We start from the raw sequence: 57,671 nt of genomic DNA on the forward strand, positions 1-57,671 counted from the left end.
AGTTGCTGCAAGCGGTTCTGGCGAAGCAGGAAGCCTGGGAATGGGCAACCTTCGAAGACGAAGCTGAACTGCCACTGGCATTCAAAGCTCCAAATTTAGTTCTGGCGTAAGTCAGTCATAAAAACGGCAGTTTCCCTGACACCCTCTCCGGTCAGTGGAAGCTGCCGTTTTTTATTGCCTGTTTTTTATTCCTGCAAGACCGCTCTCAATTCTCTGCTATCACTGGCGAAAGCCTGTACAAATAAACGTGAAATCCCCCGTAAGCCCTTTAATCACTGGTGTCCTGGCCCCACATAAGTGCTATTATCTGGCGCTCATATGAGCAGGTTCGCGGATAACCGCAACGGCTTCATTACTTTATTTAACTGTGGACAGGTTGTGATCGGGATTTTCTCACGCTGGCGACAATTAGGCAGACGCTACTTCTGGCCTCATCTCTTGTTAGGGATGGTGGCGGCCAGTTTGGGCTTGCCTGCCTGTGCGCAAAGTGCGGAGTCCACGGCGACAGACTCGCCCATCAGCAGCCTGTTTGTCGGCAATGTTGTTCATTTCGATCATTTAATCCGTCTGCAGGAAAGTGCGCGTCGACCTAATTTCAATGTCGATTACTGGCATCAGCATGCCATTCGCACGGTCATTCGCCACCTCTCATTTAGCATGACGCCACCAGCAGAAGCGGAAGAGAGTCATACTGCCCCGCTGGCGGCACAAAAGCTGGCGTTAATCGATTCGCTGCAGGCGCTACTCACATCGCCAGCTCAACCCGCTATTGCATTAGAGCCGCAGGAAACGCTGCGTCATCGCGAACCTCAAATTCACACTTCTGCTGACTGGCAGGCTGCTATTCATGGCATCCGCGCCGGGCCTGCCATTGCTTAACAGCTAACGATTTTCCACATCCTGTTTTAGATTTTCCAGCCCGCATGAATGCGGCTGAATTGAGAAAAATTTACCATGTTAATCAAATTGTTAACCAAAGTATTCGGCAGCAGCAACGATCGTACTCTGCGCCGCATGCGCAAAATCGTCGATGTCATCAATAAGATGGAGCCGGATTTCGTCAAGCTCTCGGATGACGAACTGAAAGCCAAGACCGACCTGTTCCGTGAACGCCTGAAGAAAGGTGAAAGCCTTGAAAGCCTGATTCCTGAAGCCTTTGCCACGGTGCGTGAAGCCAGTAAACGTGTGTTTGGTATGCGCCACTTCGATGTACAGCTGATTGGCGGCATGGTGCTGAATGAGCGTTGCATCGCCGAGATGCGTACCGGTGAAGGTAAAACCCTGACGGCAACACTACCGGCTTACCTGAACGCATTGAGCGGTAAAGGCGTGCACGTGGTCACGGTGAACGATTACCTGGCTCAGCGTGATGCCGAAAACAACCGTGCACTGTTCGAGTTCCTGGGTCTGTCTATCGGTATCAACCTGCCAAACATGCCCGCGGTGGCGAAACGCGCTGCCTATGCTGCGGATATCACCTACGGTACTAACAACGAATACGGCTTCGACTACCTGCGCGACAACATGGCATTCAGCCCGGAAGAGCGTGTACAGCGTAAACTGCACTACGCGTTGGTGGATGAGGTGGATTCCATCCTGATCGATGAAGCGCGTACGCCGTTAATCATCTCCGGTCCTGCTGAAGACAGCTCCGAGCTGTACACCAAAGTGAATAAAATCATTCCTCACCTGGTACGCCAGGAGAAGGAAGACTCAGAAACCTTCCAGGGTGAAGGCGACTTCTGGGTCGATGAGAAAGCACGTCAGGCTCACATGAGCGAGCGTGGTCTGGTAAAAGTTGAAGAGCTGCTGGTGAGCCAGGGCATTATGGAAGAAGGTGAGTCACTTTACTCGCCAACCAACATCATGCTGATGCACCACGTGACGGCTGCACTGCGTGCGCATGCGCTGTTTACCCGCGATGTCGATTACATCGTAAAAGATGGCGAAGTGATCATCGTTGATGAGCACACTGGCCGTACCATGCAGGGACGTCGCTGGTCTGATGGTTTGCACCAGGCTGTTGAAGCCAAAGAAGGCGTGGAAATCCAGAACGAGAACCAAACGCTGGCTTCCATCACCTTCCAGAACTACTTCCGTATTTACGAAAAACTGGCCGGTATGACCGGTACTGCTGATACCGAAGCATTTGAATTCAGCTCGATCTATAAACTCGATACCATCGTGGTGCCAACTAACCGTCCGATGGTGCGTAAAGATATGGCTGACCTGGTCTATATGACCGAGAAAGAGAAGATCGACGCGATCATCGAAGACATTCGTACTTGCACTGCGAAAGGCCAGCCGGTGCTGGTCGGAACCATTTCGATTGAGAAATCAGAGGTGGTCTCTAACGAACTGACGCGCGCGGGTATCAAACACAGCGTACTGAACGCCAAATTCCACGCCAGCGAAGCGGATATCGTGGCACAGGCAGGTCAACCAGCTGCAGTCACCATCGCAACCAACATGGCAGGTCGTGGTACCGATATCGTGTTGGGCGGCAGCTGGCAGGCCGAAGTGGCAGCGCTGGATGAACCTTCAGAAGCGCAGATTCAGGCCATCAAAGAAGCCTGGAAACTGCGCCATGATGCAGTTCTGGCATCGGGCGGTCTGCACATTATCGGTACTGAGCGTCACGAATCACGTCGTATCGATAACCAGCTGCGCGGTCGTGCCGGTCGTCAGGGTGATGCGGGTTCATCACGCTTCTACCTGTCAATGGAAGATGCGTTGATGCGTATCTTTGCTTCGGATCGTGTGTCTAACATGATGCGTAAACTGGGCATGAAGCCAGGCGAAGCGATTGAGCATCCGTGGGTCACCAAAGCCATCGCCAATGCACAGCGTAAAGTGGAAAGCCGTAACTTCGACATCCGTAAGCAGCTGCTGGAATACGATGATGTGGCCAACGATCAGCGTCGCGCTATCTACAGTCAGCGTAATGAACTGCTGGACGTGTCTGATGTGTCTGAAACCATCAACAGCATCCGTGAAGATGTGTTCAAGGCCACTATCGACACCTACATTCCACCGCAGTCGCTGGAAGAAATGTGGGATATTCCGGGCCTTGAAGAGCGTCTGCGCAACGATTTCGATCTGGATCTGCCGATTGCAGAATGGCTGGATAAAGAGCCGGATCTGCATGAAGAAACGCTGCGTGAACGTATCATGAGCCGTGCGCATGAAAACTACGCGTCGAAAGAAGAAGTGGTTGGCGCTGAAATGATGCGTAACTTCGAAAAAGGCGTGATGCTGCAAACGCTGGATTCACTGTGGAAAGAGCATCTGGCGGCGATGGATTATCTGCGTCAGGGCATCCATCTGCGTGGCTATGCGCAGAAAGATCCGAAGCAGGAATACAAGCGCGAGTCCTTCTCGATGTTCGCCGCCATGCTGGAGTCACTGAAGTATGAAGTGATCAGCACCCTGAGCAAAGTGCAGGTGCGCATGCCGGAAGAAGTCGAGGCGATGGAACAGCAACGCCGTGAAGAGGCTGAGCGTCTGGCACAGCAACAACAGCTGAGCCATGTTGATGACGAAACCGCAGCAGCTGCGGCCCTGGCTGCACAGGGTGGGGAGCGCAAAGTAGGACGCAACGATTTGTGCCCATGCGGTTCCGGTAAGAAATACAAACAGTGTCATGGCCGCCTGGCCTGATAAACGAGGAGCCTTCGGGCTCCTTTTTCTTTTGGCCGTCGCCACAGAGTTAACATTGCCTGGCGACTGCATTACTATCAGCGCTCATTAATTAAAAGCGGAATTCAGCTTATGAAACACCTGCAAGTCGCAGTGGGCATCATTCGCAATGCCAGCCGTCAGATCTTCCTTGCCCAGCGTGCGGCGAGCTCCTACATGGCGAATAAATGGGAGTTTCCTGGCGGAAAAATTGAACAGGATGAAACCGCTGAACAAGCGTTAAAACGCGAATTGATGGAAGAGACCGGCATTGAGGTGACAGCCGCGAAGGCGATTGGTTTGGCCGATCATAGCTATGACGATCTGCGCGTCACATTGCACTTCTTCCTGGTGGAAAGTTGGAACGGTGAGCCGTACGGCCGTGAAGGGCAGCCACAGCGTTGGGTGGAACAGCGTGATTTAGTCGCGGAAGAGTTTCCTCCTGCCAACCACGAACTTATCGCTCGCCTGGTCGCTGACGAAATTTAAGCAAAGGGGCGTAAGCCCCTTATCTCTTATTAATGCTGTTCTTCGCTCCAGTCATCGCTGTCGGTCAGATCGCTATCGCTGGGAATGCGCTTCTCTTCGGCGGCCCATTCGCCCAAATCAATCAGCTGGCAGCGCTTGCTGCAAAACGGGCGCCAAGGACTCAGCTCATCCCACATCACATCTTTACCGCAGTTGGGACAAGGTACGGTAATCAACTCTTCCTGCATAACAACCTCAACAACACGCTAATTCAAAATTCAATCGGGCTGGCACTTCACCACGCTCGCTGTCCAGTGGCAGGAATCGAATGGCATAACGGCTTTTATGGCCTGAAACCTGCGGGTACAGCGCATCTTCGAGGGTTAGCTGGAGGCGCAACAAATCCGAACCTTCGGCATTATCCTGATAAAAACCGTTCAGGCTGGTTTGATGGCGAAATACGCCTGACTGACGCACCAGATCAAGGATCATGGTCAGACTATTGCGCAGAGGAACCAGTGACGCCAGCCAGCCGTTAACCTGCAAATCACGCTGTGACTGCTGCTGGTGCAGCCAGATATGCAGGCTCGGCAAATCAAAACTGCAGCAGCCACCAGGAATGCTCAATCGCTGGCGTACCAATCCAATCAACCGATCTTCGCGCAATTGCTGGCCCATACGCGGTGCCGCATTCAGCTCGCTGGATTGCTGTTTCAATCGGTCACGCAGGCTACTGACGGTGTGCTCGTCCACACCTGGCACATCAAGCCAGGCGCGAAGTTTCTGCTGCTGGCGCTCCAGCTCTTTCAATAACTCGGTACGCATATCACCGCGCTCAAAGATATCTAACAGATCACCAATGATGCGAAATACCCCTAATGCAGAGACGGAATTCACCACGGGCACCGTTTCATGCAGTTGGTTAAGTAATGACTCCACGCGCAGCCAGGTGCGCATCTTCTCATTCAGCGGGTGTTCAAACAGAACGACTGTACTCATGATGTTAATCCTGTCCGGTTGCTGCCAGGCGTAAATAACGCTGGTGAAGTTCAGCAACGCGCGGCAACGCCTGCTCGGGCGTACCACTGTTATCGATGATGTCATCCGCACAGGCCAGACGCTGCTCGCGGCTGGCCTGTGCGGCAAGAATATTTTTTGCCTGGCTAAGTGTGATGCCATCACGCTGCTGAGTGCGCCGCAACTGCGTAGCTTCATCCACATCAACCACCAGAACCCGGTCAGCCTGATGCTGTAACCCGTTTTCAACCAATAGCGGCACCACCCATAACACATAGGGTGACGTTGCCAATAATTTTAGCTGCTGTGTACGGGCATTAATAAGAGGATGAAGCAGCTGATTTAGCCAGTTTTTTTCTTTCGGCTGCTGAAAAATAATCTCGCGCAGCCGTGCCCGATACAACGCTCCTTCGGCGGTCAATATTGACTCACCATGGCGTTTAACGATCGCCTGCAGGGCGGGTGAACCAGGTTCAACCACTTCTCGCGCAATCACATCAGCATCAATAATATCAACGCCTAGCGCGGTGAAAGCGTTGGCAATGGTGCTTTTACCACTGCCAATTCCTCCGGTGAGCGCAACGGTAAAAGGCATAGCGTTCTCTCAAAATTGTCTTCATTGGGCGACCATCAGCCGCAATAAGATGAGAGCATGATCACAATCAATTTTCTCAGCTAAATTTAAGGGATTGTAGCTTAAATAAAGTGAAATTCGCAGTCTTGTCGCGGAACGAATGGCGCGTATGATAACGACACTGGAGCCGTGAGCGCTACCCGAACTGCGGTTCGTCGTCACTAACCAGGACACTCAGCTATGCGTATTGAAGAAGATTTAAAACTGGGCTTTAAAGATGTTTTGATCCGCCCCAAACGCTCCACCCTGAAAAGCCGTTCTGAGGTTGAACTCGAACGCACCTACACTTTCAAGCATTCAGGTCTGAACTGGACCGGCGTTCCGGTGATTGCCGCCAATATGGACACCGTGGGCACATTCACCATGGCCGAAGCACTGGCGGGCTTCAATGTCCTGACGGCAGTGCATAAACATTACAGCGTGGAAGCCTGGCAGGCATTTATCCAGCGCGTGCCGGCTGCAGTGCTTGGGCATGTGATGGTTTCATCCGGTACCTCCGAAGCCGATTTCGTTAAGCTCGCCGCTGTTCTCGCTTTATCGCCTCAGCTTAATTTCATCTGCATTGATGTTGCCAACGGTTACTCCGAGCACTTTGTTGAGTTCCTGCAGCGAGTGCGTGAAAGTTTCCCTGGCAAAACCATTTGCGCGGGAAATGTGGTCACCGGTGAAATGGTCGAGGAGTTGATCCTCTCTGGCGCGGATATCGTCAAAGTCGGCATTGGCCCCGGTTCGGTCTGCACCACGCGTGTAAAAACCGGCGTCGGTTACCCGCAACTGTCTGCGGTGATTGAGTGTGCCGATGCGGCGCACGGCCTTGGCGGCCAGATTGTCAGCGATGGCGGTTGTTCAGTGCCGGGGGATATCGCGAAAGCTTTCGGTGGTGGGGCAGATTTTGTCATGCTCGGCGGCATGCTGGCGGCGCACGATGAGTGCGAGGGGAACGTTGTCGAAGAGCAGGGCGAGCAGTTTATGTTGTTCTATGGTATGAGCTCAGAATCCGCGATGAAACGCCATGTCGGTGGGGTCGCCCAGTATCGTGCTGCGGAAGGGAAAACCGTTCGCCTGCCGCTGCGCGGCCCGGTGGAGGACACCGTGAAGGATATCCTCGGCGGCCTGCGTTCGGCCTGCACTTACGTGGGTGCAGCACGCCTTAAAGAACTGACAAAACGCACCACGTTTATTCGTGTGGCGGAACAGGAAAATCGGGTATTCACGCGCTGATGGCTGATGGCTGATGGCTGATGGCTGATGGCTGATGGCTGAAGGTCGATTATCGGTGGTTGAAGGTTGAAGGTTGAAGGTTGAAGGTTGAAGGTTGAAGGTTGAAGGTTGAAGACAGATGCGCACCGTGCGCATCTGTCAACGAATCGCATCCCCTAAGCCAAATACCGGCAGATACATGGCAATCACTAACGTGCCGACAATTCCACCGATCACGATCATCATCAAGGGTTCGAGCGAAGCCGCCAGTGCATCAGCCCGCATCAGCGTTTGTGCTTCATGCCACTCCGCTAATCGTGCCAGCATGACATCCAGCGCCCCCGCTTCCTCACCGACACGGATCAGTTGTGCACAGAGCGCGGTGAAAAGCAGATGATGCTGCATCGCCTGATGCAGTGGTAAGCCGCCAGCGATATGCCGCTGTAACGCGATAATCGCCTCACGCCACAGTGGCGATCCCAGCGTGACCTCAACGGCTTGCAGACTTTGTAATAACGTGAGTCCAGCCTGCTGCGTTAATTGCAGGATGGCGTAAATCTGGCTGAGCTGACCACCGCGCCAGAGTGTTGAAAGCAACGGCAGACGCAATAGCCAGCGATGAACACGAATTTGCCAGAGCACAGAACCACGGTAAACCCACCTTGCGCCGAACAATAAGCACATTATCGTTATCGCCAGGGGGAGCGCTGCCTGTTGTAAAAACGCTGACAGACTCATCACGGCGGCGGTGAAGGCGGGAAGGGGGGCATCAAAACTGGCATACACGGAGACAAATTCGGGCAGCACAAACAGCAACATGCCCGCACTCACCGCCAGCGCCACCAGCAAGATAAACAATGGATAGCGCAGAGCTTTAACCACTTTCTGTCTCAAGTGCTGTTGCTTGCTTTGCTGTAACGCCAGCTGGCGACAGCATTCATCAAGCTGACCGGTGAGTTCACCCACTTCCATTAATGCCGGAAACAGCGCGGGGAAGATCTGCGGCCAGGCGCGGAGTGCAGATGAAAATGCCTCTCCGGCCATTACCCGACGTTGCAATTCATTAAGCAGTTCGCGCCAGCCAGCATGCGGGTGCCCCTCAGCCAGCAACGTCAGACTCTCCGCCAGCGGCAATCCTGCCTTGAGCAAGGTCGCCAACTGGCGAAAAAGGTCAATTTTGTGCTGCCACTTCCAGTCACGCGTGCGCCAGCATTGCCCACGCTGCCAGCTAACCGGCAGCATACCGCGATCTGAGAGTTGCTGCAGGAGCTCTTCCTGACTGGCAACTAATGAGGTTCCTTGCCGTAACGCGCCCAGCGTGTCCAGCGCCTGCCAGCGATAATGGTAGAGATTAGCCATCCTCCAATCCCACAACCCGCTGAACTTCTTCAAAGGAGGTGTCACCGCGACTCACAGCCTCCAACCCTGCGGCGAGCAGGGTTTTCATCCCGCCTTCATTGGCCAGTGAGATGATGTGCTCCAGCGGCATATCGGCTGAAATCGCGTTCTGTAACTTGCTACTCATCGGCAGCACCTCAAATAACGCCAGGCGTCCGTAATAGCCCGAGAAGCAGTGGTCACAGCCTGGCGCGCGCCATGTTTGTAAGGTGCCAGGCCAAATGCTGTGTGGCAGATGTGCTAGGGCTTGTGCTGGCTGGCGGCAGTGCTCGCAGAGCCGTCGTACCAGACGCTGCGCGATGACTAGCTGTAATGCCGGGCCGAGCAGGTAACCGGGGATATCCATCTGTCGCAGACGCGTGAGCGTTTCCGCCGTCGAATTGGTGTGCAATGTTGATAGCACCAGATGTCCGGTCTGCGCCGCTTTAACGGCAATGCTGGCCGTTTCGGCATCGCGGATTTCGCCCACCATAATCACATCCGGATCCTGTCGCAGCAGAGCCCGCAGTACACGGTTAAAATCGAGCCCGCTCCGCGGTTGGATTTGCGTCTGGTTAATGCCCTCTAATGGAATTTCAACGGGATCCTCTACACTGCAGACATTTTTATCCGGCACATTCAGAGCGCTTAATCCGCTGTAGAGGGTAAAGGTTTTACCGCTGCCGGTAGGCCCGGTGACCAGTATCAGTCCCTGAGGTTTAGCCAGCGCGTGCTTCAGTAACCGGAGTTGGGTAACCGGCATGCCGAGTTTATCCAATGCGATCGCGCTGTTTTCACTTTGCAGCAGTCTCACCACGGCTTTCTCACCGTGACTAATGGGTAAAGTAGAAAGGCGAAATGCGGCCTGTTGATCGTCAAGGTTCAGTGTGAATTGCCCATCTTGTGGCAAGCGACGCTCGGCGATATCCAGCCCGCCGAGGATTTTCAGTCTGGCAAGCACCGCAGCCGTAGGTGCATCTGGCAAATGTGACAGTTTGTGCAAGACGCCATCAATACGTAATCGGACGCGTAACCCCTGCTGCTGAGGTTCAAAATGCACGTCAGAAGCACGGCGTTGGATCGCCTGGCGCAAAATCTGTTCAACGGCATTAATCGCTGTTTCGGTAGCGGCCGGTTCGTGCAACGTCGCCGAGTCATCAGGGGTGTGCAGGAGTTGCTCCAGTCGTGCCGCTGGCCAGCACTCGACTTCCACTTTGCACTGACTGGCGAATTGCAGGGCTTCCAGCAGCAGCGGATCGGGCGTCTCGGCTACTGCGACGCGCAGTGATGTGGCGTCATGCTGAAGCATCACCGCCTGGTAACGTGCGCATAAGGTCTGGATCGGGGTATTGGGCTGTGCCATCAGTGAGTGTCCTTATCGGTGAAGCGGAACTGTTCAAGACAGCTGTCGCGCAGACTGGCATTGGTGCTGGTGCAACTGCGTTGCCAGTCCAGCGTGCCTTCCGTGGTGTTCCAGATAGGTGTCATTTCTACACTCAACCCGGTAAGACTCTCCTGACCCGTTAAGGTGATGGCGCCATTCACGACGGTTAGCGAGGCCACATAGCGTGAACCTTTGGCAGCAGGAATGCCGCCTGCACCCGCCTGGCACTGAGTGGGGCCGCCACGTTCAATCGCGCAGAGTTCCACGGCGGTTTTATAAGGCACCATGGTTTGCAGCATGTCAGTCAGCGCGGCGCGTTGTAGATAATTTTGGTAGCTGGGCAGGCCAATAGCACTAAGAATGGCCACAATGCCAATCACTATCATCAATTCGATGAGGGTAAAACCTTGTTGTCTATCCATTATTCAGCTCCTTGTTGTGGAGCGGCTAAGGTAGAAAACGGCGTCTGAAAGCGATAGTGAGACGGTTTAACGCTGGAAGGCAGGATGTAATGAATCGCCGCGTTTGCAGAAGAAGTATCAATAAACAGGAAGGCGACTCACAAACCGCCGCGCAATTGCGGCGGTAAGAGGAGAGAAATTAGTGTTCGCGAAAGCGCATGGAGAGATCCATGGCGCGCAAGTGCTTGGTCAATGCCCCCACGGACACGAAGTCGACGCCGGTTTTGGCAATTTGCGGCAGCGTGGCTTCCGTGACGTTACCGGAGACTTCCAGCAGGGCACGTTTGTCGGTGAGAAGGACGGCTTCATGCATCATCTCGAAGCTAAAGTTATCTAGCATGATAATGTCGGCACCGGCATCAATCGCATCCTGCAGTTCCTGCAGGCTCTCTACCTCTACTTCAACCGGTACATCGGGAGCCAGCCACAGCGCTTTCTCAACGGCATTGCGTACCGAACCGCTGGCAATAATATGGTTTTCTTTAATCAGGAAGGCATCGGAAAGACCCAGCCGATGGTTACTGCCGCCGCCACACAATACGGCATATTTCAGCGCTGTACGCAGACCTGGCAAGGTTTTGCGTGTATCCAGCAATTGCGTTTCGCTGCCAACGAGCAACTCGACATAATGACTGACTTCTGTGGCCACCCCGGAAAGCGTTTGGACGAAATTTAATGCAGTTCGTTCAGCGGTTAACAGCAGCCGGGCCGGACCTTTTAACTCGAATAGCAGCTGGTCAGCTGCGACGTTTTGGCCATCTTCGACATGCCAGACAATCGTGACTTTATTGCCAAGCTGGATAAACACTTCCTGCACCCAGCGTTTACCACAAAAAACACCGGCTTCACGCGTGATGATCTGTGCTTCGGCCTGTTTATCTTCCGGTAAGAGCAGGGCGGTGATGTCACGGTCAGCATCCACCTCACCACCCAAATCCTCCCGAAGTGCGCGCGCAACGGCTTCGGGGATGTCCTGCTCAATACGCTTAATCAGTTCCTGACGACGATGATCGGGATCGTAACGACGCGATGCCATGCTTATGCCACTCCATTAATCGGATTTAACTGCGCTCACCTTAGCCTGATTTATAGCCTATTGCCAGTCGTGATAGCTGAAATGTTTAGTATACTTAACACCGTTCGCCATTCGCATTAAGTCACAAGCCGAAAAGGGGAAACATGTTATTCTCAGCCTGATTTTGCCTGGGATTTAGAACATGAAACTGGAAGATGGCTGGATTACCAGCGCGCGCAAAGTGCCCTCGCCGCACTTTAACCAACGACCGGAAAATGAAATTCCCTCGTTGCTGATTATTCATAATATCAGTTTGCCGCCGGGTGAATTTGGTGGCCCGTGGATTGATCAACTGTTTACCGGGACCTTGCCGCCGGATGCTCACCCCTATTTTGCCGATATCGCGCAGCTGCGCGTGGCGGCGCACTGCCTGATTCGTCGTGATGGTGAGTTGGTGCAGTATGTTTCGTTTGATCAGCGTGCATGGCATGCCGGTGTGTCGCAATTTGCCGGGCGAGAAAACTGTAATGATTTCTCGATGGGCATTGAGCTGGAAGGCACGGATACGTTGCCGTATACCGACGCGCAGTATAAGACCTTAAAAAAGGTCACGGCCTTGTTGCTTAAGCACTATCCGCTGACGCTGGAACGCATCACCGGACACAGCGATATCGCGCCACAGCGCAAAACCGATCCAGGCCCCGCATTTGACTGGATACGCTATAAAGAGTCTATCAGGCAGGAGAATCCCTGAAACAGCAGGAGCAGGTATGACGTTGTTTAGCTTGTTATTAGTGTTAGGTTGGGAACGCCTGTTTAAATTGGGTGAGCATTGGCAGCTGGATCATCGTCTGGAGCCGCTGTTTCGCGGACGCCAGCGATTTTCACTGCTGCGCACGTTGGTGATAACCCTCATCGCGATGCTGATCGTCTGGCTGTTGGTGTGGAGTCTGAAAGGCATTCTGTTTGGCGTGGCACAACTGGCATTCTGGATTGTGGTGGGCTTGCTGTGTATCGGCGCTGGCTCGGTGCGTCTGCACTATCATCGCTACCTGAAAGCCGCCAGCCACGATGATGAAGCGGCGCATCAGGCCATGGCAGCGGAACTGACACTGATTCATGGTGTACCCGTTGAGTGCAGTGAGCGTGAGTTTTTACGTGAGCTACAAAATGCGCTGATTTGGATTAACTTCCGCTTTTACCTCGCGCCACTGTTCTGGTTTGTGGTCGGTGGCCCTTACGGACCGGTGCTGCTGGTGGGTTATGCCTTCCTGCGTGCCTGGCAAAGTTGGCTGGCAAAACACCATTCTCCACTGGAGCGCGCGCAGTCAGGTGTAGACAGCATACTGCACGTGCTGGACTGGATCCCGGTGCGACTGGCAGGTGTGGCTTATGCGCTGTTAGGCCACGGTGAGCGGGCATTGCCTGCGTGGTTTGCCTCGCTAAGCGATCGGCATCGTTCGCAATATCAGGTGCTGACCAGTCTGGCGCAATTCTCGCTGGCGCGCGATCCGCATATGGATAAAGTGGAAACGCCACGGGTGGCCGTGGCGCTGGCGAAGCGGATATCGTTAGTGCTGGTGGTTGTGGTCGCGTTGCTGACCATTTACGGCACGGTGGTGTGATCGGCAGGCGGTACACCGAAATCTGGTGTGCCGTCTTCGCGCCATTCAATGTACTTCAGGCGCGTATGGCGATTCGGATCCCATAATGGATCGCCTTCAATTTCGGTGTAATTCCGCGCGTGATACACCAGCACGTCCCTGCCGTTTTCGTCCCGCGTAAAGCTGTTATGCCCCGGCCCATACTGCTGATTTTCCCAGCTGGTGGTGAAGACTGGACGCGCAGATTTCTGCCAGGCAGTGCTGTCGAGCGGATCGGCCATCATGTCGATGCTGAGCATTCCCAGGCAGTAATTCTCATCAGTTGCGCTGGCGGAATAGGTGACAAACAGCCGATCGCCGTGATGAATAACTGCTGGGCCCTCATTGACGCTAAAGCCTGCGCACTCCCACTCATACTCCGGCCGGCTGAGCATCACCGGTGCGCTTTTCAGCGTCCAGGGATTAAGCAATTCCGCGAGATAGAGATTGGAATTACCCGGAATAGCGGGATCCTTCTGTGCCCACAGATACCAGTTTTTGCCCTGATGCACGAAATGCGTCGCATCAAGCGAGAAAGAGTCGATTGGGGTAAACACTCGGCGAACAGGTTGCCAGTGGCCGGAAAGCGGATTGCTGTCATCACACACCAGCGCATACATGCGATGCTGAAACAGGCCATCTTTGATGTCGCGTGTTGGCGCAGCAGCAAAGTAAATCACCCATTGTCCATTGATATGGTGCAGTTCCGGCGCCCAAATTAACGCACTATACGGCCCGGTATCAGGCTTGCGCCACACCGTAATCGCCTCCGTCTCAATCAGTCCATTCAGTGTGTCAGCGTAGCGGATTTCGAGTCGATCATATTCCGGCACCGATGCCACGAAGTAGTAGCCTTCGCCATGACGCAGGATAAATGGATCGGCGCGTTGGGTAATAAAGGGATTTGGCCAGCTCATTTGATCTCTCCAGGTTGCGGGGTGACAGTCAGGGAGGCAGGGGATAATTCACGTGCATTGGCACGGCGTAGCGCAAGATCATCCTGAATGATGCGCATGAGTTTGCGATCCACCTTCAGCAAGCGCACTACACCGGCGGTGATCAGATAGCCAACACCGGGAATCATGGTAAACAGCAGCATGATGCCGTTGATGGCGTTGGGAGCCTGCTGCTTTGCACCCGCGTCATAGCCATAAATAGACAGCAGGAAACCAACCATCGCACCGGCCACCGCCAGACCCACTTTGAGGAAGAACAGGTTACCGGAGAAGCTCATGCCGGTGATGCGTTTTCCCGTTTTCCATTCACCATAATCATCGACATCCGCCATCAGCGACCAATGCAGCGGTGACGGGATTTGATGCAGGATATTCAGCAGGAAGTAGGCGACGACAACCGCCACAGTCGCATGAGGATCAATCCAATAGAAACCGCACGAGAAGAGTGCCAGCGCGATATTGGTCCAGAAAAACACCTTCAGCTTGCACCAGCGGTCGGTGAGGATTTTTGCCAGCGTACTGCCGAACATCATGCCAATCACACCCAGGCTAATAAACAGCGTGGCAAAATGCGTGGATTGCCCCATTACCCAGGTAACGTAATACATGGTGGCGGCCATGCGGATAAAGCCAGGACAAACATTGCAGAAGGTGAGCAGGAGAATGCGCACCCATTGATCGTTCTTCCAGACGTCACGCAGATCTTTCTTCAAATCATCATTACTGGGCGCGGCTGGACGGATACGTTCGCGAACCGTGGCAAAACAGAACAGGAACATCGCCAGGCCAATCAGTGCCAGCACGCTCATCGCCATTTGGTATCCGCGTGCTTTGTTGTCACCGCCAAACCACTCGGCCATCGGCAGCAGAGAGAGCGACAGGATCAGTGTCGCCACGCCCACCATCACAAAGCGGTAAGATTGGCAGGAGACGCGTTCACCGGGATCGTTGGTGATCACACCGCCCAACGAGCAGTAAGGAATATTGATGGCGGTGTAGGTGAGCGACATCAAGAAGTAGGTGACAAAGGCCCAGATAACTTTGTTGTCATAGCTCCAGTCTGGCGTGGTGAACATCAGCACGCTGAACAGCACATAGGGGACGGAAACCCACAGTAGCCACGGGCGAAAACGCCCCCAGCGGCTTTGGGTACGATCGGCGATGGCGCCCATAATGGGATCGGTGACGGCATCCAGCACGCGAACAGAAAGTAGCAGTGTACCGACCAGCGCGGGTGCGAGGCCAAACACATCGGTGTAGAAATAGTTAAGGAAAAGCATGATCGCACCGCCGATCATATTACATCCGGCATCGCCCATGCCATATCCCAGTTTCTCTCTGAATGAGAGCGCTGCGCCTTCCATTGTTCGTCTCCCGCGAAAAGGTGAGACGAAATTATCAGCGTTAAATCAGTAACCTGCTGGGGAACAATTGGTCACGTAGATGGACAAAACAGGTGGGCGCAGAAAAGTGTGAGGCAGATCAGGAATGTTGCCCGGCGCTGACGCGCCGGGCAAGAGCATACATTAGGCTTCTTGCACTTTATTTTTGATGGTGTAACCCACTGCCAGGATAATGATCCAGACAGGAATCAGCCACACAGAAATCGCCATACCCGGCGTCATCGCCATGATGACCAGTACGGCCGCCATGAACGCGAGGCAGAGCCAGTTACCAAACGGATAGAGCACGGCTTTAAAGCGCGTGGTCACACCCTGCTGGTCTTTCTTCTTACGGAATTTCATGTGCGCGAGGCTGATCATCGCCCAGTTGATCACCAGCGCAGAGACCACCAGTGACATCAGCAGGCCAAAGGCTTCGCCCGGCATCAGGTAGTTGATCAGGACGCACAGCGCTGTGGCTACTGCAGAGACCAAAATGGTTGCCACTGGCACGCCGCGTTTATCAACATTGAGCAGCGCTTTAGGTGCATTACCCTGCTGCGCTAAGCCGAACAGCATACGGCTGTTGCAATACACGCAGCTGTTGTAGACCGACAGCGCCGCCGTTAGGATCACCACATTCAACGCGTTGGCGACGAAGGCATCACCCAATTCGTGGAAGATCAACACAAACGGGCTGGTCTCTTCGGTGACGCGCGTCCATGGCAGCAATGACAGTAACACTGCCAGTGAACCAATATAGAAAATCAGGATACGCCACAGTACCTGGTTAGTGGCTTTCGGGATGCTCTCTTGCGGATTGTCAGCCTCAGCCGCCGTGATACCCACCAGCTCAAGACCACCAAACGAGAACATAATGATCGCCATCATCATCACCAGGCCGGTCATACCGTGTGGCAGGAATCCACCCTGGCTCCACAGGTTAGTGACGCTGGCCTGCGGGCCGGCGTTGCCGCTGAACAGCAGCCAGCCGCCGAACAGGATCATGCCGATAACCGCGACGACTTTGATGATCGCGAACCAGAATTCCATTTCCCCAAACACTTTTACGTTGGTCAGGTTAATGGCGTTGATGACGACGAAGAAGATCGCCGCACTGGCCCAGGTCGGGAATTCGGGATACCAGAATTGGATGTATTTACCGACGGCACTCAGTTCAGCCATGGCAACCAGGACATACAGCACCCAGTAGTTCCAGCCAGAGGCGAAACCGGCAAAGTTGCCCCAGTACTTATAGGCGAAGTGGCTGAAGCTGCCGGCAACCGGCTCTTCCACGACCATTTCACCTAACTGGCGCATAATCAGAAAGGCAATAAATCCTGCAATCGCATAACCGAGAATCACGGCCGGACCGGCCGATTTAATTACTGATGCGCTACCCAGAAACAGGCCAGTACCCACGGCACCGCCCAGCGCAATCAGCTGAATATGGCGATTTTTCAGGCCGCGGTGCAGCGATTCGCCATGCTGTTGTTCCATACAAACCTCGTGATGTTGTTATTGTGCACCTGCAGTGCGCGCACTGTAAGGCTGTTTTACGCAATGTATTCTTTTCTTTACGGTATTTGGCGTGCTGTGTGCATGCTGAAACTACCATGGCGACCAGAATAGTGATAAGCGCGCCGCTTTGCACCTGCTTTTGCTTTTTGTGCTGAGAGATGGCTGAAAAAGCAGCACTATCCACTGGGTGTCGCTCGCGCTATTTCTGACATGAAAAATCAATAAACACGAATAGCTTTCCCTTATGGTTGCCTGTAAGGCTTAGGGCTAACTCAGTGTAAGGTTTGGTAAAAGTGAAATCTGTTAACAATTCACTTACGGAGCAAATATATGCCTTTATCACGGTAAGTTAGCGCGCTGTAACAGCGATATACCCCGGAAGTGTGATGCCTGCCATATAGACACAAGGTGAATACTTTGTTACTTTACGGGCACCATTTTTCAATTGGTATTACCAATTTACTCCGGACGTTTTCACAATAAGAAGGGAAGATGGCTTACAGTAAAATTCGCCAACCCAAGCTCTCCGATGCGATCGAGCAACAGTTGGAGTCTCTCATTATGGAAGGGACGCTCCAGCCAGGTGAAAAGCTTCTCCCCGAGCGCGAACTGGCGAAACAGTTTGATGTCTCACGTCCATCCCTGCGCGAAGCGATTCAGAGCCTGGAAGCCAAAGGCCTGCTGCTACGCCGTCAGGGCGGTGGTACCTTCGTGCAAACAAATCTCTGGCAAAGCATGAGCGATCCCTTAGTCAGCCTGCTTGCCGAACATCCAGAATCCCAGTTTGACCTGCTGGAAACCCGTCACGCGCTGGAAGGTGTTGCTGCCTATTATGCGGCGCTACGTGGCACGGATGAAGACTTGCAGCGTATTCGCGACTGCCATGTTCACATCCAACAGGCGCAGGACAGCGGCGATCTGGATGCTGAAGCAGATGCAGTGATGAAGTATCAGATCGCTGTCACAGAAGCCGCCCATAATGTGGTGCTTTTACATTTGCTGCGTTCCATGGGCCCTATGCTGGAACAAAACGTCCGTCAGAATTTCGAATTGCTTTACGCTCGCCGGGAAATGCTGGCGAAAGTGAGCGGTCACCGCGCCAGTATTTTTGAGGCGATTGTGGCTCGTGAGCCAGAACAAGCACGCGAGGCATCCCATCGTCACCTGGCGTTTATTGAGGAAATCTTGCTGGACAGAAGTCGGGAGCAGAGCCGTCGTGAACGCTCCCTGCGTCGTTTACAGCAACGTAAGGAATAACGCACGGCAACGAACGTGCGGACATAAACGACGGGCCTGTCTTACTTGTGCTGTGAACCAGAAGCAAAGCACAAGCAGACAGGCTCCTGATAATTCAACGTATTAGACACAGATAAGGAACACACCCCATGTCAGAACGTTTACAGAATGACGTGGATCCGATCGAAACTCGTGACTGGCTACAGGCGATCGAATCGGTCATCCGTGAAGAAGGTGTTGAGCGCGCGCAGTATCTGCTTGATCAGGTATTGAACGCAGCACGCAAAGGTGGCGTGAAAGTGGCTGGCGGTGCGTCGGCTATCAGTAACTACATCAACTCTATTGCTGTTGAAGATGAACCGGACTATCCGGGCAACACCTCTCTTGAACGTCGTATCCGTTCCGCAATTCGCTGGAACGCCATTATGTCGGTCCTGCGTGCATCGAAGAAAGATCTGGAGCTGGGTGGTCACCTCTCATCTTTCCAGTCTTCTGCCACCATTTATGAAGTGTGCTTCAACCACTTCTTCCGTGCGCGCAGTGATAAAGACGGCGGCGATCTGGTTTACTTCCAGGGCCATATTTCTCCAGGCATCTACTCACGTGCTTTCCTTGAAGGCCGTCTGACTGAAGAACAGATGAATAACTTCCGTCAGGAAGTGCACGGTAAAGGTCTGTCTTCTTACCCGCACCCGAAACTGATGCCTGATTTCTGGCAGTTCCCAACCGTTTCTATGGGCCTCGGTCCATTGAACGCGATCTATCAGGCGAAGTTCCTGAAATATCTGGAACACCGTGGCCTGAAAGACACGTCTAACCAGACCGTTTACGCCTTCCTCGGTGATGGCGAGATGGATGAGCCAGAATCTAAAGGTGCAATCACCATCGCCACCCGTGAGAAGCTGGACAACCTGGTGTTCATCATTAACTGTAACCTGCAGCGCCTCGATGGCCCGGTTACCGGTAATGGCAAAATCATCAACGAGCTGGAAGGCATCTTTGCCGGTGCTGGCTGGAACGTGATTAAAGTGATCTGGGGCGCACGTTGGGATGAACTGCTGAAGCAGGACACCAGCGGCAAACTGATCCAGCTGATGAACGAAACCGTTGATGGTGACTACCAGACCTTCAAATCCCGTGATGGCGCCTACGTGCGTGAGCACTTCTTCGGTAAATACCCGGAGACCGCTGCACTGGTGAAAGACTGGTCAGACGAAGAGATCTTCGCCCTGAACCGTGGTGGTCACGATCCGAAGAAAATCTACGCGGCACTGAAAAAAGCGCAGGACACCAAAGGTCAGCCGACCCTGATCCTGGCACATACCATCAAAGGTTATGGTATGGGTGACACGGCGGAAGGTAAAAACATCGCGCACCAGGTGAAGAAGATGAACATGGATGGCGTTCGCTATATCCGTGATCGCTTCAACGTGCCGGTAGCAGACGATCAGATCGAAAACCTGCCGTACGTGACCTTCGAGAAAGGTTCTGACGAGTACAACTATCTGCACGGTCAGCGTGAGAAGCTGGGTGGCTACCTGCCAACCCGTCAGGCAGAGTTCAGCGAGAAGCTGGAAATGCCAACGCTGGAAGAGTTCAAACCGTTGCTGGAAGAGCAGAACAAAGAGATCTCGACCACCATCGCGTTTGTACGTGCCCTTAACGTGATGCTGAAGAACAAGTCGATCAAAGATCGTCTGGTGCCAATCCTTGCGGATGAAGCGCGTACCTTCGGTATGGAAGGTCTGTTCCGTCAGATCGGTATTTACAGCCCGAACGGCCAGCAGTACACCCCGCAGGACCGTGAGCAGGTTGCTTACTATAAAGAAGACGAGAAAGGCCAGATTCTGCAGGAAGGGATCAACGAGCTGGGCGCAGGTTCATCCTGGCTGGCGGCGGCGACCTCTTACAGCACCAACAACCTGCCGATGATTCCGTTCTACATCTATTACTCGATGTTCGGTTTCCAGCGTATCGGCGATCTGATGTGGCTGGCGGGCGACCAACAGGCGCGCGGCTTCCTGGTCGGCGGTACCTCAGGTCGTACGACGCTGAACGGTGAAGGTCTGCAGCATGAAGATGGTCACAGCCACATTCAGTCGCTGACTATCCCGAACTGTATCTCTTACGATCCGTCTTACGCGTACGAAGTGGCGGTCATCATGCAAGATGGCCTGGTACGTATGTACGGCGAAGCGCAGGAAAACATCTACTACTACATCACCACGCTGAACGAAAACTACCACATGCCTGCGATGCCGCAGGGTGCGGAAGAGGGTATCCGTAAAGGTATCTACAAGCTGGAAACCTTAGACGGTAGCAAAGGCAAAGTACAGCTGCTGGGTTCAGGTTCTATCCTGCGTCACGTGCGTGAAGCGGCACAGATCCTGGCGAAAGACTATGGCATCGGTTCTGATGTTTACAGCGTCACCTCGTTCACCGAACTGGCTCGTGATGGCCAGGATTGTGAGCGCTGGAACATGCTGCATCCAACCGAAGCCCCACGCGTCCCGTACATCGCTCAGGTGATGAACGAAGCGCCAGCTGTTGCCTCAACCGACTACATGAAGCTGTTCGCAGAACAGGTTCGCAGCTACGTTCCTTCAAGCGATTATCGCGTACTGGGTACCGATGGCTTCGGTCGTTCAGACAGCCGTGAAAACCTGCGTCACCACTTCGAAGTGGATGCATCGTATGTTGTGGTTGCAGCGCTGGGTGAGCTGGCTAAACGCGGCGAAATCGATAAGAAAGTGGTGGCAGAAGCGATCACCAAATTCAGCATCGATGCCGATAAAGTTAACCCGCGTCTGGCTTAAGAGGTAAGAGAGTAATGGCTATCGAAATTAACGTACCGGATATCGGGTCAGACGAAGTTGAAGTCACCGAAATCCTGGTGAAGGTGGGCGACAAAGTTGAAGCTGAACAGTCGCTGATCACCGTGGAAGGCGATAAAGCCTCAATGGAAGTGCCTTCGCCACAGGCTGGCGTGGTCAAAGAGATCAAAATCGCGACCGGTGACAAAGTGAATACCGGTTCGCTGATCATGATCTTTGAAGCAGAAGGCGCAGCGGCTGCTGCACCAGTGGCAGAAGAGAAAAAAGCGGAAGCGGCTCCTGCTCCGGCGGCTGCGGCCGTCAGCAAAGAGGTCAACGTGCCAGACATCGGCGGTGATGAAGTTGAAGTCACTGAGATTCTGGTGAAAGTGGGCGATAAAGTTGAAGCTGAACAATCTCTGCTTACTGTTGAAGGCGACAAAGCTTCAATGGAAGTGCCAGCACCGTTCGCGGGCGTGGTGAAAGAGATCAAAATCGCCACCGGCGATAAAGTGAATACTGGCTCGCTGATCATGATCTTCGAAGCAGAAGGTGCTGCACCGGCTGCGGCCCCAGCCGCGAAGCAGGAAGCGGCTCCGGCTGCAGCCCCTGCTGCTGCGGGTGGCGCGAAAGACGTCAACGTGCCTGACATCGGCGGCGATGAAGTTGAAGTCACCGAAGTGCTGGTGAAAGTGGGTGACAAAGTCACCGCTGAGCAGTCACTGATTGTGGTTGAAGGCGATAAAGCGTCAATGGAAGTGCCTGCGCCATTCGCCGGTATCGTCAAAGAGCTGAAAGTCTCTACCGGCGATAAAGTCAGCACCGGTTCACTGATCATGGTGTTCGAAGTAGAAGGCGCAGCGCCAGCTGCTGCGGCACCTGCGGCGAAACAGGAAGCGGCTCCGGCTCCAGCGGCAGCGAAACCTGCCGCAGCACCAGCAGCAAAAGCTGATGCGAAAGGTGAGTTTGCTGAAAACGACGCTTACGTCCACGCTACCCCGGTGATTCGTCGCCTGGCGCGCGAGTTCGGTGTCAATCTGGCGAAAGTCAAAGGCACCGGCCGTAAAGGTCGCATCCTGAAAGAAGACGTACAGTCTTACGTGAAAGATGCGGTGAAACGTGCGGAAGCAGCGCCGGCTGCTGCAGCGAGCGGCGGAAGCCTGCCGGGTCTGCTGCCTTGGCCGAAAGTGGACTTCAGCAAGTTCGGTGAAGTGGAAGAAGTGGAACTGGGTCGTATCCAGAAGATCTCGGGTGCGAACCTGAGCCGTAACTGGGTGGTTATCCCGCACGTTACGCACTTTGACAAGACTGATATCACCGATCTGGAAGCGTTCCGTAAACAGCAGAACGCCGAAGCGGAAAAACGTAAGCTGGATGTGAAGTTCACGCCTGTGGTGTTCATTATGAAAGCCGTTGCCGCTGCGCTGGAGCAGATGCCGCGTTTCAACAGTTCACTGTCTGAAGATGCACAACGCCTGACGCTGAAGAAATACATCAACATCGGTGTGGCGGTTGATACGCCAAACGGTCTGGTGGTTCCAGTGTTCAAAGATGTGAACAAGAAAGGCATCACTGAACTGTCGCGTGAGCTGATGGCGATTTCTAAGAAAGCGCGTGATGGCAAGCTGACCGCTGGCGATATGCAGGGCGGTTGTTTCACCATCTCCAGCCTTGGTGGCCTGGGCACCACGCACTTCGCACCTATCGTGAATGCGCCAGAAGTGGCGATCCTCGGTGTGTCTAAGTCTGCGATGGAACCGGTGTGGAACGGTAAAGAGTTTGAACCGCGTCTGATGATGCCAATCTCTCTCTCCTTCGACCACCGCGTGATCGACGGTGCTGATGGTGCGCGCTTTATCACCATCATCAACAACACACTGTCCGACATTCGCCGTCTGGTGATGTGAAGTTAATCAAGGCCGGCAAATGCCGGCCTTGTTGTAAGCATTCAATGTTGCCGCGGTTGGCAGTTTATTAACAATTCTGTAAACTCTTGCGGTGAAATGTCCCGGTGGATAAAGGGCATGCGGAGCCTGGGACGGGCTCGCTTTTGACCGCCGGCAATCTAATAAGAGGTCATGATGAGTACAGAGATTAAAACTCAAGTCGTGGTACTTGGGGCAGGTCCTGCAGGTTACTCTGCAGCCTTCCGTTGCGCTGATTTAGGTCTGGAAACCGTAATCGTTGAGCGTTACAGCACCCTCGGTGGTGTTTGTCTGAACGTAGGCTGTATCCCGTCAAAAGCGCTGCTTCATGTTGCGAAAGTGATCGAAGAAGCCAAAGCACTGGAAGAGCACGGTATCGTGTTTGGCCAGCCGCAAACTGACATCAACAAGATCCGTACCTGGAAAGAAAAAGTTATCACCCAACTGACTGGCGGTCTGGCCGGTATGGCGAAAGGCCGTAAAGTGAAAGTGGTAACCGGTCTGGGTAAATTCACCGGTGCTAACACGCTGGTGGTGGAAGGTGAGGGTGGCGCAACCACCATCAACTTCGACAACGCGATTATCGCTGCAGGCTCGCGCCCGATTGAGCTGCCATTCATCCCACACAACGATCCACGCGTGTGGGATTCAACCGATGCGCTAGAACTGAAAGAAGTGCCTAAGCGTCTGCTGGTTATGGGCGGCGGCATCATCGGTCTGGAAATGGCCACCGTGTATAACGCGCTGGGTTCAGAGATCGACGTGGTTGAGATGTTCGACCAGGTTATCCCTGCTGCCGATAAAGACGTGGTGAAGGTCTTCACCAAACGTATCAGCAAAAAATTCAACCTGATGCTGGAAACCAAAGTTACTGCTGTTGAAGCGAAAGACGATGGTATTTATGTATCGATGGAAGGCAAAAAAGCTCCGGCTGAAGCGCAGCGTTATGACGCAGTGCTGGTGGCGATTGGCCGTGTGCCAAACGGTAAAGGCCTGGATGCGGGTAAAGCGGGCGTGGAAGTGGACGATCGTGGGTTCATCCGCGTCGACAAACAGCTGCGTACCAACGTGCCACACATCTTTGCTATCGGCGACATCGTTGGTCAGCCAATGCTGGCGCACAAAGGTGTGCACGAAGGCCACGTCGCGGCAGAAGTGATTTCTGGTCTGAAACACTACTTCGACCCGAAAGTGATCCCTTCTATCGCCTATACCGAGCCAGAAGTTGCCTGGGTAGGTCTGACCGAGAAAGAAGCTAAAGAGAAAGGCATCAGCTACGAAGTCTCCACCTTCCCGTGGGCTGCTTCTGGCCGTGCAATCGCTTCTGATTGTGCAGACGGTATGACCAAACTGATCTTCGACAAAGAGACTCACCGTGTGATCGGTGGCGCGATTGTCGGCACCAACGGCGGCGAGCTGCTGGGTGAAATCGGTCTGGCGATCGAAATGGGCTGTGATGCAGAAGACATCGCACTGACCATTCACGCGCACCCAACCTTGCATGAGTCAGTTGGTCTGGCGGCAGAAGTGTTTGAAGGTAGTATCACTGACCTGCCAAACGCGAAAGCGAAAAAGAAATAATTTTTCGTGCTAAATAAAGAAACGGCTCCTTAATGGAGCCGTTTTTTATTACTGGTTCTATTTAATTGAAGCGATAAATAAGGCGCTGGAGCTAACGCATAAGCCCTGCCGGAAATAGCAGGGGCGAACCCCTGCTATTGAAGTGTTACGGCCTGACTTCGTAAGCCATTACCGCAGATAATTCAGCAGTGAATACCTTGAATCGTAATTCACAGAGTGTATTGCGATTCACCAGGCACAATACTGATAGCATGAGCCCGCCGATAATCAGCTTGCTGAATGATAACTTCATAATCACTTACTCCTTGCATTAGCACGAGCAAGCAACTACCCTAACATTGCTTAGGTGTTTTGGGTAGTTGCCTGCTCGTGCGGTTGATGAAAATTGACCGCATGAGTTTCTCACTCCACAATCCACCTCAATTGATATTGCTTGAGGCAGATTGCCTCAAGCGCCCGCAGGCAGTCTACGCGTTTTGTTTCTTATTTCACGTCTAATTTATCTTTAATTTTAATTAAATTTCCCATTTTTATCGTTAATCTTTAATTAAAGGTGTTAAGTGTTCATGTAATTAATTGTTGATATCTTTAATCCAATTAATAAAATGCCTGAGCGGTGCGGAAAGGTATTTCCTACTGGGGTAATAAAGCCAGAATCCTTCTTCAATCTGCGTATACTCAGTAAGTATTTCAACTAATTCTCTCTCCGCCAAAGCAGCGTTGACCGCGTCCTGATGTAAAAAGGCGATACCTAATCCGGCACATGCCGCTTGCAGAATGCGCTCATTATTGTCCAGCACCAGTGAGCCTTTTACCGCCACTTCCTGCTTGCGCCCGTCTTGCCAAAATTCCCAACGATAGCGACGTCCGCTGGGAAAGCGTCTTTCAATACAGGGAAACTGCAATAACTCCGCCGGGAACTGCGGAACGCCATGTTGAGCAAGAAAAGCCGGGCTGGCCACCGCCAGTGCGCGCATCGGCTTGCCAAAGGGCACTGCGATCATATCCTGCGCCAGCACATCGCCATAGCGTACGCCTGCATCAAAACCACTCTCAACGATATCTACCAACGCGTCATTGCTGTCGATCTCCAGCGTAATCTCCGGGAAGCGTTGCACGAACGGTAAAATGACGGATTGGAAAAACAGCGCCTCCGCCGAACGCGGCATGCTGATGCGCAACACGCCACGAGGATCGCGACGCCAGTCATTCAGTTCATCCACCGCCTGTGAAAGATCGGCCAGCGCAGGCTGGATACGCAGCAAGAATCGCTCGCCGGCTTCGGTCAGCGCCACTTTCCGCGTGGTGCGGTGCAGCAGACGCACTCCCAGCCTCTCCTCAAAGTTGCGCATGGCGTGGCTCAGGCTCGAGGGCGTGACATTTCGCTCCTCAGCGGCTTTGCGAAAACTCAGATGCTGCGCGATAGCGGCAAACATCTCCAGTTCCTGCATTGATGCACGGTAGTTGTTCATTGCTGAATTCCACTCACTAAATCAACGAAAATCGCGCAATTGTTGCTGCGATTGCTGAGGTTTATAACATTAACACCGTAAGCGAAGAGGATAAATCAATGCAACAGCGTCAATTAGGCAGTCAGGGATTACAGGTTTCAGCGTTAGGATTGGGCTGCATGGGCATGAACTTTGCCTATGGTCAGAATGATGAAAAGCAAGCGTTGAATACGCTGGCGCGTGCATTTGAACTCGGCGTCAATTTCCTCGATACCGCTGAAGTGTATGGTCCTTTCACCAATGAGATGTTACTGGCGAAAGCGATCAAAGGCCGTAGCGATATCAAAGTGGCGACCAAGTTTGGTTTCCGCATTACCGATCATGGGGAGGGCTGGGAGCGCATTACCGGTGCCAATAGCGAACCGGCGCATATCCGCCGCGCCGTGGAAGGCTCACTTCAGCGCCTGGGTGTCGAAGCCATTGAATTACTGTATCAGCATCGTCTCGATCCAGCCGTGCCGATTGAGGATGTGGTAGGCGTGATGGCGGATCTGGTGCGTGAAGGGAAGGTGAAGTATCTCGGTTTATCCGAAGTCTCATCCGCCACGTTACGCCGCGCGCAGGCGGTGCATCCGATTTCGGCCCTGCAGAGCGAATACTCACTGTGGACGCGCGATCCGGAGCAAGAAATTCTCGCCACCTGCCGTGAGCTGAATATCGGATTTGTCCCTTACAGTCCGTTAGGCCGCGGCTTCCTCACCGGTAAATTCCCGGCGGCGACCACGCTGGCGGAAGATGATTTTCGTCGCTATCTGCCGCGTTTCCAACAGGACGCACAGGCGCATAACCAGAAGTTAGTGAATCAGCTTTCAGAGATGGCTGCAGGTTATGATGCGACAGCAGCACAACTGGCGCTGGCGTGGGTGCTGGCGAAAGGTGAGCATATCGTGCCGATCCCTGGTGCCAGTAAAATCGCCAATCTGGAACAGAACTGTGCTGCGGCCGCTCTCACACTTCATTCAGCCGATATTAAGGCCCTGGATACGCTATTCAATCCACAAAATATTCAGGGTGAGCGCTACAACGAAAGCGAATTCACCCTAGTCGATCGCTAATTTTTAGCCCTTCAATCACAAAATGGCAGGCTCAGGTGGCCTGCTTTTTTGTGTGACCCCGCTCAAAATACAGATAAATCTGCTAAATAACGCGCGGATGTTGCTTTTTTGTAAACAGATTAACAATCAGCCGAAATGCTGCTATGCTGGCCGACGCGGAACCGGGCACCTCACCCTACTGTTTGACAGCTCAAGGGGTGTACCGGAAAGCTATACAATGAGAGCGAGGAGAACGTCGTGCTAGAAGAATACCGTAAGCACGTTGCCGAGCGTGCTGCCCAGGGAATCGTACCTAAGCCGTTAGATGCTTCCCAAATGGCCGCGCTGGTTGAACTGCTGAAAAACCCGCCAGCGGGTGAAGAAGAATTCCTGACCGATCTATTGGTCAACCGTGTACCCCCAGGTGTTGATGAAGCGGCTTATGTAAAAGCTGGTTTCCTGGCAGCTGTCACGAAGGGCGAAGCCCTCTCTCCTCTGGTTACTCGCGAAAAGGCAGTTGAACTGCTGGGCACCATGCAGGGTGGCTACAACATCCATGCCCTGATCGAAGCGCTTGACGATGAAGCACTGGCTCCGATTGCCGCTGAAGCCCTGTCCCATACGCTGCTGATGTTCGATAACTTCTACGATGTCGAAGAGAAAGCGAAAGCGGGTAACCCCCACGCGAAGAAAATTATCCAGTCCTGGGCCGATGCTGAGTGGTTCCTGAAGCGTCCTAAGCTGGCTGAAAAAATCACCACCACCGTGTTTAAAGTGACCGGCGAAACCAACACCGATGACCTCTCTCCGGCACCGGATGCATGGTCTCGCCCGGATATTCCACTACACGCACTGGCGATGTTGAAAAACCCACGTGATGGTATCGAACCCGACGATGCCGGCAGCATTGGGCCGATCAAACAGATCGAAGAATTGCAGAAAAAAGGCTTCCCGCTGACCTACGTCGGTGACGTGGTGGGTACCGGTTCTTCCCGTAAATCTGCCACCAACTCGGTGTTGTGGTTCATGGGCGATGACATTCCGTACGTGCCAAACAAAAAAGGCGGCGGTCTGTGCCTCGGCGGTAAAATCGCACCGATCTTCTTCAACACTATGGAAGATGCGGGCGCACTGCCGATCGAAGTGGACGTTGACCGTCTGAACATGGGCGATGTGATTGACGTTTACCCGTACAAGGGTGAAGTGCGCAATCATGAAACCGACGAACTGCTGGCGACCTTCGAGCTGAAAACCGAAGTGCTGCTGGATGAAGTGCGTGCCGGTGGCCGTATTCCACTGATCATTGGTCGTGGCCTGACCACCAAAGCACGCGAATCTCTCGGTCTGCCGCACAGCGATGTGTTTGTGAAAGCCAAAGACGTTGCAGAGAGCACCCGTGGTTATTCACTGGCGCAGAAAATGGTTGGCCGTGCCTGTGGCGTTGAAGGTATCCGTCCGGGTGCCTACTGTGAACCTAAAATGACCTCTGTGGGTTCTCAGGACACCACCGGTCCAATGACCCGTGATGAACTGAAAGACCTGGCGTGCCTCGGCTTCTCATCCGATTTAGTCATGCAGTCATTCTGTCATACCGCAGCCTATCCTAAGCCGGTTGACGTGACCACGCACCACACCCTGCCTGACTTCATTATGAACCGTGGCGGTGTCTCACTGCGTCCGGGTGACGGGGTTATCCACAGCTGGCTGAACCGTATGCTGCTGCCAGATACCGTGGGTACCGGCGGCGATTCACACACCCGTTTCCCTATCGGTATCTCCTTCCCGGCGGGTTCTGGTCTGGTGGCATTTGCTGCTGCGACCGGCGTGATGCCACTGGATATGCCTGAGTCGGTACTGGTGCGTTTCAAAGGCGAAATGCAGCCGGGAATCACCCTGCGCGATCTGGTTCACGCCATCCCACTGTACGCCATCAAAGCGGGTCTGCTGACTGTTGAGAAGAAAGGGAAGAAAAACATCTTCTCTGGCCGCGTGCTGGAAATCGAAGGTCTGCCGAAACTGAAAGTGGAGCAGGCATTTGAACTGACCGATGCGTCAGCTGAGCGTTCTGCAGCGGGTTGTACCATCAAGCTGGATAAGGAGCCGATCATTGAGTATCTGAACTCAAACATCGTGCTGCTGAAGTGGATGATCTCCGAAGGTTACGGCGATCGTCGTACGCTGGAGCGCCGTGTAGAAGGCATGCAGAAATGGCTGGCGGATCCGCAACTGCTGGAAGGCGATGCGGATGCAGAATATGCGGCAGTGATCGATATCGATCTGGCCGAAATCAAAGAGCCAATCCTGTGTGCGCCAAACGATCCAGATGATGCGCGCTGGTTGTCTGATGTGCAGGGCGAGAAGATCGATGAAGTGTTCATCGGTTCTTGTATGACCAACATCGGTCACTTCCGTGCAGCGGGTAAACTGCTGGATGCGCACAAAGGCCAACTGCCAACCCGTCTGTGGGTGGCGCCGCCTACTAAGATGGATGCCGCTCAGCTGACGGAAGAGGGCTATTACAGCGTCTTCGGTAAGAGCGGTGCGCGTATCGAAATCCCAGGTTGCTCACTCTGCATGGGTAACCAGGCGCGTGTGAAAGACGGTGCGACGGTGGTTTCCACCTCAACCCGTAACTTCCCGAACCGCCTCGGTACCGGCGCGAACGTGTTCCTGGCTTCGGCTGAGTTGGCTGCGGTGGCATCCCTGCTGGGTAAACTGCCAACGCCAGATGAGTATCAGCAGTTTATGGTTCAGGTTGATAAGACGGCGGCAGATACTTACCGCTATCTCAACTTTGACCAGCTGGGTCAGTACACTGAAAAAGCTGACGGCGTTATCTTCCAGACCGCGGTTTAATCGGCGCGAAGGATGAAGAGGGGACGATGCGAATCGTCCCTTTTTTTATGCGCTTTTTTCCTCGAGCATGTCCAGGCATAATGCGAGCGCGATCCCACTTTATTCAGCGCGCTACGCACAAAATGCACCTAACTGGTGCTGCACGTCGCGCCATTAGCTACACGAGGCAAACCCATGGAGTATGAATTTCTGCGTGATTTGACCGGACAGGTCAAAGTGCGTATGTCGATGGACCACGAAGCAGTGGGGCACTGGTTCAATGAAGAGGTCAGAGAGCATCCCGGCCTGTTGGATGAAGTGGAAGCGGCGGCGCGGGAAGTCAAAGGAACGATTAATCAGTGGCAGCGTGTCGGGCATGAATACACCATCTGGCTGGATGAAGAAGAGGTGATGATCCGAGCCAACCAGCTGGCGCTGGAAGATGATGGCATGGAAGAGGGCATGACGTATTACGACGAAGAGAGTCTGTCATTTTGCGGCGTGGAAGATTTCCTCGCAGTGATCGCGGCGTATCGGCAGTTTCTTGCGGGCAGATAACCGCAAAATTTCGCCTGCATTGTCGTGGCGTAGTTTTATTTAGACTCTGGCTTTCCCTGACTCAATGGCGGCAGATGATCCCCTTGAATTCAGCGACATGTCGCCTCCAATTGTTTTTTATTTTCTGTAGGGGAAACGCCGCATCAGGACGATGCGGCGAGTTTGGCACTTACGCGCCGCTTACCACGGAGTGTGGATGATGCGCCTGTTCCTCATCCACGATGGGTTCGACTTTGCCCATCAGGAACAGGTAGTTAAGAATACCGATAACCACTAATACAGCAGAGAACACCAGTGCCCAGGTGAAGTGGCCTGTCGCCCCGACGATGGCACCAGTAATAATCGGCCCCACCGCACCGCCCATGTTGGATACGGTGTTTTGCAGGCCAGCCACGATCGACACGCTGTTCTGCGGTGCCACATCGCCAGGCAGTGCCCACACCTGAGAAGCCGCAACGGTGGTGCCCGATTTGGCGATACACAGCAACAGCACGGTCATAAATACCGAGTCAGTGAACGGGGCGAAGCCGATACACAGTGCCATCATCAGACCAATAGTCAGGAACAGCTTGCGCGTGGCGGTCAGTGACAGCACTTTTTTGTGCACCATGCGATCCGATGCCCAACCGGCCAGCACTTCAATCACCATGCCGCAAATCAGCGGCAGCGCAGCCACCATCCCCATCTTGAGGAAATCCATGCCTTTATCTTTCACCAGATAAGTCGGCAGCCAGGTAATAAAGAAGTATGAGGTGTAGTTAATGGTGAAGAAGCCAATGCACATTGCCCAGATATTGCGGTAGCGCAGCAGTTTGTACCACTTCATCGGACGTACGCTTTTGTCGCCGTGTTTCTGCGCCTGGCCATTACGGATAAAGCGCACTTCATCCTGACTGATCGATTTGTGATCTTCCGGGTTTTCCGCATAGATGAAGTACCACGCAATTACCCAGAACACACCGAGTGAACCAATCACCAGGAAAGTGATGCGCCAGTCGAACATGGCGATCATAAATACGATCAACGGCATGGCCACGGCCCCACCAAACTTCGAGGCGCTGTCGAACAGGCCTGAAACGGTGGCACGTTCGCGATCCGGGAACCAGCGCGCGGTTATCCCGGCGTTGCTCGGATAGGCTGCGGCCTCACCGACACCCAGCGCTAAACGCAGCGCCAGTAGAGATTTAAAGCCGGTTGCCAGGCCCATCGCCATGGTAGCAATTGACCACCAGGCCACCGCAATACCGAGACCTTTTTTCTGACCGAAGCGGTCGGCAAACCAGCCTGCCGGGATCTGCAACAGCGCGTATGACCAGAAGAACGCTGCCATGATAAAGCCCATCATCTCGGGATTAATGTCGAGCTCTTTGATCAAATGCGGGGCAGCCGCAGAGAGTACGGTACGGTCAATATAGTTAATGGCGATCGCCAGCCACATCAGGCCAGCAATCCACCAGCGAATGCGGGTAGAGCGAGAGGTGTTGTTCATAATATTTTTTCACCTTCCCGGTGTCTTTCGCGCTGTCGCGGCGTTGACTGCAATCATCCACCCCACATTCGGGGGACAAATGACCTTGTCGCTGGCGTCAGCACCAATGACTGGGGATTAAAATTTGGATTAAGTAGGGTTTTGAGAAAATTAATCCAGCCCGTTCATAACATTTGTCGGGCGCTCGCCCTGTTTGATGCACTGCACAATCTGCGCGACGCAACGTTCACCAATGGCACTGATGGCACCGTCGGTGTAACCCGCGATATGCGAAGTCGGGATAAAGTTGCTGAGGGTGAACAGCGGATGTTCCGCCAGCGGTTCCTGCTCAAACACATCGGCGGCCGCGCCAGCGATGACGTTGTCCAGCAGTGCCTGATACAGATCTTGCTCATTGACGATGCTACCGCGTGAGGCATTGATCAGGAATGCACTCTTCTTCATGCGCTTGATGCGCGCAGCATCGAACAGATTCTGGGTTTTATCGGTGAGCGGCTTGTGCAAGGTGATGAAATCGCTGCTTTCGGTCAGCTGATCGAGGCTGACGAATTCGATGCCATGCTCGGCGGCAAATTTTTCATCCGGATAAAAGTCGAAAGCAATCACGCGCATGTTGAAGCCTTTGGCACGCAGCGCAACCTGTCTACCGATATTCCCGAGGCCGATAATGCCCAGCGTTTTGCCATACACATCGGTGGCAAAGATGCGCGGCCAGTTACCGGCACGGGTTTCAATTGCAGCCTGGGTAATCTGGCGTGCGCTATTCAGAATCAACGCGAACGCGAAGTCAGCCACGGCATGTTTATTGGCATCCGGCACATTGGTGACGTAAATGCCGCGTGCGCGGGTGGCATCCAGATTGATGTTGTCGACGCCCACGCCATGCTTACACACGATCTTCAGCTGAGGTGCTTTTGCCAGCATTGCTTCATTCACATCGGTAAAGGCAACGATCATCGCCACGGTCTCGGCCAGATGCGGCTCCAGCGCGCTAAGCGGTGCATCGGCGGGCAGGGTGATCAGCTCAAAACCCTGCTGTTCCAGCGCATCAATAGGCGCAGCGTCGTATTTGGCGAAAGACGGTGAAGTACAGATAACTTTCATAGCGTTTCCCAATCCTGGTGTTGGAACGGGCAGCAACCGCTGCCCAATCGGTATTTACTGCAAATACTGATTCACGATCTGGCGGATCTTCTGCTCTTCTTCGGCAGAGAAGCTCACCGCATAACGGCTGTTACCCACATCTGAACCCAGCAGTGAAACAGCTTTCTTCACGGTGGCCGGTGGGAAACCGACGCTGTAGAGATCGGTGCGCAGGCCCGTGATGTTCTCTTGTGCCTGGCGTGAGCCTTCAATATCGCCCGCATGGAAATGTGCCCAGATAGCGTTGATCTCTTTCGGCGCCACGTTGGCGAGACCCGAAATACAGGCAGTACAACCTTCAACAAAGCCACGGTGGATCAGCGAGTCTGGGCCGGTCAGCACGTTGAAGTTTTCCACGCCTTCAGCGGCCTTCAGGAAACCGCTCAGGCTCTCATAGCTGCCCGCACTGTCTTTGATGCCGATAATGTTGGGATGTGAAGCCAGCGCACGCACGGTTTCCGGCTGTAAGGTGTTGCCGGTGCGTGCAGGGATGTTGTACAGATACAGCGGGACTTCAATCGCATCTGCCACCGCGCGGTAGTGGGCAATCAACTCTTCCTGCTTCAGCGGCACGAAATACGGAGTGATCACCGAAACCGCATCCACGCCCAGTTTGGCGACTTGTTTGCCGAGGCGGATGGTTTCACGGGTAGAGATCTCACCGATGTGCGCCACAACCGGGGCAGCGCCGTTCACTTCATCGACGCAGGTTTCGGTAACCGCTAACTTCTCCTGCTCGTTGAGCACAAAGAACTCACCGTTGGTACCGCCGCAGAAGATGCCGTTACCCGCGCTGAGCTGACGTTGTACCTGCAGGCGCTGAGCCGCGGGATTAAACGCACCTTCACTGTCAAAGGTGGTGACGATGGCGGTTAATACGCCCTGAATTTTCTTACTCATGATGCCCTCATTAATCCTTAGTGATTCAAAGCCGGAAAGAGTGTCAGGTAGACGTTTCGTACGTCATCGGCGCTCACTTTCATCGGTACATTCTTCATCAGTCGCTGCACGTCGAGCGCGGCTTCAACCAGATACGGCAGGTGATCCGGGCCGATACCCAGTTCTTCCAGACTGGCAGGCAGTTTGAGACGTTTCACCAGCGCGGCAAAGTACTCCACCAGCGCATGCGATTTGGCTTCTTCATCCAGTGAGGCATCTGCGTCCGGCAGCAGATCGTAGGCCTGCGCGAATTTGCTCACGGCGGCGGGGCGTACAAAGCGCATGCACGGTGCCAGCAGAATGGCGTTCGCCACGCCGTGCGGCAGATGATATTTGCCGCCCAGCGGATAGGACATCGCATGCACCAGATGGGTACCGGCGTGGGCAATCGATGCGCCACCGTAATAAGAAGCCCACAACATATTCAGGCGCGCTTCCAGATTGCCCGGTTCGGCAATCGTGGTCTCAAGGCTGGCAAACAGCTTTTTCATGCCGATCAGCGCATAGTTATCACTCACCGGATTGGACACGGTGGCGGTAAAGCACTCGATCAGATGACAGAGTGCATCAATACCGGTCGAAGAGGCGATATGCGGCGGCATGCTTGTGGTCAGTTCAGGCACCAGTGCGACATAATCGGGCAGCATCACCGGAGTGATGATGCCAACTTTGGTCTCTTTCTCTGGGATCGCCAGGATTGCGTTTGGCGTGGCTTCGGAGCCGGTACCGGCGGTGGTCGGGATCAACAGTGACGTGGTGCGGGTCAGCGGTTTCTCTCCGGCCAGCAGGGCATCCAATGTTGGCGCGCCATCAACGCACAGAATCGACAGCAGTTTGGCGACATCCAGCACGCTGCCGCCGCCCACGCCGATCACCAGATCGACGTCGGTAGAAGGTAGTGCGGCAACAATGGCGGCGACATCGTGCTGGCTTGGCTCCGGCGGCACGCTGTTGACGATGCTCAAACTGCTGATCTGCTGTTTCAGCTGCGCGATCAGCGACTGAACCGCTGGAATGCCTTCGATATTCTTGTCGGTGACCAGAAGCGCTTTGTCTTTACTCTGCAGTAAATAGCTGAGGTCATTAAGCGCCTGGAAGCCACTGATCACGGTGCTGTTGATATTCATTTCATACCCTTATCGCGGTTTTTTCGTACTAAATGATTAACTTTGCTCATTCAGTGCGGGTTCTGTCACTACAGTGCCTAAATTTATAGGACAAATTGATTTCAAATAATTTGATCTTGCTCACATATAATCAATCATGATTGAATATAATCAATCTCAACACGGCGAACTGCCGTCAGAGGAAAGAGAATGACTTCACAGCCATGGAAAACACCCGTCTTAGTGATCGCGGATGATTTTACCGGTGCCAACGACGCCGGTAGCGGACTGGCGCGAGCAGGCGCAAAGGTGCATGTGCTGTTTGATAGCAGTACAGCCCACGATGCCAGCAGCGCCGATGTGCTGGTCATCAGCACCGACAGCCGTGCAGTCAGTGCAGCAGAAGCAGCGCATCGTACAACGCTAGCATTACAGCAGCATCAGGCGATTGCCCAGGATGGCTGGCTGTTTAAAAAGATTGATTCCACGCTGCGCGGCAATCCGGGCGCAGAGATTGAGGCCGCATTGCACGCCAGCGGAAAAACCTTAGCGCTGGTGGTGCCCGCTGTGCCGAAATTGGGCCGTACCACGCGTGAAGGTGAAGTCTGGATCAACCAGCAGCGTCTGACGGACACCGAATTTGCCAGCGACCCGAAAACCCCGGTGACCAGTAGCCATGTGTTAACCCGCCTGCACATGCAAAGCGATCTGACCGGTGAAACTCTGGACCTGGCGACGGTGCGCAGTGGCAAGCTGGCACAGGTGCTTGCCAGTAGGCAGGGCTTAGTGGTGCTGGATGCCGAGCAGGATGCTGATATTGCGCTGATTGTGGCGGCGGCGGCGAGTTTACCCGCACGACCCTTACTCGCAGGCGCTTCCGGATTAGGTGATGCATTGGGCGAATATCTGGCGACGCGTCCGGCCAGGCCGGTGCTGGCCGTGGTGGGTTCGATGAGCGCCATCGCGCAGCAGCAAATCGCCCGCCTCGCGACCCAACGTGACATTCGCATTATCGATATTGATATTCGTCAGTTGTTTGCTCAGCCCGCGTGGCCGCAGGCTGTCGAGTGGCAGCAGGCGATGCAACAGGCTTTACGCGACGGCGCACACTGCGTAGTGCGCACCACACAGCATGCAGAGCAACGCCATGAGATTGAACAGCTGTGTCAGCAATATCAGGTGTCACGCCAGGAGCTGGGAGAACGCATCTGCCACTTCCTCGCCCAATTGACCCACAACGTTTGCCGCCAGGCCTTGCCTGCCGGGTTGTATCTTTCGGGCGGCGACGTGGCAATTGCCGTCGCACAAGCGCTCGGCGCCAGTGGTTTTCAGATTCAGGGCCTGGTGGCGGGCTGTGTGCCGCACGGGGTTCTGCTAAATAGCGAATTACACCTGCCGGTGATGACCAAAGCGGGTGGCTTTGGTGACGAAAACACCCTGATAGAAGCCATCCGTTTCATTGAGGAGAAGTCGAGTGAATAAAATTATTGCGGTGACCATGGGCGATCCGGCGGGCATTAGCCCGGAGATCATCATTAAAGCGTTAGCGGAAGGCGACCTGGCGGGGATCCCGGCAGTGGTGGTCGGCTGTGCCAGCACGCTGCGTCGGGTGATGGGATTGAACATTACGCCGCAGGCTGAATTACGCGTACTGGATAACGTCAAAGACGCGCATTTCACACCGGGCATCATCAACGTGATCGATGAACCGCTGGCGAATCCTGAAGCCTTGAAACCGGGCGTAGTGCAGAAGGAAGCGGGCGATTTGGCCTGGCGTTGTGTGAAACGCGCCACCGAACTGGCACTGGCCGGGGAAGTGCACGCAATCGCGACAGCTCCACTCAATAAAGAAGCACTGCACTCAGCAGGGCACATTTATCCGGGACACACCGAACTGCTGGCGCAACTGACTAACACCAAAAACTACGCCATGGTGCTGTACACCGATCATCTGAAGGTGATCCACGTCACGACGCATATCGCGCTGCGTAAGTTCCTCGACACCCTGAATGGGGACCGTATCCAGACGGTGATCGGCATGGCGGATACCTTCCTGCGCCGCGTCGGTTTCGACAAGCCGCGCATTGCCGTAGCTGGGGTGAATCCGCATGCGGGCGAAAATGGCCTGTTTGGTGACGAAGAGATCACCACCGTAGCACCGGCAATCAAAGTGATGAAAGAGCAGGGCATTGATGTTTATGGCCCGTGCCCGCCGGATACCGTGTTCCTGCAGTGTCAGCAAGGTCAGTACGATATGGTGGTGGCGATGTATCACGACCAGGGGCACATCCCTCTGAAATTGTTAGGTTTTTATGATGGCGTCAATATCACCGCTGGCCTGCCGTTTATCCGTACTTCCGCGGACCACGGCACGGCGTTTGATATCGCCTGGACAGGTAAAGCGAACTCTGCGAGCATGGCGATCTCCATTAAACTCGCGATGCAGCTAGCATAGGGAAATATGAAGGGACAAAGCCGTCTCGACCAGATTATGGACTACCTGAAAAGTCATAATCTGGTCACTGTAGAACAGCTGGTGAGTGCGATCTCGGCTTCACCGGCGACGATCCGCCGCGATCTGATCAAGCTCGACAAGGAAGGCGTCATTAGCCGCAGCCATGGCGGAGTGACGCTCAATCGTTTTATTCCTGCGCAGCCGACCACGCTGGAAAAAATGCAGCGTAATCTGGCCGAGAAGCAGGCCATCGCGCAGTTTGCCGCCAGCTATGTGCAGTCGGGCGACTCCGTGGTGCTGGATGCCGGTACCACCATGCTGGAACTGGCGCGCCAGCTCACGCATCTGCAACTGCGAGTGATCACCGCCGACCTGCATATCGCGCTGTTCCTGTCTGAATTCAAGCAGATTGAAACCACCATTATTGGTGGCCGTATTGATGACTCCAGTCAGTCTTGTATTGGGGAGCATGGCCGACGCCTGCTGCGCAGCATCAATCCGGATATCGCGTTCGTTAGCTGTAACTCGTGGAGTATCGAACGCGGGATTACGACGCCGACGGAAGATAAAGCCGGTCTGAAGATGGATCTGCTGGCGAATGCACGCCGCCGCATTCTGCTGGCTGACAGCAGTAAGTACGGTTCCTGGTCGCTATACTGCGCCGCACCGATTGATAGTTTGACCGATGTGGTGACGGATGCGCGTCTCGACGACGCAGTTTGTCGCGCGTTGCGTGAGCGTGGCATTGGTTTGCAGCTGACAGCCTGATGTAACAAGGTCGCCATCAAAGGCGACCCTTCAGCAACAGGGTTAACCCAATGCTAGCCCTGCACCGACATTTGCTTGCGTAGGTGCCCATTGATGCGCACCCGTTAATCGCAGCCCACTACGATAGCTTCAATCCCGTCGCCGGAATATTGCGGCCGTAGTAGATTTCACGCATCTCTTTCCACAGCAGATTGGTGATGCGCTTGTGCTCCTGCGGGTTGAGTTCTTCAGGCCTGGTATTGAACAGGTAGTATTTCAGGTCAAATTCCTTCAGTAACATCTTGGTGTGAAAGATATTTTCCTGATAGACGTTCACATCCACCATGTCGTACATCGACTTCATATCCTCGGACATAAAGTTCTGAATCGAATTGATCTCGTGATCGATAAAGTGCTTTAAGCCATTCACATCACGGGTAAAACCACGCACGCGATAATCAATGGTAACGATGTCCGATTCCAGTTGGTGAATCAGGTAATTCAGCGCCTTAAGCGGCGAAATCACCCCACAGGTGGAGACTTCGATATCAGCGCGGAAGGTGCACAATCCCCCCTCAGGATGGCTTTCTGGATAGGTGTGCACGCAAATATGGCTCTTATCCAGATGCGCCACCACCGAATTGGGCAGCGGACCCGGATGCTCAGATTTATCGATATCCTGCGGATTGATCGGCTCTTCGCTGACCAGAATGGTGACGCTGGCACCCTGCGGTTCATAATCTTGTCGCGCGATGTTCAGCACGTTGGCACCAATGATTGAGCAGGTCTCAGTCAGGATTTCGGTGAGGCGATTCGCATTATACTGCTCATCAATATAGGCGATGTAGCCATCACGCTCCGCTTCGCTGTTGGCGTAGCAAATATCGTAAATACAAAAACTCAGGCTCTTCGTCAGATTATTGAAGCCGTGTAGTTTCAGCTTTTGCAATTTCGTCACTCCTCACACGACAAGGCATTCAGCAGATATTGCGGTAAGGCAAAGCTACCGACATGAATCGCGGGATTGTAGTAGCGGCAGCGTAGGCCCGCGTCGTCAAAGCGTGATTGCAGGGTGACTGCATCCCACTGGCGTAGCGTCTCGTTGTCGCTTGCCCAGGCAAATGTCATGATGCCGCCGTAATAGGTGGGGATTGCCGCCTGATAAAAGCTGACGTCGGAGAAGTAATGGCCAAGTTTACGATGGCTGTTGATCGCTTCGTCCTGCTGCAGGAAACAGACGCCGTTCTGTGCCACAAAGATTCCACCTGGATTCAGCGCCTGTTTGCAGCCGGCATAGAATTCAGAGGTAAACAGACTTTCACCGGGACCGATGGGATCGGTGCAATCGGAAATAATGACGTCGAACTTCTCTTGCGTCTGGGTGACGAAATTCACACCATCATCAATCACCAGATTCAGCCGTGGATCGTCGTAGGCACCGGCGCTGTGATTGGGCAGATACGTCTTGCAAAAACTCACCACGCCGGCATCGATCTCAACCATGGTGATCTGTTCAATGGTTTGGTGACGTAAGACCTCGCGCAGCATGGCGCCATCGCCACCGCCAATGATCAGCACGCGTTTCGCCTTGCCGTGCGCCAGGATTGGCACGTGGGTCATCATTTCGTGGTAGATGAACTCATCGCGCTCGGTGGTTTGCACCACACCGTCCAGCGCCATGACACGACCAAAAGCGGCATTTTCAAAGATCACCAGATCCTGATGCGCCGTTTTGTCGCGATAAAGCAGTTTATCTACCGTGAAATACTGTCCAAATCCGGCATGAAGCGTCTCATACCACATTTCATTCTGGGCCATGATGGGGCTCTCCTCGAATGTCATCGCCATGAAATTAGGGGAAAAAGCATAGCGAAATATGACCGTGGTTGCACGGTCAAATCTTCAGCAGCAGAGCGGGATGGCGGGCTATTTGACGTAAGCGAGCAGACTCAGCGAGTCACGCGCCAGCGACTTACACTTCTTGTCATTGGTAATGGCGATACCGCTCAAATCTTTGTAACTCTCTTCGCCGAGCGACTTCATGTTGTAGTTGCTGTAATTGCCCAGATCCCAGCGGTTCTGCTGGGCAAAAAACACCAGCGCTTTGCGAATTTGCGCATCGGGCAGATCCTGATAGCCACAATCGTTCTTCAGGTAAACAAACACCGCGGTCAGATCGGCCAGATCTTCAGCTTCGGATTCGCTCAGGGCAAAACTGGTGGAGGAGAAGCCAAGGAGTCCCGCCAGCAGCAGGATCTTGATGCTTTTCGTCATAATCATTCTCAACAAGGGACAATTTATTGACGTTAGCACAGTTATTGCAGGGATTCCGCTAAATTTGCCCAAATGGGGCATTCCCACGGTTTTTATCGGCGCATTCTGTTAAGGAGCTTGACCCTCCCGCAGGGTAAAGGTTTACGCTGTGCCCTTATTCACGACAAGGATAAGAATATGCAACGTCGTCATTTTCTAAAGTTGACCGCCGCACTCAGCGCGGCAGGTGCGCTGCCTTTGTGGAGCCGTTCGTTAATGGCGGCGACGCGCCCGCTGCTACCGATCCCCTCTATTTTGCAGCCCGATGCACGCGGAGCGTACACGCTTACCGCGATGAGTGGCACCAGCCAATGGAACGGCAAATCCGTCCCGACGTGGGGCTATAACGGCAGTCTGCTCGGCCCGGCGCTGCGGTTGCCGCGCGAGAAAGCCGTTACGGTGAATATTCATAATCGGCTGGCGGAAGCAACGACATTGCACTGGCACGGTCTGGAAATTCCTGGCGATGTTGATGGTGGACCGCAAGCACTGATTGCGCCCGGTGCCTCACGTCAGGTGACCTTTACGCCCGATCAACCGGCTGCCACCTGTTGGTTCCATCCGCATCAGCATGGCAAAACCGGCTATCAGGTGGCGCAGGGGCTGGCGGGACTGGTGTTGTTAGAGGACGAAGATTCCGGCAAATTGCGTCTGCCGATGCAGTGGGGCGAAGATGACGTGCCGCTGATTTTCCAGGATAAACAGCTGACCAAAGACGGCGCAAAAATCGATTACCAACTCGACATCATGCGCGCGGCGGTGGGCTGGTTTGGTGACATGATGTTAACCAACGGCGTGCAGTATCCGCAGCAAGCGGTGCCACGCGGCTGGCTGCGCTTGCGTCTGTTGAACGGCTGCAATGCCCGTTCGCTGGATATCGCCACCAGTGATAAGCGCCCAATGTACGTGATTGCCAGCGATGGCGGTTTGCTGGCCGAGCCGGTAAAAGTGGATAGCCTGCCGCTGCTGCCTGGCGAGCGTTTCGAAGTGATGATTGATACTTCAGACGGCAAAACCTTCGACATGGTGACGCTGCCGGTGACGCAGATGGGCATGACGCTGGCACCCTTTGATCAACCCTTGCCGCTGGTGCAAATTCTGCCACTGCGCGTGATGGCAAGTGGTTCTATGCCGGATAAGCTGGTGGATCTGCCGCCGCTACCATCAGTGGAAGGCGTGCAAAGCCGCTGGCTACAACTGATGATGGATCCGCAACTGGATCAACAAGGCATGCAGGCGCTGATGGATCGTTACGGTCATCAAGCCATGGCCGGGATGAAAATGGATCATGGCAACATGGACTCGAAGGGTGGGACCATGCAGATGGATCATGGCAACATGGACATGAGCGGCGGTGCCATGAAGATGGACCATGGCAGTATGCCGATGGATCACGCAAAAACAGCGGCTTACGATTTCCACAACGGCAATAAAATCAACGGTCAGGCGTTTAACATGACCAAGCCGATGTTCAATGCTGAACTCGGCAAGCTGGAAAAATGGACCATTTCCGGTGAGGGCGATGCCATGCTGCATCCGTTCCACATTCATGGCACTCAGTTCCGCATCCTGTCAGAAAACGGCAAGCCGCCAGCGCCGCATCGCGCGGGCTGGAAAGACATGGTCAGCGTGAACGGCTGGCGCAGTGAGGTGCTGGTGCGGTTTAACTACGTTGCCAATGCCGATAACGCCTACATGGCGCATTGCCATCTGCTGGAGCATGAAGATACCGGCATGATGCTAGGCTTCACTGTCGGCTAAGTGACTGCCTCACCGCAGCGAAGCCAAAACGTCTTCGCTGCGGGTTGTTTAGCAACACCAGGGCATAAGCGTGGCATTTTACTGCTCAGCAGCAGTATCAGGGCGCCAATGGCCTGATTTCCTGTTACAGGGGCAGGGCACAAGTGGCCTGGTTTACGGCAGCACACGAGCGTGGACATCGGACAGCCTTATCCTGCTGCTCGATGCCTGGTCAACGCCGCTAACTCCTCTCTGAGCGTGCCAGGCAAGTGATTATGCCTGAGCCGCTTCCAGTGCCAGCCGGATATCCTCAATCAAATCATCAGCATGCTCGATACCAATCGACAAACGTACCGTGGCATCGGTAATGCCAATACGCTGGCGTACCTCCTGCGGTACGCCGGAATGGGTGGTGCTGCCCGGATGACTGGCGAGTGATTCGGTGCCGCCCAGGCTCACCGCCAGTTTGAACAACGCAAGGGCATTGAGAAAACGAAATGCTGCCGGCTGGCCGCCTTTGATATCGAACGAGAAGGTGGAACCTGCGCCGCTGCATTGTCGCTGGAAGGTTTCACCCGCAGAGGTGTCCGCATCGAGATAGGGCAGCCAGTGCAATTTTTCTACCTGCGGGTTATCACGCAAAAACGCGGCGACTTTTTCTGCATTGCTGGCGGCTTTCTCCATCCTCAACGACAGCGTTTCCAGCGATCGTCCAATCATCCAGCTGGAGTGCGGATCAAGTTGTGTGCCGATGGCGCTGCGCAGCGATCGCACCTTGCTCACCAGCGCTTTGCTGCCCAGCACCGCACCGGCAATCAGATCCGAATGGCCGCCGACATATTTGGTGAGCGAGTAGAGCGACAAGTCTGCACCGTGCTGTAAAGGACGTTGAAACAGCGGGCCGAGCAAGGTGTTATCGCAGGCGAGAATCGGGCGCGAACCTTGCTGCTGGGTGATGACATCTGCTACCTGCTTCATCAGCTGAATATCCACCAGGCTGTTGGTCGGGTTGGCCGGCGTCTCAATCAGAATCAGCGCCACACGACCGCGCTGCCACGCCAGTTTGGCTGCTTCATACACTTTGTCTTCATCGGTGCCATCGCTGAAGCCGACGGCTTTAATCTCTAAATCGTGCAGCGTTTTGCTTAGCAACGTTTCAGTGCCGCCGTACAGCGGCTGCGAATGCAAAATCACTTCACCTGGCCGCGCAAACGCCAGCAGCGTGGTGGCAATGGCCGACATTCCGGAGGAGAACAGCGCGGCACTTTCTGCCTGTTCATAGATGGCCAACCGATCTTCCACAATCTCGCTATTGGGATGGTTGAAGCGTGAGTATACCAGCCCACCGCTCTTGCCCTCCGGCGGCTGCTTACGTCCGGCAACGAAATCAAAAAAGTCCCGTCCCTCTTCGGCGCTGTTGAACACAAAGGTCGAAGTCAGGAATACAGGAGGTTTGACTGCGCCCTCCGATAGCCGCGGATCGTAACCGTAATTAAGCATCTGCGTTTCCGGATGCAGATCGTGGGTGCCAATCTGTGTTTTTTTACTGGATGAAGCGGCCATAGGATCTCCAGAGAATACCGGTGAGAGTGCGGGTGGGTTTTCTGTAGTTAAGGCCAGCGCAATAAATTTTGCCACGGTATCGTTTGCGTTCTGTGCGCGGCGTTAGAGGTTGGTTCGACTATGATAGACTTCGTGGCTTTCTGAAAACCTTAACCAGGCGAATGCAATGAAACACACCGTCGACGTGATGATCTCTGAGCAGGAGATTGCAACCCGTATTGCCGAACTGGGCAAGCAGATTAGCGAACACTACCGTAGCAGCGGCAGCGAAATGGTGTTGGTGGGTCTGCTGCGTGGCTCCTTTATGTTTATGGCCGATCTCTGCCGTGCCATCGATGTCCCGCATGAAGTCGACTTTATGACCGCCTCCAGCTACGGCAGCGGCATGTCATCGACCCGCGACGTGAAAATCCTGAAAGATCTGGATGAGGACATTCGCGGCAAAGACGTGCTGATCGTGGAAGACATCATCGATTCTGGCAACACGCTGAGCAAAGTGCGCGAGATCCTGCGCCTGCGCGAGCCAAAGTCACTGGCCATCTGCACCCTGCTGGATAAACCAGAGCGTCGCGAAGTGGAAGTGACCGTGGAATACGTTGGTTTCACCATTCCTGACGAGTTCGTGGTCGGCTTTGGTATCGACTACGCGCAGCGCTATCGTCATCTGCCGTATATTGGCAAAGTTATCCCGACCGGTGAATAACCGCACAATCTACCAAGGCTAATCCCGCCAGCCTGCGATAAGATGCGCAGCCCGCGAGTCAATGACTGACGGGCTGCGCTTGCGTTCCCCTACCGCATGCAGAGTGGTAAAGTGTCGCGGGTTATCGCTCAGCGCTTCATCTTTGATTTTTCACTCGTTATCTCTGAATAACCCCGCATGCTCGGCGTGAGCGCACTATCATTTCATAGGGCTTTGATGTCACTACAACAGGGTATGGATTCGCAATGACTTATGCACTGGAACTTTCCGGGCTCACCAAAACCTATCCCGGCGGCGTTCAGGCGCTGAAGAAGCTTGATCTCAACGTTGAGGCAGGCGATTTTTACGCACTGCTCGGGCCAAACGGCGCGGGTAAATCGACCACTATCGGCATCATCAGTTCGCTGGTGAATAAATCCGGCGGCAGCGTGCGGGTGTTTGGCTATGACCTGGAAAAAGACGTGGTCAATGCGAAACGCCAGCTGGGTCTGGTTCCGCAGGAGTTCAACTTTAACCCGTTTGAAACCGTGATGCAGATTGTGGTGAATCAGGCGGGTTACTACGGCGTGGAGCGTTCTGAAGCTAACAAGCGCGCGGAAAAATACCTTAACCAACTCGATCTGTGGGGCAAACGCAACGAGCGTGCACGCATGCTGTCGGGCGGGATGAAACGCCGTTTGATGATCGCACGTGCGCTGATGCACGAGCCAAAACTGCTGATTCTGGATGAACCGACCGCAGGTGTCGATATCGAACTGCGTCGTTCAATGTGGACCTTCCTGAAAGATCTCAACATCAAAGGCACCACCATTATTCTCACCACGCACTACCTGGAAGAAGCAGAAATGCTGTGCCGCAATATCGGCATTATTCAGAGCGGTGAGCTGGTGGAAAACACCTCGATGAAAGGCCTGCTGTCAAAGCTGCAATCGGAAACCTTCATCCTCGATCTGGCGCCGCGTAGTCCGCTGCCGCAGCTGGAAGGCTTCCAGTATCGCCTGGTGGATACCTCTACGCTGGAAGTGGAAGTGATGCGTGAGCAGGGGCTCAACAGCGTGTTCAGCCAGCTGAGTGCGCAGGGCGTGCAGGTGCTGAGTATGCGTAACAAAGCGAACCGCCTTGAAGAGCTGTTCGTCAGCCTGACCCAGGGTAAAGGAGTGAAAGCATGACACATTTATACTGGGTGGCGCTCAAGAGTATCTGGGCCAAGGAGATCAACCGTTTTGCCCGCATCTGGATTCAGACGCTGGTGCCACCGGTGATCACCATGACGCTCTATTTCATCATCTTCGGTAATCTGATTGGTTCACGCATCGGCGATATGCATGGCTTCAGCTATATGCAGTTCATCGTGCCGGGTCTGATCATGATGGCGGTGATTACCAACGCTTACGCCAACGTGGCCTCTTCATTCTTCAGCGCCAAATTCCAGCGCAATATTGAAGAGCTGCTGGTGGCGCCGGTGCCCACGCACATTATCATCGCTGGTTATGTTGGCGGCGGCGTGGCGCGTGGCGTGTGCGTCGGTATTCTGGTGACGGCGATTTCGCTGTTCTTTGTGCCGTTCCACGTGCACTCGTGGTCAATGGTGGCCCTGACGCTGCTGCTGACTGCGATTCTGTTCTCGCTGGCTGGCCTGCTGAATGCGGTGTTTGCGCGTACCTTTGACGATATCAGCTTGATCCCCACCTTCGTGCTGACACCGTTAACCTATTTGGGGGGGGTGTTCTATTCGCTGACGCTGCTGCCGCCGTTCTGGCAGGCGGTGTCGAAACTGAACCCGGTGGTATATATGATCAGTGGATTCCGCTACGGTTTCCTCGGCATCAATGATGTGCCGCTGGTGTTTACCCTGTCAGTGCTGATTGCCTTTATTGTGGTGTTTTACGTACTGGTGTATGCGTTGATTCAGCGCGGTCGCGGATTGCGGACTTAAGTTTTACGGGGGCGGCCGAATGGCCGCCCTCGTTGTATCAAGCCACCTGAACCGGCAACGCTTTAGCGATGCGTTTCATCTCGTTGTCGCCTTCGAAATAAGCGACTTTGGGCTGCCAGCTACGGGCGACTTCATCTTCCACCTGCACATAAGAGCAGATGATCATGATGTCACCTTCACAGGCACAACGGGCGGCGGCACCATTGACGGAGATGATCTTCGAGCCACGCTCAGCGGCAATCGCGTAGGTGGAGAAACGCTGACCGTTGGTGACGTTATAAATGTCGATGGCTTCGTATTGCAGAATGCCGGATGCATCAAGAAAATCCTGGTCGATGGCGCAGGAACCTTCGTAGTGCAAATCTGCCTGCGTAACTTTCACGCGGTGCAGTTTGCCCTGAAGTACGGTACGAATCATAACGGGATAACCTTATTAAGCTGCGATTAAACGACGGAGGTTACTCCGTCAGATCCACTTGCTGATTATCGATCAGGCGCGCATTCCCCAACCAGGCGGCCATCAGAATCACGGCGCGCTGGCTATCCACCGTCAGCGGCTGCAAATTGTCGGCATCGCAAATGGCCAGGCCATCAGGGCGGAAGCCTTTCTCACGCAATGCGGCCTCGGCCGTTTCGATAATCTCTTCAACATGGCGTTCGCCGTTGTTCAGACGCTCGGCCATGCTGTTCATCACCTGGCTCAGACCCGCAGCAATCGCGCGCTCTTCGCTGGTGAGATAACCGTTACGTGAGCTCAACGCCAAACCATCTTGCGCGCGTACGGTTGGCACGCCGACAATCTCGATATCGAAGCCCATGTCGGCCACCATCTTGCGAATAATGGCTAACTGCTGGAAATCTTTCTCACCAAAACAGGCAATATCGGGCTGCACCAGATTAAACAGTTTGCTCACAATAGTGGACACACCGCGGAAGTGACCGGGACGACTGGCACCTTCCAGCAGAGACGATAACCCCGGAACTTCAACGAAGGTCTGGCTATCCAGCCCTTTGGGATACACATCCGCTGGCGCAGGGGAAAACACCAAATCGACACTGTGACGATTGAGCTTCTCGCAATCGTCCTGCAAGGTGCGGGGATAACGCGCCAGGTCATCGGCGCGTTCAAACTGCATCGGGTTGACGAAGATCGAGACCACCACGATATCGGCCCGCTCGCGCGCTTCATCTACCAACGTCAGGTGGCCGTCATGCAGGTTGCCCATGGTGGGTACCAGCGCGATACGTTTGCCTTCCTGCCGCCAGCGACGAATTTCTCGTCGCAGCATCGGCAGCGATTCAATAATCAGCACTGCAACTCTCCTGATTTACTGGAAACTGTGTTCGGCGGCAGGGTAGATGCCCGCCTCAACGTCGGCAATATACTGGCGAATTGCCGCGCGAATGTCGCCGGTTTCCGCGAGGAAATTTTTGGCAAATTTAGGAATATGACCGCCGGTAATGCCAAAGGCATCGTGCATCACCAGAATCTGTCCATCGGTGACGTTACCCGCACCAATGCCAATCACCGGAATGTTTAACGCTTTAGTGATGCGCTCTGCCAGCGACACCGGCACGCACTCCAGCACCATCAACTGTGCTCCGGCGGCTTCCAGCGCCAGTGCATCGGCCAGCAAACGCTCCGCGCCCGCTTCATCACGGCCCTGCACCTTGTAGCCACCAAAGATGTTCACAGACTGTGGCGTCAGGCCTAGATGACCACAGACCGGCACGGCGCGCTCGGTAAGCATACGCACGGTGTCTGCCAGCCATTCACCGCCTTCCAGCTTCACCATGTTGGCACCGGCACGCATCAGTTGAGCGGCGTTATCGAAGGTTTGCTGCGGTGTGGCGTAACTCATGAACGGCAGGTCGGCCATCACCAACGCATTCGGCGCGCCTCGGCGCACGGACGCGGTGTGATAAGCGATATCCGCCACGGTGACAGGTAATGTGGATTCATGGCCTTGCACGGTCATGCCAAGGGAGTCGCCAATCAGCATCACCTGAATGCCTTCATCGGCAAACAGGCGGGCAAAGCTAAAGTCGTAGGCCGTCAGGGTGGCAAATTTGCGGCCACTGGCTTTGAGCTGGCGTAAATGGGAGATGGTTGTCGGTTTCATCGCACACTCCAGAGTTTTCTGATGCGCGCAGTGTACTGGATTGATTGAAAAGGCGATACGACCGTAGTGCGATTATTGCCGCCTACTCAGACCACAAGCGGATGGTGCTGCGATCCAGCGTGGCGAGGATGCCGGTCAGTGGCTGACCGTTGGGCAAGCGCAGGCCAGGCGCGATTTCCAGCAGCGGTACCAGCATAAACGCACGGTTGTGCATGTCGTAGTGTGGCACGGTGAGACGTGGGGTGTGAATCATCTGCTGGCCAAACAGCATGATGTCGATATCGAGGGTGCGCGGACCCCAGCGCTCCGCTTTGCGCACTCGTCCGTGTTCCAGCTCGATACGTTGCGTATGATCGAGCAGCGCTTCAGCTTCCAGCGTGGTGTCCAGCGCGACCACCGCATTCAGGTAATCGGGCTGGTCTGGCGGGCCGTACGGTGGCGTGCGATACAGCGAAGAGGTGACGACGCGCGAGGTGTGCGGTATCGCATCAATCGCGGCCAGCGCTGCATCAACCTGATGCAGCGGGTCGGCCAGATTACTGCCTAAGGCGAGGTAAACACGAATCATGATGCGCTATTGGTATCGCGGCGCGGGCCGGTTGGACGACGGCGCGGACGACGTGGTTTGCGACGCGGTGCCACCGGATCATCGCCCAGCGTGTTCATCATGGTTTTCTGCTCGACCGGCGCCGCAGCCTGGAACTCGCCCCACCAATGGGTCAGGCTTTGCAGTTCGCGGTTGTGTTCCACATCGGCTCGCAGCGCCAGCAGATCATAAGCGGCACGGAATTTAGGATGCTCCATCAGCTTCCATGCGCGTTTGCCATGACGACGTGACATGCGCAACTGCAGCTGCCAGATATCGCGAATCAGGGTGGTGATACGCTTAGGAATCGCCAGCGCACGGCAGGCTTCATCCAGCGTTTCGTTCATCGACAGCGCAAAGGCGTCGTAATAGGTCAGTCCGCTTTCCTGCGCAATGCGTTGGGCCGATTCCAGCTGCGGATACCAGAACATCGCGGCAAACAGGAAGGCCGGATTGACGCGCATATCGTTCTGAATGCGGTTGTCGGTGTTCTTCAGCACCTGAGCCAGCATTTTCTCCATCAGACTGTCGCTTTCGGCGGTGAAGCCACGCGTCAGGGTAGGGAACAGCGGCTGGAACAGATGGTACTCACGCATCATCTGATAGGTACGGAATCCGTAACCGGCTTGCAGCAATTTAAGGGATTCTTCAAACAGACGCGCAGGCGGAATGTCATTCAGCAGCGTGGCCAGGCGCGGAATCGGCTCGGCAGTTTCCGCGGCAATGCGCATCTCCAGCTTGGCGGCAAAACGCACCACGCGCAGCATACGTACCGGATCTTCGCGATAACGGGTTTCCGGATCGCCAATCAAACGGATCACGCCGTCTTCCAGATCCTGCAAACCGCCGACGTAATCACGTACGGAGAAATCCGCAACGCTGTAATACAGGCTGTTGATGGTGAGATCGCGGCGCTGGGCATCATCTTCGATGCTGCCAAAAATGTTATCACGCAGCAGCATGCCATTCTGGCCGCGCTGGGAGTTGTTGCGATCGTCTTCAGCTTCTTCCTGGTGATGGCCACGGAAAGTCGCGACTTCGATCACTTCAGGACCGAACATCACATGTGCCAGACGGAAACGACGACCGACGAGACGGCAGTTGCGGAACAATTTGCGCATCTGCTCAGGCGTGGCGTTGGTGGTGATATCAAAGTCTTTTGGCTTCTTACCCAGCAGCAAATCGCGCACGCCGCCGCCTACCAGGTAAGCTTCGAAACCGGCTTTATTCAGGCGATACAGCACTTTAAGGGCGTTTTCGCTGATATCTTTGCGTGAGATGTTATGGCTTTCACGGGGAATGACGGTCATCAGACTTTCAGTTTCCACCTCTTCAGGCGCCTCCTCGTCACGCTTGAGGACTCTCCGGCAAAAATTTGCGACTCGGGTAAAAATGGGACACCTCGACAGTGATAAAAGGGTGTTAATAAATCAGCGGCTAATCATAGCTTGTTGCGAACCATTTAGGAATGGCGATGTCGCCTCATCCGTGATTCGCGCGTTCTGTTGTGGGATCAGTTGGATACTCCACTGTGCCACCGCGTTATCGAGCAGTTGCTCCACTGTGGCATCTTGCCAACTCTCTAAAACCGATTGCCCCAGCAAGTGCAACGCGCATACCAGCAATGGGCGCGCATCCCCATCAGGTAGAGCGGGCGCATGATTCTGTTTAGAGAGCTTATTGCCATCGTCATTGATGGCCAGCGGCAGGTGCAGATACGCAGGCACCGGCCAGCCGAACTGCTGGTAGAGCGCGATTTGACGCACCGTGGGTTCAATCAAATCTGCCCCGCGTACGATTTCCGTCACACCCTGAAAATGGTCATCTACTACTACCGCCAGGTTATAAGCAAACAAACCATCCCGGCGATGGATAATAAAATCTTCTTCCGCCAGCGAGCGCTCTGCCGCTAAATGGCCGCGCAGGCGATCGTCAAAGCCATAAACCGGCGCATGCTGACGCAGGCGCAGCGCTGCGTTCTCTGCAGGGAGATGTAATTCCCGACAGTGACCGTCGTAGAACCCCCCAAGCTGCTGAATACGGCTGCGCGTGCAGGTACAAAAGTAGCTTTGACGGTGCTGTTGCAGCCAGCTCAGCGCTTCCCGGTAGGCATCATGACGATGCGACTGCCACAACACGTCGCCATCCCACTGCAGGCCATAATGCTCCAGCTGTTTCAGGATGCGTGTCGCTGCGCCAGCCACTTCTCGCGGCGGATCGATATCTTCAATACGCACCAGCCAACGGCCTTGTTGCGCACGCGCGCTCAGGTAGCTGCCTAACGCGGCTATCAGCGAACCAAAATGCAGATCACCAGAAGGAGAGGGAGCGAAACGCCCAACGCAGGAAGAGGTTGAAGAGTTCATTTTGAGGTGCACCGCACGCCGGGAAAACAGTGGTTTTCCCGGCGTGCGGCGACAGTCTGCTCACGGCCATTAGCCTGCCATCTGCTTCTCGCGGATTTCAGCCAGCGTTTTGCAGTCGATGCAAAGATCGGCAGTCGGACGCGCTTCGAGGCGACGAATACCAATTTCTACACCACAAGAATCACAGTAGCCGAAATCGTCGTCATCCACTTTCTTCAGCGTTTTTTCGATCTTTTTGATCAGTTTACGCTCACGATCGCGGTTACGTAATTCCAGGCTGAACTCTTCTTCCTGTGCGGCACGGTCTACCGGATCCGGGAAGTTCGCAGCTTCGTCCTGCATATGCGACACAGTGCGGTCTACTTCATCCCGAAGTTGGTTGCGCCAGGCTTCCAGAATCTTGCGGAAATGGCTCAGTTGGGCGTCGTTCATATACTCTTCGCCCGGTTTCACCTGATACGGCTCCACACCAGCGATGGCGAGGATACTCAGGGACGATGTTTTACGGTTTTGCCCTTCTTGCATGTTGTTTCTCCTGGATAACACGCCCTTCCCGTCATACTTCAGGTTGCATGTGCATTGGCTAAATTGACCACCGACTGCCAGCAACGCGAATTATTAAGGGGTATATCGATTCCCATCAGGGAAAAAACAGGCCGCTATAAATAGCAGAAGCAGTCAAGGTTGGCAATTATTCATATTCGCACCTTGACAAGCCTGTGAGGAACAGCGTATTTAGCGCACCGCCCAGAACATTCCTATCACAGCAAATTGCTATAAATATTACAACTCTACGTTAATCGTCACGGCGACGGGCTGAGTGAGTAACATTTGAGCAGGTGAAATCTGAGCCTGATACGCCAACACTTCCACTCCACAGCGTTGAGCCTGTCCCAGTAGTTCTGCGTAGTGTGCGTCGATATGGCGCGCCGGGGAGACGTCCTCAATCCCCGTATGCAGAACGGCGAACAACAAAACAGCTCGATGACCCTCTGCCGCGATAGCACTGAGTTCGCGCAGATGCTTCTGTCCTCGAGCCGTCACCGCATCCGGAAAAAAGCCTTTACCCTGCTGTAAAAGGGTGACGGACTTGACTTCAATATAGCAGTTTGATCTGCCCTCCGCTTGCAGCAGGAAGTCAATTCGGCTTTTTTCCGTGCCGTATTTGACCTCGGGTTGGCAGTGAGTGTAAGCGGACAATTCTGGAATGGCGTCAAGGGTTAAGGCTTCACGTACCAGTTGATTGGCTCTGAGTGTGTTTACGCAGATCCAGTGGCCTTGCTGTGTCTCGGTCAATTCCCAGCTGTGCGGATACTTGCGCGTGATGCTGTCTGAGGTGGAGTACCACACGGTATCGCCCGGTGTGGCGCAGCCGGTCATCGCGCCGGTATTGGCGCAGTGAATGGTCAGTGTCTCCCCCTCTGGCGTCACGACATCGGCAAGAAAGCGCTTATAGCGCGCGATAAGACGAGCGGGTTTTAACGGTGGATCAAACTGCATTCAGGCTCCTGACGAAGAGGGCAATGGCCAGCGCGCCAGCCGCCGATAGCGGGTGCGTCCCTGGCTAAAGGTCGATGAGAACAGCGCAAAGTCACTGACATCGTACTGCCAGTGAAAGCCGCGCGGGGGTAAGGCCACTTTTTGCGTGGCGTGGCGCAACAAGGTGATATGCGGGTGAAAAGGCTGCGCACTCTGGGCGCAGCCATGGCGTGCCGCCTGAGCACGCAGCAGGCTCGCTAACTGCAACAAGCCGCGTGGCGCACGTTGGCAGCCAAGCCACACGACACCGGGGCGCGGCCAGTGTCCCGCATCATCCAAATCCAGGCTAAAACCGGGCTGAACAATGCGCGAAGCTAACTGCTGTAACTGCTGCGAGGTCTCGGCACTGACATCCCCCAGAAACGCCAGCGTCAGATGCAGATTGGCGGCGGCCACCGGTTTTCCTGCCCCTTCTGCAAAGTGATCTGCGCGCCACTGTACCAGCTGTTGCTGGAGTGGCGCGGGCAGTTCGAGGGCAAAAAACAGACGTTGTATCGACATGGTGACGTGGCCGTTGAGTGCTACAATGCGCGCCATGTTAGCACAGGCAGAGTGGGAGTTAAGTGTGAGTGAATTACCGGTAAGTGAGGTGCTGCCTGCATTGCTCGATGCATTGTCTCAGTCATCACAAGTTTTACTGGCGGCACCCACCGGCGCGGGAAAATCGACCTGGCTGCCGCTGCAACTGCTACAGCAGTCGGTGCTGCCGGGGCGCATCATTATGCTTGAGCCGCGTCGTCTGGCGGCGCGAAATGTGGCGCAGCGCCTGGCGGATCAGTTGGGGGAACAGCCCGGTGGCACCGTGGGTTATCGCATGCGCGGTGAAAACTGCTGCGGCCCCCATACGCGACTGGAAGTGGTGACCGAAGGCATTCTGACGCGCATGTTGCAGCGTGATCCGATGCTCGAAGGTGTGTCGCTGGTGATCCTCGATGAGTTTCATGAGCGCAGCCTACAGGCTGATTTGGCGCTGGCGCTGCTGCTGGATGTGCAACAAGGGCTGCGCGATGACCTGAAAATTCTGCTGATGTCCGCAACGCTGGATAACGATCGGTTGCGTCAGCTGCTGCCTGCTGCGCCTTTTATTGTTTCTGAAGGACGCAGCTTTCCGGTGATACGCCGTTATGCCTCACTCAACCCGCAGCAACGTTTTGACGAAGCGGTGGCGCGAGAAGTGGCGCAGTTGCTGCGTGAGGAGTCGGGCTCGCTGCTGCTGTTCCTGCCGGGCGTGGCAGAAATTGAGCGCGTAAAGCGCGAGCTGGAATCCCGCGTCGATGAAGACGTGGATCTCTCTCCTTTATATGGTGCGCTGTCATTGGATGCGCAGCGTCGAGCGATTCTGCCTGCGCCTGCCGGTCGCCGCAAAGTGGTGCTCGCCACAAACATTGCCGAAACCAGTCTCACTATTGAAGGTATCCGCTTAGTGGTGGATAGCGGGCTGGAGCGTTCGGCACAGTTTGATGTGCGTAGCGGCGTCACGCGCCTGCAAACGCAACGCATCAGCCAGGCTTCCATGACCCAGCGAGCCGGGCGAGCCGGGCGTCTTGAACCCGGTATTTGCCTGCATTTGCTGCCGCAGGAGCAGGCGATGCGTGCAGCGGCGCAAAGTGAACCCGAAATCCTCAATAGCGATTTGGCTGCGCTGCAGATCGATTTGCTGCAATGGGGTTGCCAGGATGCGTCACAGCTCTGCTGGCTGGACGCGCCACCGCAACTCAGCTTGCGAGCGGCACAGGCTTTGCTAACGCGCTTAGGCGCATTAGAAAACGGCAGGCTTAACGCGCGCGGCCGTAAAATGGCGACGCTTGGCAGCGATCCACGTTTGACGGCGATTCTGTGTGCGGCACAAAGTCAGGATGCCATCGCCAGTGCCGCTCTGCTGGTGGCGATACTTGAAGATCCACCGCGCAACGGTAGTGCAGATTTGCGCGACGCCCTTAATCGACCACAGCCGCATTGGCAAAGGCGCGCGCGTCAGTGGCAGCAACGGTTGAATGCCAGCGATGGCCGCGTCAATCCCGATCTTTTCCCCGCATTATTGGTGGCAGGCTTTGCCGATCGTCTGGCGCAGCGACGAGGCGAAAGCGCACGCTATCAGCTGGCTAACGGTATTGGCGCCATGCTGGATGAACAGGATGGCCTGAGCCGCTATGAGTGGTTAATCGCGCCGACCCTGTTACAGGGCGCCAGTGCCGCCGAAGCCCGCATGTTACTGGCGCTGCCGGTAGAGATAAGTGCGTTACGCCAGCAATGTCCTGAACTGGTGTCGCAGCGCATTGATGTGGAATGGGATGAAGAGAAAGGGACATTGCGCGCCTGGAAACGGGAACTCGTGGGTGCGCTGGTCCTAAAAGCACAGCCGCAGGCGCGACCGGAACCGGAGATTTTACACCCGGCGATGTTGCGCTGGATCCGCGAAAAAGGGCTCTCGGTACTCGGCTGGACCCCCGAAGCGGAACAGCTGCGTTTGCGTTTGCATTGTGCCGCCGAGTGGCTGCCGGAAGAGGCGTGGCCGCCATTGGACGATGAGAGCCTGCTCGACTCGCTGGAGCGTTGGCTGTTACCCGAGATGGGTTCCGTGCGCGATCTCAAGAGCCTGCAGGCCGTCAATCTTGTCAGCGCATTATTACATTTGCTGACATGGTCACAACGTCAGCGGCTGGATACTGTGCTGCCAACTCATTACACTGTGCCGACCGGAAGTCGCCTGCCTATTCGTTACGATGCTGAAAAGCCTCCAGCGTTGGCAGTGCGTATGCAGGAGATGTTTGGGGAAGCGCAAAATCCCGCGGTGGCCGAAGGCCGCATTCCGCTGGTGCTGGAGTTGTTGTCACCGGCGCAGCGTCCGTTGCAGATCACCCGTGATCTCGCTGCGTTCTGGCGCGGAGCCTATCCTGAAGTGCAGAAAGAGATGAAAGGGCGCTATCCCAAACATCCCTGGCCCGACGATCCGGCAAACGCCTTACCGACAAGGCGCACCAAGAAATTTTCATCGTGACACTCTGTGGATCGAATTCAGAGGGTTCTGCCATGCGCAGCACGAGAAAGCAGTTAGAGTAACGGCCGTAGCCGTAGCTATGCCTGGAGAATAAAAGCATGTCTGGGAACGATCGCGAACCTATTGGGCGTAAAGGAAAAGCGCCAAAGCCGCCGCGCAGCACTGCGCGCCGGGGTCGCCGCAGGGAGCTTGATGATGATATCGATCAGGACGATTTTGACGAAGACGATGAGGAGAGCACACCGGTGCCACCAAAAGGTAAAGGGAAAGGAAAACGTCCGCCACGCGGCAAACGTCGTTGGTTAGGCTGGTTAATTAAGCTTTTCCTGGTCTTTGTGGTCGTGATGGTGGCCTGGGGCATCTATCTCGACTCTGAAATCCGCAGCCGCATCGACGGTAAAGTGTGGCAGTTGCCTGCTGCTGTCTACGGCCGCATGGTGAGCCTTGAGCCGGGGATGTCGTACGACAAAAAAGAGATGATTGCGCTGCTGGAAGGCACGCAGTATCGCGAAGTGTCGCGCATTACCCGTCCGGGCGAATTTAGCGTCAAAGGCAACACCATCGATCTGCTGCGTCGTCCGTTTGACTTCCCGGACAGCAAAGAGGGGCAGATCAACGCCCGTCTGACGTTCAGCAACAACGAACTGAGCGAGATTAAAAACCTCGATACCGGACGTGATTTTGGCTTCTTCCGCCTTGATCCACGTTTGATCACCATGCTGCAATCGCCGAACGGTGAGCAGCGTCTGTTCGTGCCGCGTGCGGGCTTCCCGGATCTGCTGGTCAGTACGCTGATCGCGACCGAAGACCGTCACTTCTATGAGCATGATGGTATTAGCCCGTATTCGATTGGCCGTGCATTCCTTGCCAATATCACGGCAGGTAAAGCGGTACAGGGCGGCAGTACCTTGACGCAGCAGCTGGTGAAAAACCTGTTCCTGACCAACGAGCGTTCACTGTGGCGCAAAGCGCGTGAAGCTTACATGGCAGTGATCATGGATGCGCGTTACAGCAAAGATCGCATCCTTGAGCTGTACCTCAACGAGGTTTACCTCGGTCAGGCGGGCAACGATCAGATCCGTGGCTTCCCGCTGGCGAGTTTGTATTACTTCGGTCGTCCCGTCGATGAGCTGAGCCTCGATCAGCAGGCGATGCTGGTCGGTATGGTGAAAGGTGCTTCGCTGTATAACCCGTGGCGCAACCCGAAACTGGCCCTCGAGCGCCGCAACCTGGTGCTGCGTTTGCTGCAACAGCAGAACGTCATCGATCAGGAGCTGTACGATATGCTCTCGGCGCGTCCGCTGGGTGTGCAGCCGAAAGGGGGCGTGATCACGCCGCAGCCTGCCTTTATGCAGATGGTACGTAACGAGTTGCAGGCCAAACTGGGCGACAAGATTAAAGATCTGTCTGGCGTGAAGATCTTCACCACGCTCGATCCTATCTCTCAGGATGCGGCGGAAAAAGCGGTCGAAGATGGCATCCCGGCGCTGAAAAAACAGCGTGGCTTGAAGGATCTGGAAACCGCGATGGTGGTGGTGGATCGCTTCAGTGGTGAAGTGCGTGCCATGGTGGGCGGTGCCGATCCGCAGTTCGCGGGCTATAACCGTGCGCTGCAGGCGCGTCGTTCTATCGGTTCACTGGCTAAACCGGCGACCTATCTCACCGCATTGAGCCAGCCGAATACCTATCGGCTGAA

52 protein-coding genes (2 of these 52 cut by a window edge) are annotated in these 57,671 nt (G+C 54.6%); 23 read left to right on the forward strand and 29 right to left on the reverse strand.

What is annotated here, in order from left to right; all coding sequences use genetic code 11:
- From lpxC to mutT, 4 genes are all read left to right on the forward strand, one after another.
- A protein-coding gene (gene lpxC, locus QMZ65_RS14680; RefSeq protein ID WP_034829665.1) for a UDP-3-O-acyl-N-acetylglucosamine deacetylase crosses the window boundary here: on the forward strand, positions 1-110 show its end. 808 nt of this gene lie to the left of the window's left edge; only the last 110 of its 918 coding nucleotides appear in the window; the start codon falls outside the window, past its left edge; it ends in the stop codon at positions 108-110.
- Between the two features lie 268 nt (positions 111-378).
- Positions 379-879 (forward strand): secA translation cis-regulator SecM, encoded by a 501-nt coding sequence (secM, locus tag QMZ65_RS14685; RefSeq protein WP_176505769.1) that lies wholly within the window; start codon positions 379-381, stop codon positions 877-879.
- A 75-nt stretch (positions 880-954) separates the two neighbouring features.
- Complete coding sequence (gene secA / locus QMZ65_RS14690; RefSeq protein ID WP_097118342.1) at positions 955-3,660, forward strand: preprotein translocase subunit SecA; 2,706 nt, start codon at positions 955-957, stop codon at positions 3,658-3,660.
- A 111-nt stretch (positions 3,661-3,771) separates the two neighbouring features.
- Positions 3,772-4,167 carry an 8-oxo-dGTP diphosphatase MutT gene (mutT, locus tag QMZ65_RS14695; RefSeq protein ID WP_283216231.1) on the forward strand — a complete coding sequence of 132 codons (396 nt, stop codon included), beginning with the start codon at positions 3,772-3,774 and terminating at the stop codon, positions 4,165-4,167.
- Positions 4,168-4,196: 29 nt separating this feature from the next.
- Here the strand turns inward: mutT and yacG are convergent, their stop codons facing one another.
- The 3 genes from yacG to coaE are packed head-to-tail and all read right to left on the reverse strand — an operon-like array spanning position 4,197 to position 5,758.
- On the reverse strand, positions 4,197-4,394 hold the full coding sequence (gene yacG, locus QMZ65_RS14700; RefSeq protein WP_097118344.1) for a DNA gyrase inhibitor YacG: 198 nt from the start codon (positions 4,392-4,394) through the stop codon (positions 4,197-4,199).
- Positions 4,395-4,401: 7 nt separating this feature from the next.
- Entirely contained in the window at positions 4,402-5,145 is a 744-nt protein-coding gene (gene zapD / locus QMZ65_RS14705) for a cell division protein ZapD (RefSeq protein WP_097118345.1), read from the reverse strand.
- 4 nt (positions 5,146-5,149) lie between these two features.
- The gene (gene coaE / locus QMZ65_RS14710; RefSeq protein ID WP_058960895.1) at positions 5,150-5,758 is read right to left on the reverse strand and encodes a dephospho-CoA kinase; all 609 of its coding nucleotides are present in this window, start codon (positions 5,756-5,758) and stop codon (positions 5,150-5,152) included.
- A gap of 219 nt (positions 5,759-5,977) precedes the next feature.
- Between coaE and QMZ65_RS14715 the strand changes: the two genes are divergently transcribed.
- A complete protein-coding gene (locus tag QMZ65_RS14715) occupies positions 5,978-7,018 on the forward strand; it encodes a GMP reductase (protein WP_097118346.1) in 1,041 nt (346 codons plus the stop codon).
- A 138-nt stretch (positions 7,019-7,156) separates the two neighbouring features.
- Here the strand turns inward: QMZ65_RS14715 and hofC are convergent, their stop codons facing one another.
- From hofC to nadC, 4 genes are all read right to left on the reverse strand, one after another.
- A complete protein-coding gene (gene hofC / locus QMZ65_RS14720; protein ID WP_283216232.1) occupies positions 7,157-8,356 on the reverse strand; it encodes a protein transport protein HofC in 1,200 nt (399 codons plus the stop codon).
- Complete coding sequence (gene gspE / locus QMZ65_RS14725; protein WP_211729134.1) at positions 8,349-9,737, reverse strand: type II secretion system protein GspE; 1,389 nt, start codon at positions 9,735-9,737, stop codon at positions 8,349-8,351. Before gspE ends, hofC begins: the two co-directional genes overlap by 8 nt.
- A complete protein-coding gene (gene ppdD, locus QMZ65_RS14730; RefSeq protein ID WP_097118349.1) occupies positions 9,737-10,180 on the reverse strand; it encodes a prepilin peptidase-dependent pilin in 444 nt (147 codons plus the stop codon). The genes gspE and ppdD overlap by 1 nt, the downstream gene beginning before the upstream one ends.
- 178 nt (positions 10,181-10,358) lie before the next feature.
- Positions 10,359-11,255, reverse strand: a complete 897-nt coding sequence (gene nadC / locus QMZ65_RS14735; protein WP_283216233.1) for a carboxylating nicotinate-nucleotide diphosphorylase — start codon at positions 11,253-11,255, stop codon at positions 10,359-10,361.
- Positions 11,256-11,436: 181 nt separating this feature from the next.
- On the opposite strand from nadC, the gene ampD reads away from it, so the two are divergent.
- Positions 11,437-11,988 carry a 1,6-anhydro-N-acetylmuramyl-L-alanine amidase AmpD gene (gene ampD / locus QMZ65_RS14740; RefSeq protein ID WP_045816802.1) on the forward strand — a complete coding sequence of 184 codons (552 nt, stop codon included), beginning with the start codon at positions 11,437-11,439 and terminating at the stop codon, positions 11,986-11,988.
- A 16-nt stretch (positions 11,989-12,004) separates the two neighbouring features.
- Positions 12,005-12,859, forward strand: coding sequence for a beta-lactamase regulator AmpE (gene ampE / locus QMZ65_RS14745; protein ID WP_283216234.1), 855 nt, complete (start codon positions 12,005-12,007; stop codon positions 12,857-12,859).
- Here ampE and QMZ65_RS14750 read toward each other — a convergent pair.
- The 3 genes from QMZ65_RS14750 to aroP all read right to left on the reverse strand — a co-directional run bounded on the left by QMZ65_RS14750 (position 12,841) and on the right by aroP (position 16,715).
- Complete coding sequence (locus tag QMZ65_RS14750) at positions 12,841-13,794, reverse strand: glycoside hydrolase family 43 protein (protein ID WP_283216235.1); 954 nt, start codon at positions 13,792-13,794, stop codon at positions 12,841-12,843. The two genes, ampE and QMZ65_RS14750, sit on opposite strands and share 19 nt — an antisense overlap.
- On the reverse strand, positions 13,791-15,197 hold the full coding sequence (locus tag QMZ65_RS14755; RefSeq protein WP_097118352.1) for a glycoside-pentoside-hexuronide (GPH):cation symporter: 1,407 nt from the start codon (positions 15,195-15,197) through the stop codon (positions 13,791-13,793). The genes QMZ65_RS14750 and QMZ65_RS14755 overlap by 4 nt, the downstream gene beginning before the upstream one ends.
- Before the next feature lie 162 nt (positions 15,198-15,359).
- A complete protein-coding gene (gene aroP / locus QMZ65_RS14760) occupies positions 15,360-16,715 on the reverse strand; it encodes an aromatic amino acid transporter AroP (RefSeq protein WP_097118353.1) in 1,356 nt (451 codons plus the stop codon).
- Positions 16,716-17,228: 513 nt separating this feature from the next.
- Between aroP and pdhR the strand changes: the two genes are divergently transcribed.
- The 4 genes from pdhR to lpdA all read left to right on the forward strand — a co-directional run bounded on the left by pdhR (position 17,229) and on the right by lpdA (position 24,291).
- Positions 17,229-17,993 carry a pyruvate dehydrogenase complex transcriptional repressor PdhR gene (gene pdhR, locus QMZ65_RS14765; protein WP_034829622.1) on the forward strand — a complete coding sequence of 255 codons (765 nt, stop codon included), beginning with the start codon at positions 17,229-17,231 and terminating at the stop codon, positions 17,991-17,993.
- 128 nt (positions 17,994-18,121) lie between these two features.
- The gene (aceE, locus tag QMZ65_RS14770) at positions 18,122-20,788 is read left to right on the forward strand and encodes a pyruvate dehydrogenase (acetyl-transferring), homodimeric type (protein ID WP_097118354.1); all 2,667 of its coding nucleotides are present in this window, start codon (positions 18,122-18,124) and stop codon (positions 20,786-20,788) included.
- A 14-nt stretch (positions 20,789-20,802) separates the two neighbouring features.
- Positions 20,803-22,692: a pyruvate dehydrogenase complex dihydrolipoyllysine-residue acetyltransferase gene (gene aceF / locus QMZ65_RS14775; RefSeq protein ID WP_283216236.1), complete on the forward strand. Its 1,890-nt coding sequence runs from the start codon at positions 20,803-20,805 to the stop codon at positions 22,690-22,692.
- Between the two features lie 174 nt (positions 22,693-22,866).
- Positions 22,867-24,291, forward strand: a complete 1,425-nt coding sequence (gene lpdA / locus QMZ65_RS14780) for a dihydrolipoyl dehydrogenase (RefSeq protein ID WP_034829692.1) — start codon at positions 22,867-22,869, stop codon at positions 24,289-24,291.
- Between the two features lie 145 nt (positions 24,292-24,436).
- Here the strand turns inward: lpdA and QMZ65_RS25365 are convergent, their stop codons facing one another.
- Positions 24,437-24,583, reverse strand: coding sequence for a Hok/Gef family protein (locus tag QMZ65_RS25365; protein ID WP_502921529.1), 147 nt, complete (start codon positions 24,581-24,583; stop codon positions 24,437-24,439).
- A gap of 280 nt (positions 24,584-24,863) precedes the next feature.
- On the reverse strand, positions 24,864-25,763 hold the full coding sequence (locus QMZ65_RS14785; protein ID WP_097118357.1) for a LysR family transcriptional regulator: 900 nt from the start codon (positions 25,761-25,763) through the stop codon (positions 24,864-24,866).
- Positions 25,764-25,861: 98 nt separating this feature from the next.
- Here QMZ65_RS14785 and QMZ65_RS14790 point away from each other — a divergent pair, with 98 nt between their 5' ends.
- From QMZ65_RS14790 to yacL, 3 genes are all read left to right on the forward strand, one after another.
- Positions 25,862-26,857 (forward strand): aldo/keto reductase, encoded by a 996-nt coding sequence (locus tag QMZ65_RS14790; RefSeq protein WP_160833532.1) that lies wholly within the window; start codon positions 25,862-25,864, stop codon positions 26,855-26,857.
- A gap of 237 nt (positions 26,858-27,094) precedes the next feature.
- Positions 27,095-29,692, forward strand: coding sequence for a bifunctional aconitate hydratase 2/2-methylisocitrate dehydratase (acnB, locus tag QMZ65_RS14795; protein ID WP_160833531.1), 2,598 nt, complete (start codon positions 27,095-27,097; stop codon positions 29,690-29,692).
- A gap of 174 nt (positions 29,693-29,866) precedes the next feature.
- On the forward strand, positions 29,867-30,229 hold the full coding sequence (gene yacL / locus QMZ65_RS14800; protein ID WP_097118360.1) for a protein YacL: 363 nt from the start codon (positions 29,867-29,869) through the stop codon (positions 30,227-30,229).
- A 169-nt stretch (positions 30,230-30,398) separates the two neighbouring features.
- Here the strand turns inward: yacL and QMZ65_RS14805 are convergent, their stop codons facing one another.
- The 4 genes from QMZ65_RS14805 to QMZ65_RS14820 all read right to left on the reverse strand — a co-directional run bounded on the left by QMZ65_RS14805 (position 30,399) and on the right by QMZ65_RS14820 (position 34,927).
- On the reverse strand, positions 30,399-31,718 hold the full coding sequence (locus tag QMZ65_RS14805; RefSeq protein ID WP_034829595.1) for an MFS transporter: 1,320 nt from the start codon (positions 31,716-31,718) through the stop codon (positions 30,399-30,401).
- Between the two features lie 150 nt (positions 31,719-31,868).
- Positions 31,869-32,822: a phosphoglycerate dehydrogenase gene (locus tag QMZ65_RS14810; RefSeq protein WP_283216237.1), complete on the reverse strand. Its 954-nt coding sequence runs from the start codon at positions 32,820-32,822 to the stop codon at positions 31,869-31,871.
- 54 nt (positions 32,823-32,876) lie between these two features.
- The gene (locus tag QMZ65_RS14815) at positions 32,877-33,761 is read right to left on the reverse strand and encodes a dihydrodipicolinate synthase family protein (RefSeq protein WP_283216238.1); all 885 of its coding nucleotides are present in this window, start codon (positions 33,759-33,761) and stop codon (positions 32,877-32,879) included.
- A 17-nt stretch (positions 33,762-33,778) separates the two neighbouring features.
- Positions 33,779-34,927, reverse strand: coding sequence for an iron-containing alcohol dehydrogenase (locus QMZ65_RS14820; RefSeq protein ID WP_034829587.1), 1,149 nt, complete (start codon positions 34,925-34,927; stop codon positions 33,779-33,781).
- Between the two features lie 189 nt (positions 34,928-35,116).
- On the opposite strand from QMZ65_RS14820, the gene dtnK reads away from it, so the two are divergent.
- The 3 genes from dtnK to QMZ65_RS14835 are packed head-to-tail and all read left to right on the forward strand — an operon-like array spanning position 35,117 to position 38,129.
- A complete protein-coding gene (gene dtnK / locus QMZ65_RS14825) occupies positions 35,117-36,388 on the forward strand; it encodes a D-threonate kinase (RefSeq protein WP_283216239.1) in 1,272 nt (423 codons plus the stop codon).
- Positions 36,381-37,361 carry a D-threonate 4-phosphate dehydrogenase gene (locus QMZ65_RS14830; RefSeq protein WP_283216240.1) on the forward strand — a complete coding sequence of 327 codons (981 nt, stop codon included), beginning with the start codon at positions 36,381-36,383 and terminating at the stop codon, positions 37,359-37,361. The genes dtnK and QMZ65_RS14830 overlap by 8 nt, the downstream gene beginning before the upstream one ends.
- Before the next feature lie 6 nt (positions 37,362-37,367).
- Entirely contained in the window at positions 37,368-38,129 is a 762-nt protein-coding gene (locus QMZ65_RS14835; RefSeq protein ID WP_034829581.1) for a DeoR/GlpR family DNA-binding transcription regulator, read from the forward strand.
- A 118-nt stretch (positions 38,130-38,247) separates the two neighbouring features.
- Here QMZ65_RS14835 and speD read toward each other — a convergent pair whose 3' ends face one another.
- From speD to QMZ65_RS14850, 3 genes are all read right to left on the reverse strand, one after another.
- Positions 38,248-39,057 (reverse strand): adenosylmethionine decarboxylase, encoded by an 810-nt coding sequence (gene speD / locus QMZ65_RS14840; RefSeq protein ID WP_097118365.1) that lies wholly within the window; start codon positions 39,055-39,057, stop codon positions 38,248-38,250.
- A gap of 5 nt (positions 39,058-39,062) precedes the next feature.
- On the reverse strand, positions 39,063-39,926 hold the full coding sequence (gene speE / locus QMZ65_RS14845; protein ID WP_211729126.1) for a polyamine aminopropyltransferase: 864 nt from the start codon (positions 39,924-39,926) through the stop codon (positions 39,063-39,065).
- 108 nt (positions 39,927-40,034) lie between these two features.
- Positions 40,035-40,382 (reverse strand): YacC family pilotin-like protein, encoded by a 348-nt coding sequence (locus tag QMZ65_RS14850; protein WP_097118367.1) that lies wholly within the window; start codon positions 40,380-40,382, stop codon positions 40,035-40,037.
- Between the two features lie 177 nt (positions 40,383-40,559).
- On the opposite strand from QMZ65_RS14850, the gene cueO reads away from it, so the two are divergent.
- Positions 40,560-42,182, forward strand: a complete 1,623-nt coding sequence (gene cueO, locus QMZ65_RS14855; protein ID WP_097118368.1) for a multicopper oxidase CueO — start codon at positions 40,560-40,562, stop codon at positions 42,180-42,182.
- Between the two features lie 252 nt (positions 42,183-42,434).
- Here the strand turns inward: cueO and QMZ65_RS14860 are convergent, their stop codons facing one another.
- On the reverse strand, positions 42,435-43,724 hold the full coding sequence (locus QMZ65_RS14860; RefSeq protein WP_283216241.1) for a cystathionine gamma-synthase family protein: 1,290 nt from the start codon (positions 43,722-43,724) through the stop codon (positions 42,435-42,437).
- Between the two features lie 166 nt (positions 43,725-43,890).
- Between QMZ65_RS14860 and hpt the strand changes: the two genes are divergently transcribed.
- The 3 genes from hpt to QMZ65_RS14875 all read left to right on the forward strand — a co-directional run bounded on the left by hpt (position 43,891) and on the right by QMZ65_RS14875 (position 46,363).
- A complete protein-coding gene (gene hpt / locus QMZ65_RS14865; protein WP_039331277.1) occupies positions 43,891-44,427 on the forward strand; it encodes a hypoxanthine phosphoribosyltransferase in 537 nt (178 codons plus the stop codon).
- Between the two features lie 245 nt (positions 44,428-44,672).
- Positions 44,673-45,596 carry an ABC transporter ATP-binding protein gene (locus QMZ65_RS14870; RefSeq protein WP_097118370.1) on the forward strand — a complete coding sequence of 308 codons (924 nt, stop codon included), beginning with the start codon at positions 44,673-44,675 and terminating at the stop codon, positions 45,594-45,596.
- The gene (locus QMZ65_RS14875; protein ID WP_034829563.1) at positions 45,593-46,363 is read left to right on the forward strand and encodes an ABC transporter permease; all 771 of its coding nucleotides are present in this window, start codon (positions 45,593-45,595) and stop codon (positions 46,361-46,363) included. Before QMZ65_RS14870 ends, QMZ65_RS14875 begins: the two co-directional genes overlap by 4 nt.
- 37 nt (positions 46,364-46,400) lie before the next feature.
- On the opposite strand, the gene panD is transcribed toward QMZ65_RS14875, so the two are convergent.
- The 9 genes from panD to thpR form a co-directional block, all read right to left on the reverse strand.
- Positions 46,401-46,781 carry an aspartate 1-decarboxylase gene (gene panD, locus QMZ65_RS14880; protein ID WP_034829560.1) on the reverse strand — a complete coding sequence of 127 codons (381 nt, stop codon included), beginning with the start codon at positions 46,779-46,781 and terminating at the stop codon, positions 46,401-46,403.
- Between the two features lie 40 nt (positions 46,782-46,821).
- The gene (gene panC, locus QMZ65_RS14885; protein ID WP_097118371.1) at positions 46,822-47,676 is read right to left on the reverse strand and encodes a pantoate--beta-alanine ligase; all 855 of its coding nucleotides are present in this window, start codon (positions 47,674-47,676) and stop codon (positions 46,822-46,824) included.
- Between the two features lie 15 nt (positions 47,677-47,691).
- Complete coding sequence (panB, locus tag QMZ65_RS14890; protein ID WP_160833519.1) at positions 47,692-48,486, reverse strand: 3-methyl-2-oxobutanoate hydroxymethyltransferase; 795 nt, start codon at positions 48,484-48,486, stop codon at positions 47,692-47,694.
- An 82-nt stretch (positions 48,487-48,568) separates the two neighbouring features.
- The gene (gene folK / locus QMZ65_RS14895) at positions 48,569-49,054 is read right to left on the reverse strand and encodes a 2-amino-4-hydroxy-6-hydroxymethyldihydropteridine diphosphokinase (RefSeq protein ID WP_160833518.1); all 486 of its coding nucleotides are present in this window, start codon (positions 49,052-49,054) and stop codon (positions 48,569-48,571) included.
- A complete protein-coding gene (pcnB, locus tag QMZ65_RS14900; protein ID WP_217992809.1) occupies positions 49,051-50,466 on the reverse strand; it encodes a polynucleotide adenylyltransferase PcnB in 1,416 nt (471 codons plus the stop codon). Before pcnB ends, folK begins: the two co-directional genes overlap by 4 nt.
- A gap of 36 nt (positions 50,467-50,502) precedes the next feature.
- Entirely contained in the window at positions 50,503-51,438 is a 936-nt protein-coding gene (gene gluQRS, locus QMZ65_RS14905) for a tRNA glutamyl-Q(34) synthetase GluQRS (protein WP_211729122.1), read from the reverse strand.
- Between the two features lie 69 nt (positions 51,439-51,507).
- Entirely contained in the window at positions 51,508-51,963 is a 456-nt protein-coding gene (gene dksA / locus QMZ65_RS14910) for an RNA polymerase-binding protein DksA (protein WP_034829547.1), read from the reverse strand.
- 258 nt (positions 51,964-52,221) lie between these two features.
- Positions 52,222-52,938 carry a DNA/RNA nuclease SfsA gene (sfsA, locus tag QMZ65_RS14915; RefSeq protein ID WP_283003689.1) on the reverse strand — a complete coding sequence of 239 codons (717 nt, stop codon included), beginning with the start codon at positions 52,936-52,938 and terminating at the stop codon, positions 52,222-52,224.
- Positions 52,939-53,478 carry an RNA 2',3'-cyclic phosphodiesterase gene (thpR, locus tag QMZ65_RS14920; RefSeq protein WP_097118377.1) on the reverse strand — a complete coding sequence of 180 codons (540 nt, stop codon included), beginning with the start codon at positions 53,476-53,478 and terminating at the stop codon, positions 52,939-52,941.
- Between the two features lie 25 nt (positions 53,479-53,503).
- Here thpR and hrpB point away from each other — a divergent pair, with 25 nt between their 5' ends.
- Complete coding sequence (gene hrpB / locus QMZ65_RS14925; protein ID WP_097118378.1) at positions 53,504-55,975, forward strand: ATP-dependent helicase HrpB; 2,472 nt, start codon at positions 53,504-53,506, stop codon at positions 55,973-55,975.
- A 98-nt stretch (positions 55,976-56,073) separates the two neighbouring features.
- Positions 56,074-57,671: the 5' portion of a bifunctional glycosyl transferase/transpeptidase gene (gene mrcB, locus QMZ65_RS14930; protein ID WP_058960863.1), read on the forward strand. Its footprint extends 949 nt past the window's final position; the window shows 1,598 of its 2,547 coding nt (coding positions 1-1,598); its start codon is at positions 56,074-56,076; its stop codon lies beyond the right edge, outside the window.

The organism is Pantoea sp. EABMAA-21, from assembly GCF_030053335.1.
Taxonomy (GTDB): Bacteria; Pseudomonadota; Gammaproteobacteria; order Enterobacterales; family Enterobacteriaceae; genus Pantoea; species Pantoea communis.

Bases quoted from the DNA above. Each gene is read 5' to 3' on its own strand.
- yacG (WP_097118344.1), bottom strand. From the start codon at position 4,394: ATGCAGGAAGAGTTGATTACCGTACCTTGTCCCAACTGCGGTAAAGAT.
- QMZ65_RS14805 (WP_034829595.1), bottom strand. From the start codon at position 31,718: ATGAACAACACCTCTCGCTCTACCCGCATTCGCTGGTGGATTGCTGGC.
- ampD (WP_045816802.1), top strand. From the start codon at position 11,437: ATGAAACTGGAAGATGGCTGGATTACCAGCGCGCGCAAAGTGCCCTCG.
- sfsA (WP_283003689.1), bottom strand. From the start codon at position 52,938: ATGCAGTTTGATCCACCGTTAAAACCCGCTCGTCTTATCGCGCGCTAT.
- ppdD (WP_097118349.1), bottom strand. From the start codon at position 10,180: ATGGATAGACAACAAGGTTTTACCCTCATCGAATTGATGATAGTGATT.
- QMZ65_RS25365 (WP_502921529.1), bottom strand. From the start codon at position 24,583: ATGAAGTTATCATTCAGCAAGCTGATTATCGGCGGGCTCATGCTATCA.
- secA (WP_097118342.1), top strand. From the start codon at position 955: ATGTTAATCAAATTGTTAACCAAAGTATTCGGCAGCAGCAACGATCGT.
- aceF (WP_283216236.1), top strand. From the start codon at position 20,803: ATGGCTATCGAAATTAACGTACCGGATATCGGGTCAGACGAAGTTGAA.
- mutT (WP_283216231.1), top strand. From the start codon at position 3,772: ATGAAACACCTGCAAGTCGCAGTGGGCATCATTCGCAATGCCAGCCGT.
- aroP (WP_097118353.1), bottom strand. From the start codon at position 16,715: ATGGAACAACAGCATGGCGAATCGCTGCACCGCGGCCTGAAAAATCGC.
- thpR (WP_097118377.1), bottom strand. From the start codon at position 53,478: ATGTCGATACAACGTCTGTTTTTTGCCCTCGAACTGCCCGCGCCACTC.
- QMZ65_RS14815 (WP_283216238.1), bottom strand. From the start codon at position 33,761: ATGAGTAAGAAAATTCAGGGCGTATTAACCGCCATCGTCACCACCTTT.
- panB (WP_160833519.1), bottom strand. From the start codon at position 48,486: ATGAAACCGACAACCATCTCCCATTTACGCCAGCTCAAAGCCAGTGGC.
- QMZ65_RS14860 (WP_283216241.1), bottom strand. From the start codon at position 43,724: ATGGCCGCTTCATCCAGTAAAAAAACACAGATTGGCACCCACGATCTG.
- nadC (WP_283216233.1), bottom strand. From the start codon at position 11,255: ATGGCATCGCGTCGTTACGATCCCGATCATCGTCGTCAGGAACTGATT.
- lpdA (WP_034829692.1), top strand. From the start codon at position 22,867: ATGAGTACAGAGATTAAAACTCAAGTCGTGGTACTTGGGGCAGGTCCT.
- gluQRS (WP_211729122.1), bottom strand. From the start codon at position 51,438: ATGAACTCTTCAACCTCTTCCTGCGTTGGGCGTTTCGCTCCCTCTCCT.
- zapD (WP_097118345.1), bottom strand. From the start codon at position 5,145: ATGAGTACAGTCGTTCTGTTTGAACACCCGCTGAATGAGAAGATGCGC.
- hpt (WP_039331277.1), top strand. From the start codon at position 43,891: ATGAAACACACCGTCGACGTGATGATCTCTGAGCAGGAGATTGCAACC.
- hofC (WP_283216232.1), bottom strand. From the start codon at position 8,356: ATGGCTAATCTCTACCATTATCGCTGGCAGGCGCTGGACACGCTGGGC.
- QMZ65_RS14835 (WP_034829581.1), top strand. From the start codon at position 37,368: ATGAAGGGACAAAGCCGTCTCGACCAGATTATGGACTACCTGAAAAGT.
- gspE (WP_211729134.1), bottom strand. From the start codon at position 9,737: ATGGCACAGCCCAATACCCCGATCCAGACCTTATGCGCACGTTACCAG.
- coaE (WP_058960895.1), bottom strand. From the start codon at position 5,758: ATGCCTTTTACCGTTGCGCTCACCGGAGGAATTGGCAGTGGTAAAAGC.
- QMZ65_RS14790 (WP_160833532.1), top strand. From the start codon at position 25,862: ATGCAACAGCGTCAATTAGGCAGTCAGGGATTACAGGTTTCAGCGTTA.
- QMZ65_RS14785 (WP_097118357.1), bottom strand. From the start codon at position 25,763: ATGAACAACTACCGTGCATCAATGCAGGAACTGGAGATGTTTGCCGCT.
- speE (WP_211729126.1), bottom strand. From the start codon at position 39,926: ATGGCCCAGAATGAAATGTGGTATGAGACGCTTCATGCCGGATTTGGA.
- QMZ65_RS14750 (WP_283216235.1), bottom strand. From the start codon at position 13,794: ATGAGCTGGCCAAATCCCTTTATTACCCAACGCGCCGATCCATTTATC.
- QMZ65_RS14875 (WP_034829563.1), top strand. From the start codon at position 45,593: ATGACACATTTATACTGGGTGGCGCTCAAGAGTATCTGGGCCAAGGAG.
- yacL (WP_097118360.1), top strand. From the start codon at position 29,867: ATGGAGTATGAATTTCTGCGTGATTTGACCGGACAGGTCAAAGTGCGT.
- panD (WP_034829560.1), bottom strand. From the start codon at position 46,781: ATGATTCGTACCGTACTTCAGGGCAAACTGCACCGCGTGAAAGTTACG.
- QMZ65_RS14850 (WP_097118367.1), bottom strand. From the start codon at position 40,382: ATGACGAAAAGCATCAAGATCCTGCTGCTGGCGGGACTCCTTGGCTTC.
- aceE (WP_097118354.1), top strand. From the start codon at position 18,122: ATGTCAGAACGTTTACAGAATGACGTGGATCCGATCGAAACTCGTGAC.
- QMZ65_RS14870 (WP_097118370.1), top strand. From the start codon at position 44,673: ATGACTTATGCACTGGAACTTTCCGGGCTCACCAAAACCTATCCCGGC.
- pdhR (WP_034829622.1), top strand. From the start codon at position 17,229: ATGGCTTACAGTAAAATTCGCCAACCCAAGCTCTCCGATGCGATCGAG.
- QMZ65_RS14810 (WP_283216237.1), bottom strand. From the start codon at position 32,822: ATGAAAGTTATCTGTACTTCACCGTCTTTCGCCAAATACGACGCTGCG.
- dksA (WP_034829547.1), bottom strand. From the start codon at position 51,963: ATGCAAGAAGGGCAAAACCGTAAAACATCGTCCCTGAGTATCCTCGCC.
- ampE (WP_283216234.1), top strand. From the start codon at position 12,005: ATGACGTTGTTTAGCTTGTTATTAGTGTTAGGTTGGGAACGCCTGTTT.
- QMZ65_RS14755 (WP_097118352.1), bottom strand. From the start codon at position 15,197: ATGGAAGGCGCAGCGCTCTCATTCAGAGAGAAACTGGGATATGGCATG.
- dtnK (WP_283216239.1), top strand. From the start codon at position 35,117: ATGACTTCACAGCCATGGAAAACACCCGTCTTAGTGATCGCGGATGAT.
- QMZ65_RS14820 (WP_034829587.1), bottom strand. From the start codon at position 34,927: ATGAATATCAACAGCACCGTGATCAGTGGCTTCCAGGCGCTTAATGAC.
- cueO (WP_097118368.1), top strand. From the start codon at position 40,560: ATGCAACGTCGTCATTTTCTAAAGTTGACCGCCGCACTCAGCGCGGCA.
- hrpB (WP_097118378.1), top strand. From the start codon at position 53,504: ATGCGCGCCATGTTAGCACAGGCAGAGTGGGAGTTAAGTGTGAGTGAA.
- folK (WP_160833518.1), bottom strand. From the start codon at position 49,054: ATGATTCGTGTTTACCTCGCCTTAGGCAGTAATCTGGCCGACCCGCTG.
- QMZ65_RS14715 (WP_097118346.1), top strand. From the start codon at position 5,978: ATGCGTATTGAAGAAGATTTAAAACTGGGCTTTAAAGATGTTTTGATC.